Origin of the sequence: Streptomyces adelaidensis (assembly GCF_016598475.1) — a bacterium.
Lineage (GTDB): Bacteria > Actinomycetota > Actinomycetes > Streptomycetales > Streptomycetaceae > Streptomyces > Streptomyces adelaidensis.
In genome coordinates this window covers 57,672-115,342 of record NZ_JAEMUX010000018.1, presented here as the reverse complement: position 1 = coordinate 115,342, position 57,671 = coordinate 57,672, and the positions used below count along the sequence as shown (strand labels likewise).

General features: G+C 71.1%; 43 protein-coding genes, 1 tRNA gene and 3 pseudogenes. 17 read left to right on the top strand and 30 right to left on the bottom strand.

The features are described from left to right. The first annotated feature begins 91 nt into the window (after positions 1–91). From I8N67_RS13495 to I8N67_RS44595, 4 genes and pseudogenes are all read left to right on the top strand, one after another. The gene (locus I8N67_RS13495; protein WP_200303292.1) at positions 92–1,165 is read left to right on the top strand and encodes a M4 family metallopeptidase; all 1,074 of its coding nucleotides are present in this window, start codon (positions 92–94) and stop codon (positions 1,163–1,165) included. Between the two features lie 20 nt (positions 1,166–1,185). Continuing rightward, positions 1,186–1,452: a protealysin inhibitor emfourin gene (locus tag I8N67_RS13490; RefSeq protein ID WP_200303291.1), complete on the top strand. Its 267-nt coding sequence runs from the start codon at positions 1,186–1,188 to the stop codon at positions 1,450–1,452. Between the two features lie 77 nt (positions 1,453–1,529). Then, entirely contained in the window at positions 1,530–2,858 is a 1,329-nt protein-coding gene (locus tag I8N67_RS13485; RefSeq protein WP_200303290.1) for a GH1 family beta-glucosidase, read from the top strand. Positions 2,859–3,034: 176 nt separating this feature from the next. Next, positions 3,035–3,313: pseudogene (locus I8N67_RS44595) on the top strand (protein-arginine deiminase domain-containing protein); the annotation flags it as partial. Between the two features lie 39 nt (positions 3,314–3,352). On the opposite strand, the gene era reads toward I8N67_RS44595, so the two are convergent. Continuing rightward, positions 3,353–4,315: a GTPase Era gene (gene era / locus I8N67_RS13480; RefSeq protein WP_200303289.1), complete on the bottom strand. Its 963-nt coding sequence runs from the start codon at positions 4,313–4,315 to the stop codon at positions 3,353–3,355. A gap of 59 nt (positions 4,316–4,374) precedes the next feature. Here era and I8N67_RS13475 point away from each other — a divergent pair. Next, positions 4,375–4,605: pseudogene (locus I8N67_RS13475) on the top strand (hypothetical protein); the annotation flags it as partial. Then, positions 4,602–4,940 (top strand): P-II family nitrogen regulator, encoded by a 339-nt coding sequence (locus I8N67_RS13470; RefSeq protein WP_200303288.1) that lies wholly within the window; start codon positions 4,602–4,604, stop codon positions 4,938–4,940. The pseudogene I8N67_RS13475 and the gene I8N67_RS13470, both read left to right, overlap by 4 nt. 70 nt (positions 4,941–5,010) lie before the next feature. On the opposite strand, the gene I8N67_RS13465 is transcribed toward I8N67_RS13470, so the two are convergent. The 7 genes from I8N67_RS13465 to I8N67_RS13435 form a co-directional block, all read right to left on the bottom strand. Continuing rightward, on the bottom strand, positions 5,011–5,487 hold the full coding sequence (locus I8N67_RS13465) for a hypothetical protein (RefSeq protein ID WP_200303287.1): 477 nt from the start codon (positions 5,485–5,487) through the stop codon (positions 5,011–5,013). A gap of 606 nt (positions 5,488–6,093) precedes the next feature. Then, positions 6,094–6,447, bottom strand: coding sequence for a cytidine deaminase-like protein (locus I8N67_RS13460; protein WP_200303286.1), 354 nt, complete (start codon positions 6,445–6,447; stop codon positions 6,094–6,096). 96 nt (positions 6,448–6,543) lie between these two features. Continuing rightward, complete coding sequence (locus I8N67_RS13455; protein ID WP_200303285.1) at positions 6,544–6,903, bottom strand: MmcQ/YjbR family DNA-binding protein; 360 nt, start codon at positions 6,901–6,903, stop codon at positions 6,544–6,546. After that, the gene (locus I8N67_RS13450; RefSeq protein WP_200303284.1) at positions 6,900–8,207 is read right to left on the bottom strand and encodes a hemolysin family protein; all 1,308 of its coding nucleotides are present in this window, start codon (positions 8,205–8,207) and stop codon (positions 6,900–6,902) included. Before I8N67_RS13450 ends, I8N67_RS13455 begins: the two co-directional genes overlap by 4 nt. Next, entirely contained in the window at positions 8,204–8,701 is a 498-nt protein-coding gene (gene ybeY / locus I8N67_RS13445) for an rRNA maturation RNase YbeY (RefSeq protein WP_200303283.1), read from the bottom strand. The genes I8N67_RS13450 and ybeY overlap by 4 nt, the downstream gene beginning before the upstream one ends. Before the next feature lie 13 nt (positions 8,702–8,714). Beyond that, on the bottom strand, positions 8,715–9,773 hold the full coding sequence (locus I8N67_RS13440; RefSeq protein WP_200303282.1) for a PhoH family protein: 1,059 nt from the start codon (positions 9,771–9,773) through the stop codon (positions 8,715–8,717). Between the two features lie 152 nt (positions 9,774–9,925). After that, the gene (locus tag I8N67_RS13435; protein WP_200303281.1) at positions 9,926–10,744 is read right to left on the bottom strand and encodes an IclR family transcriptional regulator; all 819 of its coding nucleotides are present in this window, start codon (positions 10,742–10,744) and stop codon (positions 9,926–9,928) included. 95 nt (positions 10,745–10,839) lie between these two features. Between I8N67_RS13435 and I8N67_RS13430 the strand changes: the two genes are divergently transcribed. The 4 genes from I8N67_RS13430 (at position 10,840) to I8N67_RS13410 (ending at position 15,561) form a co-directional block, all read left to right on the top strand. Beyond that, complete coding sequence (locus tag I8N67_RS13430; protein ID WP_234045617.1) at positions 10,840–11,904, top strand: 5-dehydro-4-deoxyglucarate dehydratase; 1,065 nt, start codon at positions 10,840–10,842, stop codon at positions 11,902–11,904. After that, complete coding sequence (locus I8N67_RS13425; protein WP_200303280.1) at positions 11,901–13,202, top strand: glucarate dehydratase family protein; 1,302 nt, start codon at positions 11,901–11,903, stop codon at positions 13,200–13,202. The genes I8N67_RS13430 and I8N67_RS13425 overlap by 4 nt, the downstream gene beginning before the upstream one ends. Before the next feature lie 139 nt (positions 13,203–13,341). Further along, positions 13,342–14,382: an MFS transporter gene (locus tag I8N67_RS42550; RefSeq protein WP_234045638.1), complete on the top strand. Its 1,041-nt coding sequence runs from the start codon at positions 13,342–13,344 to the stop codon at positions 14,380–14,382. A 66-nt stretch (positions 14,383–14,448) separates the two neighbouring features. Further along, positions 14,449–15,561, top strand: a complete 1,113-nt coding sequence (locus I8N67_RS13410) for a carbohydrate kinase family protein (protein ID WP_200303278.1) — start codon at positions 14,449–14,451, stop codon at positions 15,559–15,561. 398 nt (positions 15,562–15,959) lie between these two features. Here the strand turns inward: I8N67_RS13410 and I8N67_RS13405 are convergent, their stop codons facing one another. The 9 genes from I8N67_RS13405 to hrcA all read right to left on the bottom strand — a co-directional run bounded on the left by I8N67_RS13405 (position 15,960) and on the right by hrcA (position 26,729). Beyond that, positions 15,960–16,952 (bottom strand): adenosine deaminase, encoded by a 993-nt coding sequence (locus I8N67_RS13405; protein ID WP_200303277.1) that lies wholly within the window; start codon positions 16,950–16,952, stop codon positions 15,960–15,962. A 20-nt stretch (positions 16,953–16,972) separates the two neighbouring features. Beyond that, a complete protein-coding gene (locus tag I8N67_RS13400) occupies positions 16,973–17,881 on the bottom strand; it encodes a ribonuclease Z (protein ID WP_200303276.1) in 909 nt (302 codons plus the stop codon). Positions 17,882–17,887: 6 nt separating this feature from the next. Beyond that, on the bottom strand, positions 17,888–18,241 hold the full coding sequence (locus tag I8N67_RS13395; protein WP_200303275.1) for an HIT domain-containing protein: 354 nt from the start codon (positions 18,239–18,241) through the stop codon (positions 17,888–17,890). Positions 18,242–18,456: 215 nt separating this feature from the next. Further along, positions 18,457–21,669 carry a S41 family peptidase gene (locus tag I8N67_RS13390; protein WP_200303274.1) on the bottom strand — a complete coding sequence of 1,071 codons (3,213 nt, stop codon included), beginning with the start codon at positions 21,667–21,669 and terminating at the stop codon, positions 18,457–18,459. A gap of 90 nt (positions 21,670–21,759) precedes the next feature. Beyond that, positions 21,760–22,311 carry a hypothetical protein gene (locus I8N67_RS13385; RefSeq protein WP_372443697.1) on the bottom strand — a complete coding sequence of 184 codons (552 nt, stop codon included), beginning with the start codon at positions 22,309–22,311 and terminating at the stop codon, positions 21,760–21,762. 253 nt (positions 22,312–22,564) lie between these two features. After that, the gene (locus tag I8N67_RS13380) at positions 22,565–23,305 is read right to left on the bottom strand and encodes a 16S rRNA (uracil(1498)-N(3))-methyltransferase (RefSeq protein ID WP_200303273.1); all 741 of its coding nucleotides are present in this window, start codon (positions 23,303–23,305) and stop codon (positions 22,565–22,567) included. After that, the gene (locus I8N67_RS13375) at positions 23,302–24,411 is read right to left on the bottom strand and encodes a nitronate monooxygenase (RefSeq protein ID WP_200303272.1); all 1,110 of its coding nucleotides are present in this window, start codon (positions 24,409–24,411) and stop codon (positions 23,302–23,304) included. The genes I8N67_RS13380 and I8N67_RS13375 overlap by 4 nt, the downstream gene beginning before the upstream one ends. Before the next feature lie 164 nt (positions 24,412–24,575). Further along, positions 24,576–25,712 carry a molecular chaperone DnaJ gene (dnaJ, locus tag I8N67_RS13370; protein WP_200303271.1) on the bottom strand — a complete coding sequence of 379 codons (1,137 nt, stop codon included), beginning with the start codon at positions 25,710–25,712 and terminating at the stop codon, positions 24,576–24,578. Continuing rightward, entirely contained in the window at positions 25,713–26,729 is a 1,017-nt protein-coding gene (gene hrcA / locus I8N67_RS13365; protein ID WP_200303270.1) for a heat-inducible transcriptional repressor HrcA, read from the bottom strand. It abuts the gene before it with no gap. A gap of 303 nt (positions 26,730–27,032) precedes the next feature. On the opposite strand from hrcA, the gene I8N67_RS13360 reads away from it, so the two are divergent. Together I8N67_RS13360 and I8N67_RS13355 are read left to right on the top strand one after the other, a co-directional pair. Further along, positions 27,033–27,761: an MBL fold metallo-hydrolase gene (locus I8N67_RS13360; protein ID WP_200303269.1), complete on the top strand. Its 729-nt coding sequence runs from the start codon at positions 27,033–27,035 to the stop codon at positions 27,759–27,761. A 43-nt stretch (positions 27,762–27,804) separates the two neighbouring features. After that, complete coding sequence (locus I8N67_RS13355; RefSeq protein ID WP_200303268.1) at positions 27,805–28,611, top strand: DUF3097 domain-containing protein; 807 nt, start codon at positions 27,805–27,807, stop codon at positions 28,609–28,611. Between the two features lie 56 nt (positions 28,612–28,667). Here I8N67_RS13355 and hemW read toward each other — a convergent pair whose 3' ends face one another. Both hemW and I8N67_RS13345 read right to left on the bottom strand, forming a co-directional pair. After that, positions 28,668–29,900 (bottom strand): radical SAM family heme chaperone HemW, encoded by a 1,233-nt coding sequence (gene hemW / locus I8N67_RS13350; RefSeq protein WP_200303267.1) that lies wholly within the window; start codon positions 29,898–29,900, stop codon positions 28,668–28,670. A 57-nt stretch (positions 29,901–29,957) separates the two neighbouring features. Continuing rightward, positions 29,958–33,095, bottom strand: coding sequence for a SpoIIE family protein phosphatase (locus tag I8N67_RS13345; RefSeq protein WP_200303266.1), 3,138 nt, complete (start codon positions 33,093–33,095; stop codon positions 29,958–29,960). A 103-nt stretch (positions 33,096–33,198) separates the two neighbouring features. Here I8N67_RS13345 and I8N67_RS13340 point away from each other — a divergent pair, with 103 nt between their 5' ends. Both I8N67_RS13340 and I8N67_RS13335 read left to right on the top strand, forming a co-directional pair. Next, a complete protein-coding gene (locus I8N67_RS13340) occupies positions 33,199–37,332 on the top strand; it encodes a HAMP domain-containing protein (protein WP_200303265.1) in 4,134 nt (1,377 codons plus the stop codon). Continuing rightward, the gene (locus I8N67_RS13335; RefSeq protein WP_200303264.1) at positions 37,329–37,901 is read left to right on the top strand and encodes a response regulator; all 573 of its coding nucleotides are present in this window, start codon (positions 37,329–37,331) and stop codon (positions 37,899–37,901) included. Before I8N67_RS13340 ends, I8N67_RS13335 begins: the two co-directional genes overlap by 4 nt. An 81-nt stretch (positions 37,902–37,982) precedes the next feature. Here I8N67_RS13335 and I8N67_RS13330 read toward each other — a convergent pair whose 3' ends face one another. Both I8N67_RS13330 and lepA read right to left on the bottom strand, forming a co-directional pair. Continuing rightward, positions 37,983–39,860, bottom strand: coding sequence for an AMP-dependent synthetase/ligase (locus I8N67_RS13330; protein WP_200303263.1), 1,878 nt, complete (start codon positions 39,858–39,860; stop codon positions 37,983–37,985). Between the two features lie 285 nt (positions 39,861–40,145). Continuing rightward, positions 40,146–42,014: a translation elongation factor 4 gene (gene lepA / locus I8N67_RS13325; protein ID WP_200303262.1), complete on the bottom strand. Its 1,869-nt coding sequence runs from the start codon at positions 42,012–42,014 to the stop codon at positions 40,146–40,148. A gap of 252 nt (positions 42,015–42,266) precedes the next feature. On the opposite strand from lepA, the gene rpsT reads away from it, so the two are divergent. Further along, positions 42,267–42,533 (top strand): 30S ribosomal protein S20, encoded by a 267-nt coding sequence (gene rpsT, locus I8N67_RS13320; RefSeq protein WP_200303261.1) that lies wholly within the window; start codon positions 42,267–42,269, stop codon positions 42,531–42,533. Positions 42,534–42,946: 413 nt separating this feature from the next. Here rpsT and holA read toward each other — a convergent pair whose 3' ends face one another. From holA to leuS, 8 genes and pseudogenes are all read right to left on the bottom strand, one after another. Further along, the gene (gene holA / locus I8N67_RS13315) at positions 42,947–43,933 is read right to left on the bottom strand and encodes a DNA polymerase III subunit delta (RefSeq protein WP_200303260.1); all 987 of its coding nucleotides are present in this window, start codon (positions 43,931–43,933) and stop codon (positions 42,947–42,949) included. Between the two features lie 165 nt (positions 43,934–44,098). Next, positions 44,099–44,344, bottom strand: a complete 246-nt coding sequence (locus tag I8N67_RS13310) for a hypothetical protein (protein ID WP_200303259.1) — start codon at positions 44,342–44,344, stop codon at positions 44,099–44,101. A gap of 30 nt (positions 44,345–44,374) precedes the next feature. Next, positions 44,375–45,203, bottom strand: a pseudogene (locus I8N67_RS13305) (arylamine N-acetyltransferase family protein). Between the two features lie 4 nt (positions 45,204–45,207). Further along, positions 45,208–47,727, bottom strand: a complete 2,520-nt coding sequence (locus I8N67_RS13300) for a ComEC/Rec2 family competence protein (RefSeq protein WP_200303300.1) — start codon at positions 47,725–47,727, stop codon at positions 45,208–45,210. A gap of 71 nt (positions 47,728–47,798) precedes the next feature. Then, positions 47,799–49,052, bottom strand: coding sequence for a ComEA family DNA-binding protein (locus I8N67_RS13295; RefSeq protein WP_200303258.1), 1,254 nt, complete (start codon positions 49,050–49,052; stop codon positions 47,799–47,801). A gap of 121 nt (positions 49,053–49,173) precedes the next feature. Further along, positions 49,174–50,019: a DegV family protein gene (locus tag I8N67_RS13290; RefSeq protein ID WP_200303257.1), complete on the bottom strand. Its 846-nt coding sequence runs from the start codon at positions 50,017–50,019 to the stop codon at positions 49,174–49,176. Between the two features lie 108 nt (positions 50,020–50,127). After that, entirely contained in the window at positions 50,128–50,919 is a 792-nt protein-coding gene (locus tag I8N67_RS13285) for a hypothetical protein (RefSeq protein ID WP_200303256.1), read from the bottom strand. 222 nt (positions 50,920–51,141) lie between these two features. Next, the gene (gene leuS, locus I8N67_RS13280; RefSeq protein WP_200303255.1) at positions 51,142–54,012 is read right to left on the bottom strand and encodes a leucine--tRNA ligase; all 2,871 of its coding nucleotides are present in this window, start codon (positions 54,010–54,012) and stop codon (positions 51,142–51,144) included. Between the two features lie 435 nt (positions 54,013–54,447). Here leuS and I8N67_RS13275 point away from each other — a divergent pair, with 435 nt between their 5' ends. Continuing rightward, a complete protein-coding gene (locus tag I8N67_RS13275) occupies positions 54,448–55,830 on the top strand; it encodes a ferric reductase-like transmembrane domain-containing protein (protein ID WP_234045614.1) in 1,383 nt (460 codons plus the stop codon). Beyond that, a complete protein-coding gene (locus tag I8N67_RS13270) occupies positions 55,827–57,443 on the top strand; it encodes an NADH-quinone oxidoreductase subunit NuoF family protein (protein WP_200303254.1) in 1,617 nt (538 codons plus the stop codon). Before I8N67_RS13275 ends, I8N67_RS13270 begins: the two co-directional genes overlap by 4 nt. Positions 57,444–57,570: 127 nt before the next feature. On the opposite strand, the gene I8N67_RS13265 is transcribed toward I8N67_RS13270, so the two are convergent. After that, positions 57,571–57,643, bottom strand: a tRNA-Ala gene (locus I8N67_RS13265). Between the last annotated feature and the right edge of the window lie 28 nt (positions 57,644–57,671).

Below are 57,671 nucleotides of genomic sequence, written 5' to 3'. Positions count from 1 at the left end.
GCGCTGACGAAACGCAACCCATACGGCCACATTTCACCAATCAAGGTTGCCCCTAGTGACACGCCCCTAACGGAGTGCGATCGTGCCATCCATGACCACCAACGGGGGCCAAGAGCCCGTCTTCTGCACCGTCGTCCCGCCACATGTCCTCGACAGACTCGCGCGGTCCGAGGAAACCGCACTCGCCGACGCCGCGCGCAAGACCCTTCAGCGCGACGCCTTCGAGCGCACCCACCGCCGTCTGACCACGGTCATCGGCGCCCCGACCGTCGCCGCGCCCGCCGGGGCCGAGGCGGAGAAACCCCACCGCACCATCTACGACGCCCGGCACGGCACGGACCTGCCCGGCCGGAAGGTGCGCGACGAGGGCAGCGAGCCCGGCAAGGACGCGACCGTCAACCGCGCGTACGCGGGCCTGGGTGCCACCTTCGAGCTGTTCAGCAAGATCTACGGGCGCGACTCGATCAACGGCGACGGGCTGCCGCTGGACGCGACCGTGCACTACGACCGCGACTACAACAACGCCTTCTGGAACGGCGAGCAGATGGTGTTCGGCGACGGGGACGGTGAGATCTTCCTCGACTTCACCATCCCGATCGACGTCATCGGCCACGAGCTGAGCCACGGCGTCACCCAGTACACGGCGAACCTGACGTACTTCGGGCAGCCGGGCGCCCTGAACGAGTCGATGTCGGACGTCTTCGGCTCACTCATCAAGCAGTACACGCTCGGCCAGACCGCCGCCGAGGCCGACTGGCTGATCGGCGCGGGCCTGCTCGCCCCGCGCGTCACGGGCACCGCCCTGCGTTCGATGAAGGCCCCGGGCACGGCGTACGACGACGACGTCCTCGGCAAGGACCCGCAGCCGGCGACCATGGACGACTTCGTCCGCACCGGCCGCGACAACGGCGGGGTGCACATCAACTCCGGTATCCCCAACCACGCGTTCTACCTGGTCGCGTCCGAGCTGGGCGGCCACGCCTGGGAGCGGGCCGGGCAGATCTGGTACGACGTGCTCACCGGCGGCGAGCTGACCCAGCAGGCGTTGTTCGTGGACTTCGCCACGCTGACCGTCGCCGCCGCGAAGGCACGGTACGGCGACAGCGGCGACGAGCTCCAGGCCGTGCTCAAGGCCTGGGAGCAGGTGGGCGTGCGGACGCTGTAGTTCCGTACTAGACATGACCCATGCGTATTGAAGTGCGGCGCACCGGCGGTTTCGCGGGCATCGAGCGGCACGCGGTGGTGAACACCGCCGGGCGGCCCGATGCCTCGCAATGGCAGGCCCTGGCCGAGCGGGCACTCGCCGGCGGCCGTGGCACCGCGCCGCTCGGGGTGCCCGACGGTTTCGCGTACGAGATCACGGTTGACGACAGGACCGTGTACTGCGCCGATCCCCGGCTGACGGAGGAGCAGCGGGAGCTGATCAGGCGGGTGCTGAAGGAGGGGGCCTGAGCGGCCGCCGCGGCACGTAACGGGCGGTTCACCCTCGGGCGTTGACTTCCGTTACCCGTGGTACGCATGATCCGCCCATGGCGACCAACCCGATACCCCAGTTCCCGGCCGGCTTCCTGTGGGGCGTCTCGACCTCCTCCCATCAGATCGAGGGGGCCGCGGAGCAGCGTGAGCCCTCCGTGTGGGACGACTTCTCGGCCGGGGCGGGCCACATCAAGGACGGCTCGACGGCGGCGGTGGCCTGCGACCACGTCCACCGTTACCCGGAGGACGTGGCCCTCCTGCGCGACCTGGGAGTGGGCGCGTACCGCTTCTCGATCTCCTGGCCCCGGGTGAACTCCCCCGGCGGACTCGACTTCTACGACCGTCTGGTGGACGAACTGGCCGGGGCGGGCGTACAGCCGGTGCCGACGCTCTTCCACTGGGATCTGCCGTCGTCGCTGGAGGAGGCGGGCGGCTGGCTGAACCGGGACACCGCCGAGCGGTTCGCGGAGTACGTCGCCGTCGTGGCCGCCCGGCTGGGCGACCGCGTCACCAAGTGGATCACCATCAACGAGCCGGCCGAGCACACCCTGCTGGGTCACGCCCTCGGCACCCACGCGCCGGGCAAGCAGCTGATGTTCGACGCGCTCCCCGCCGCCCACCACCAGCTGCTGGGCCACGGCCTGGCCGTACGGGCGCTGCGCGCTGCCGGGGTCACGGACATCGGCATCGCCAACTCGCACGGGCCGACGTGGGCCGCGTCCGAGGAACAGGCGGACGTGGAGGCGGCCGGCTTCTACGACCTGCTCCTCAACCGGCTCTTCGCGGAGCCGGTGCTGCTGGGCGAATACCCGGAGGGAATCGGCGAGTTGATGCCGGGCACGGACATCGGGTCCGACCTGAAGATCATCTCCGAGCCCCTGGACTGGTACGGCATCAACTACTACGCGCCGACCCGGGTGGGCGCTCCCGAGGGCGCGGACATCGAGTTCGGCGGCGTCACGATCCCGGCCGAACTCCCCTTCACCGTCAAGCAGATCGAGGGCGTCCCCACAACCGACTTCGGCTGGCCCGTCGTCCCCGAGGGCCTGACCGAGCTGCTGACCGGCTTCCACGAGCGCTACGGCGACCGGCTGCCGCCCGTCGTCATCACCGAGAACGGCTGCTCGTACGACGACATCGACGACCAGCGGCGCATCGCCTACCTCGACGGCCACATCCGGGCGCTGCACAGGGCCACGGAGGCGGGCGTCGACGTACGCGGGTACTTCGTGTGGTCGCTGCTCGACAACTTCGAGTGGGCGCAGGGGTACGCGCGGCGGTTCGGGCTGGTGCATGTGAACTTCGAGGACTCCGCGGCGTTGGAGCGGACGCCGAAGGCGTCGTACCGGTGGTTCCAGGAGGTGCTCCGGGCACAGCGATGACGCTCATTCCACAGGCGGCCCACAGGCAACGGATGTGCGCGCTCACCGGTCTTCAGTGCTGACCAGCCCCGCCGCCGAAGGGACGCACTGTGCCCACGCGTTCATCCAGATCCTCCCGAACCCGCCCCGCACGGCAGAGCAACGCACGGCAGAGCAACGCACGGCAGGCGATAGCCGTGCTCGCTGTGTCCGGAGCCCTGCTCGCGACGCCCTCCCTCGCCGTGCCCGCCGCCTTCGCGGCCGGGGCGCCGCCGACCGATCTGCGGGTGGACGTGAACCGGGACGGGCGCGTCGACGTCACCGGCGCGACCGACACCGCAGGGGAGAACGGCTGGAGCGTCGGCCGGGGAGCGCTGATGCTGCCCAACATCGATGACGACAGCCGCCGTTGTCCGGTCACCGGGCCCAAGGGCAAGCCCCTCACCAACGCTCAGCTGGCCGCCTGCAACCATGCCGGCCGCCGCCCCGGTTCTCCGTGGCGGCGGCGGTTTCGCTCAGAAGCCCAGCTTCCGCAGCTGTCTGGGGTCGCGCTGCCAGTCCTTGGCGACCTTCACGTGGAGGTCGAGGAAGACCGGGGTACCGAGCAGGGCCTCGATCTGCTTGCGGGACTTTATGCCGACCTCCTTCAGGCGCTTGCCCTTGGGGCCGATGATGATGCCCTTCTGGCTGGGGCGCTCGATGTAGACGAAGGCGTGGATGTCGAGGAGCGGCCGGTCCGCGGGCCGGTCCTCGCGGGGGAGCATCTCTTCGACGACGACAGCGATGGAGTGGGGCAGCTCGTCGCGGACGCCCTCCAGGGCGGCCTCGCGGATGAGCTCCGCGATCATGACCTGCTCGGGCTCGTCGGTGAGGTCGCCCTCGGGGTAGAGGGCGGGGCCCTCCGGGAGGAGGGGGGCGATCAGGTCGGCCAGCAGGTCCACCTGCTTGTCGGCGACCGCCGAGACCGGCACGATCTCGGCCCACTCGAAGCCCAGCTCCTTGCCGAGCTGGTCGATCGCGATGAGCTGCTCGGCGAGCGTCTTGCTGTCCACGAGGTCGGTCTTCGTGACGATCGCGATCTTCGGCGTCTTCTTGATGGACGCCAGCTCCTTCGCGATGAAACGGTCACCGGGGCCGAGCTTCTCGTTCGCCGGCAGACAGAAACCGATCACGTCGACCTCGGCCCACGTGGTGCGGACGATGTCGTTGAGGCGCTCGCCCAGCAGCGTGCGCGGCTTGTGGAGGCCCGGGGTGTCGACCAGGATCAGCTGGGCGTCCGGGCGGTGCACGATGCCGCGCACCGTGTGCCGCGTGGTCTGCGGCTGGTCCGCCGTGATCGCCACCTTCTGGCCGACCAGAGCGTTCGTGAGGGTGGACTTGCCCGCGTTGGGGCGGCCCACGAAGCAGGCGAAGCCGGCACGGTGGGGGGCCTCGGCCGGCTGCTCGGATGACTGGATACGAACGCTCATGGCGCCCATTGTCCCTGATCCACACCGCTCATTCGGACAAGTACCTGCCACATCTCCGAATGACCCGCGGCACAGCCGACGACGAGGAGCACGAGCACACCGGTCTCGACCTTACGGTGCACGCCGGGACGGCATACGATCACGGCGTCCTGGGCCATGGTGCCCCGGTCACCGCGTCCGTCCAGTCGCCCACCGCCCTCTCCACTCCCTCTCCCTCCGATCCCTCCGATCCCTCCGATCCCTCCGATCCCTCCGATCCCTCCGATCCCTCCGCACAGAAGGCCAAGGCCCAGGCATGAAGCTCATCACCGCGATCGTCAAGCCGTACCGCCTCGACGCGGTCAAGACCGCGCTGCAGGAGGCGGGCGTGCACGGTCTGACCGTCAGCGAGGCCAGCGGCTACGGCCGGCAGCGCGGCCACACCGAGGTGTACCGGGGCGCCGAGTACCAGGTCGACCTCGTCCCCAAGGTGCGTATCGAGATCATCGTCGAGGACGCCGACTCCGATGCCGTCATCGAGACGATCGTGCAGGCCGCCCGGACCGGGAAGATCGGCGACGGCAAGGTGTGGGCGCTGCCGGTGGAGACGGTGGTGCGGGTGCGGACGGACGAGCGGGGGCCCGACGCGCTCTGACGGCGCAGGCACGACGAGGGGTGGTACCGCCGGGCAGGCGGCACCACCCCTCATCTCATGAGCTCTCGGCTCAGTCGAAGACGAACGGCCCGGGCGACTGTGCCTCGCCGGCCGTGCACGTCACGGTGAAGCCCAGGATCACCATCTGGAGCGAGCCGCCGAACGCCTCCAGGCTGTCGCCGGGGGCGACGGTGCCGGTGAGGGGGCCGACGGTGACGCCGTCGCCGAGCGCCAGCGCCGGGTTCTCGGTACCGGTGAAGGCGGTCGTGCCGCCGCTCGCGTTCACGAGGGTGAGCGTGGACTGGATCGAGTCCTCGGCGAGGGCGATCGGAGCGGTGATCTCCTCGGAGGAGACCGTGATCGTGGCGGAGGTGCCGTCCTGGGTGGCCGTGAGCGTGGCCACGCCGGAACCGCCGATCGTGCAGGTGGCGTTGATCGTCGCGACGTCCGGGGTGACAGCCACGGCGGTCGGGGCGAGCGCGAGGCCGGTGACGGCCAGCGTCCCTGCCACGAGCGCCGCGCCGGCGCCGAGTCGTATGCGTCTCATCGAGCGTATTCCCTTCCCTGGTACGGGCGTACAAGGCCTGGGGAAGCCTTGTACGGCCCGGTACGGGCTTTGCCATGTGGGGGCGGAACAGTGCGCGGCCGCGCGGCGGAATCTGACGGTCCGCCATGAGAACGGGTCCATTGAGACGCGGGCGGCCCAAGATTGCAAGGGGTGTTCCCCGCTTCCGCCAAGGGTCGGCGAAAGTGGCCGAAGACCTACGCCCGGCACGGACCCGGCCCGCCGACGGGGCCCGCCCGTCGAGGCGTTCTGCCCCATCCCGCACGGCTTGTCACCGCCCGGCCCCGGGTGTCCACTCGTCCGCGCATGATTCTCACGCGACCCGGAGAACTGTTACCGGCCGTAACACTATGGCGGGGGCACCCCTTGGCGGCACGATTCCAAGATCACTACCCTCTACGAGTGCTCTCCTACGACGAGTCGCGGCCGCCGGAGCGGGAACTGTTGGACGCGCGGCAGGGGGCTGTGGCGCGCTGAGGCGCGCCGGGGCGCGGAAGTGACTCTCCTCGGGGCATCGACGCGGACACTCGTGATCAAGGGCAGCCGGGTACCCGGCGTCGACGCCGACGCGGCCGAGGCGGGCGGGCGTCAGCCCGCCGTCACGGTCGCGCTCACCGAGCCGTCCGGTCCCGCCAACAGCACCGGCGTCTTCGGACCGCCGAGGTCCCGTACGGCGGCCCGGTCCTCGTCGGAGACGGTCTCCGTCTCGGTCACGACGGCCGCCGCCTCCAGGGACTTGGCGCCGGAGGCCACCGCCATGGCGACCGCTGTGCGCAGCGCGCTCAGCCGCAGGGACTCCAGGGCCACGGTCCCGGCGACGTACGTACGGCCCGTCTCGTCCCGTACGGCCGCCCCCTCGGGCACGCCGTTGCGGGCCCGCGCGGAACGGGCCAGGGTGACGATCTTGCGGTCCTCGGGGTCGAGCGCGCTGCTGTCGGTCATGAGCCGAGCATACGTAGCCGCCTCCACCGCCCGGCGGCTCACCCCGCCCCGGAATCTCCTGACCGGCGTCCGCACGGGGTCTCGTACCGGCCCGGCTCAGGGCCGGTCGAGACGGAGCCGTTCGGCCCGTGGCAGACCGGCCACCACCAGGTCGTACGAGTCCTCGACGAGCTCCCTGACCAGGCGGTCGGGGAGGTCGCCGTCGACCGTCACCGTGTTCCAGTGCCGCTTGTTCATGTGGTAGCCGGGGGCGATGAGGCCCGGGTGCTCGGTGCGCAGCCGGACCGCGTCCTCGGGGTCGCACTTGAGGTTGACCTTCAGGGGCCGCTGGTCCGTCCAGCTAAGGGCGAACATCTTGCCCAGCACCTTGAAGACGGAGATCTCGGGGCGGAAGGGGAAGTCCTCGACGGCCTCGCCGAAGGACAGGCAGAGGTCGCGCAGCTCGTCGGGGCTCACTCCGGCTTCTTCTCCTCCTCCGGCTCCCCGGCGGGGTCGATCGGCTCCACCAGCACCGTGACGATCTTGTTCCGGCGGCCGGCGGCGGCCTCCGCCGTGAGCCTCAGTTCACGCTCGTCGGGCAGGAAGACGACCGAGGAGGCACCCGCGATGGGGACACGGCCCAGGGCCTTGGCGAGGAGGCCGCCCACGGTCTCCACGTCCTCGTCGTCGTAGGCATCCAGGCCGTACAGCTCGCCGAGGTCGGTGATGTCGAGGCGGGCGGTGACCCGGTACCGGTCGTGGCCCAGCTCCTCCACCGGCGGCAGCTCACGGTCGTACTCGTCGGTGATCTCACCGACGATCTCCTCCAGGATGTCCTCGATGGTGACGATGCCGGCGGTGCCGCCGTACTCGTCGATGACGACGGCGACGTGGTTGCGCTCCTGCTGCATCTCGCGCAGGAGGTCACCGGCGTTCTTGGTGTCGGGGACGAAGACGGCGGGACGCATGGCCGTGGACACCAGTTCGCTCTCGGCGTCCCGGCTGATGTGCGTCTTGCGGGCCAGATCCTTCAGGTACACGATCCCGACGATGTCGTCCTCGCTCTCCCCGGTGACCGGGATGCGCGAGAAGCCGGACCGCAGGGCGAGCGTCAGGGCCTGGCGGATCGTCTTGTAGCGCTCGATGACGACCAGGTCGGTGCGCGGGACCATCACCTCGCGTACGAGGGTGTCGCCCAGCTCGAAGATCGAGTGCACCATGCGGCGCTCCTCGGCCTCGATCAGGGACTCCTTCTCGGCGAGGTCCACCAGCGCGCGCAGCTCGGCCTCGGAGGCGAAGGGGCCGCGCCGGAAGCCCTTGCCGGGCGTCAGCGCGTTGCCGATCAGGATGAGCAGGGACGGGATCGGGCCCATGACGCGGGCCAGCGGCAGCAGCACGTACGCCGCCGCCGTGGCCGTGTTCAGGGGGTGCTGGCGGCCGATGGTGCGCGGGGAGACCCCGACGGCCACGTACGACACGAGGACCATGACGCCGATGGCGACGGCCAGGGCCTCCCAGGTCCGGTCGAACTCCTGCAGACAGGCGTAGGTGACGAGCGCGGCGGCGGCCATCTCGCAGACCACACGCACAAGGAGCGCGACGTTCAGATAGCGGGTCGGGTCGGCCGCGATCTGGGCGAGCTTGGCGCTGCCGCGCCGCCCGGACCGTACGGCCTCCTCGGCGCGGAAGCTGGAGACGCGCGCGAGGCCCGCCTCCGCGCAGGCGGCGAGCCAGGCGACGACGACCAGGGCGATCGCGCCGGAGACGAGGGTGGGGCTCATGAGACGGTCGGGGCCGGGGACGGGCCGGTCAGGCCCTTCTCCGCACGCCAGCCGTCCACGATGGCCGCCTGGAGGCCGAACATCTCGGCCTTCTCGTCCGGCTCCTCGTGGTCGTAGCCGAGCAGGTGCAGCACTCCGTGGACGGTGAGGAGGTGGAGCTCCTCGTCCATGGAGTGCTGCGTCTGCGCGTCCTTGCCCTGCTTCTCGGCGACCTCGGGGCAGAGCACGATGTCGCCGAGCAGACCCTGCGGCGGCTCGTCGTCGTCCTTCGACGGCGGCCGCAGCTCGTCCATCGGGAAGGACATGACGTCCGTCGGACCGGGCAGGTCCATCCACTGGATGTGCAGCTGCTCCATGGCGTCGGCGTCCACGACGATCACCGAGAGCTCGGAGAGGGGGTGGATGCGCATCCGCGTCAGCGCGTAGCGGGCGATGTCGAGGATCGCCTGCTCGTCGACCTCGGTTCCGGACTCGTTGTTGACGTCGATCGACATGGTGCTGGCTTGTCTACTTCCGCTTGTTACGGGCGCCCTGGTGGGTGCCGTTCTCCGTACCGTTCTCGCTGTCGTACTTCTCGTACGCGTCGACGATACGGCCGACCAGCTTGTGCCGTACGACGTCCTGGGACGACAGTCGGGAGAAGTGCACGTCGTCGAGGCCCTCCAGGATGTCCTGCACCTGCCGCAGACCCGACTTGGTGCCGCTCGGCAGGTCGACCTGCGTCACGTCACCCGTGATCACGATCTTCGAGTCGAAGCCGAGGCGGGTGAGGAACATCTTCATCTGCTCGGCGCTCGTGTTCTGGGCCTCGTCCAGGATGATGAAGGCGTCATTCAGGGTCCTGCCCCGCATATACGCCAGCGGCGCGACCTCGATGGTTCCCGCCGCCATCAGCCGGGGGATCGAGTCCGGGTCCAGCATGTCGTGCAGCGCGTCGTACAGCGGGCGCAGGTACGGGTCGATCTTCTCGTAGAGGGTGCCGGGGAGGAAGCCGAGGCGCTCGCCCGCCTCGACCGCCGGGCGGGTCAGGATGATGCGGTTGACCTGCTTGGACTGGAGGGCCTGGACGGCCTTGGCCATGGCGAGGTAGGTCTTGCCGGTGCCGGCGGGGCCGATGCCGAAGACGACGGTGTGCTTGTCGATGGCGTCGACATACCGCTTCTGGTTGAGCGTCTTGGGGCGGATCGTGCGGCCGCGCGAGGACAGGATGTTCTGGGTCAGGACCTCGGCCGGGGTCTCCTGGCCGTCGCTCTGTCCGTTGTCACTCGCTCTCAGCATGGCGATCGAGCGTTCCACCGCATCCTCCGTCATCGGCTGTCCGGTGCGGAGCACCAGCATCATCTCGTCGAACAGGCGCTGGACGAGAGCGACTTCGGGGGCGTCGCCGACCGCGCTGATCTCATTGCCCCGGACATGGATGTCGACCGCCGGGAAGGCCTTCTCGATCACGCGCAGGAGGGAATCTCCCGAACCCAGGACGGTCACCATGGGGTGGGCCGCCGGAACGGTGAACTGTGCTCTCGCCTTCCCCTGCGCGGGGGTGTGAGCTGTGGGTGTCTGAGTCATGGGCCGGCTCTGTAGGCCTGCACGTCCTCCTCGATGAGGCATGACCGCCGCAAGGCGGCCTTGTGGTTCAAGAGTACGACGATGCGCTGACAGTGCCGTAGGGCTTTTCGCGGGCTGCGGGAGAGCTCGGGCCTCGCTGTGGCCTCTCCGGCTCAGCGCCAGACCGGCGAGCCGGCTCCGCCCGGGGCCGTCGCCTCGATCTTCGCCCTGATCTCCCTCATCACCGCCACGATCCGGCGCTCGTGCTCCGGGTTCAGGCGGGCCACCGGTGCGGAGCAGCTGATGGCGTCCTGCGCCGGGACGTCGGATCGGAGGGCGAAGCCGAAGCCGACGATGCCGGTGACGCCCTCCTCGCGGTCGACGGCGTAGCCGCGGGCGCGGATGGCGGCGAGGTCGGCGGCGAGGGACTCGCGGGTGGTGTGGGTGTTGGGGGTGAGTGCCTCGTAGGGGCCCTCGGGCAGGTCGGTGTCGCGGCGTTCGGCGAGGAGGGCCTTGCCGAGGGCGCCGGCGTGGGCGGGGAGGCGGCGGCCGACGCGGCTGATCGTGCGCAGGTACTCGTGGGACTCGCGGGTGGCCAGGTAGGCCACGTCCATGCCGTCCAGACGGGCCAGGTGGATGGTCTCGCCGAGGGCCTCGGAGGCCTCGTCGAGGTAGGGGCGTACGGCGCGTACGCGCGGGTCGGAGTCCAGGTAGCTGGTGCCGGTGAGCAGGGCGCGGATGCCGATGCCGTACAGGGAGCCGGTGGTGTCCGTGCGGACCCAGCCGCGGCCGATCAGGGTCTGGAGGAGGGCGTACATCGAGCTGCGCGGGACCTGGAGCTCGTCCGCCAGTTCCTGGAGGCGCGCGGGGCGGTCGCCGCGCGCGGCCAGCAGTTCCAGCAGGTCGACCGTGCGCGCCGCGGACTTCACCTCACGGACACCCCCGGCGCCGCCCACGCCACCCGCTCCATCCGCGGCCGCTGTCTCCGACATGTGCCGATCGTAATAGGGGCGCGCACGACCATTGACGGCTGGTGTTCGCTTACCTAATCTCCATCTCCATACGTAGATGACGTCTACATAGGGAGATGAGCACGGTGAGTCCCGGTACGGCCCTCGGCACGGAACTCGATACGGACCCCGGTACGGACACGGTCCGGCGGCTGCGGCGCGGCATGGCGGAGGGCGTCCTGTCGTTCCCTCTGACCAGCTTCCGCGCCGACGGCTCCCTCGACCTCGACGGCTGCCGCGCCCACCTCGACGCACAGGTCGCCACCGGCCCCGGTGCCGTCTTCCCCGCCTGTGGCACCGGCGAGTTCTTCTCGCTGGACGAGGACGAGTACCGGCAGGTCGTGACCGCCGCCGTGGAGGTCACGGCGGGCCGGGTGCCCGTCGTCGCCGGCGTCGGCTACGGGTGGGCGCAGGCCGCACGGTTCGCGCGGATCGCCGAGGAGGCCGGCGCCGACGCGCTGCTCGTGCTGCCGCACTACCTGGTCGCCGCCCCGCAGGACGGCCTGGTCAGGCAGTTGGAGGAGATCGCCGTACGGACCCGGCTGCCCCTCATCGCCTACCAGCGCGGCCAGGTCGCCTTCACCGCCGAGTCGCTGCGGCGGATCGCCCGTATCCCGGGCGTCGTCGGCCTCAAGGACGGCCACAGCGACCTCGACCGGCTCCAGCGCCTCACCCTCGCCGCGCCCGAGGGCTTCCTCTTCTTCAACGGCGCCGCCACCGCCGAGATCCAGGCCCGCGCCTACGCCACCGTGGGCGTCCCCGCCTACTCCTCCGCCGTGCACGCCTTCGCGCCCGAGATCGCCGGCACCTTCTTCGGCGCGTTGCGGCGCGGCGACGACCAGGTGACCGAGAGGCTGCTCCGCGAGTTCTACGTACCGCTCGTCGAACTGCGCGACCGGCGGGCCGGGTACGCCGTCTCGCTGGTCAAGGCGGCGGCACGGCTGCGCGGCCGCCCGGTCGGCCCGGTACGCGCCCCGCTCACCGACCCCTCGCCCGCCGACCTGGCCGACCTGGAGAAACTCCTGTCCACCGGCCTCGACCTCGCCGCCGACCTCACCGCCGCCGTGAAGCCCGCGGTGAGGCCCGCCGCCGCACAGCCCGCCGTGCAGCCCGCCGTCCCGACCGTAGGAGCCGCCCTGTGACCGCGACCCGCGACCTGACCATCACCGAGGTCCGGCTGACCCCGATCCTGGTCGCCGACCCGCCGCTGCTGAACACGCAGGGGGTGCACCAGCCGTACACCCCGCGGCTGATCGTGGAGGTCGTGACCGCCGACGGGACCACGGGCGTCGGTGAGACGTACGGCGACACCAAGTATCTGGAGCTGGCCCGGCCGTTCGCGGCGAAGCTGGTGGGCCGCTCGGTGAGCGACCTGAACGGGCTGTTCGTCCTGGCCGACGAGGTGGCGGTCGACGGGTCCCGGGTGTCGGGCCAGGTCGATGTGGGTGGTCTGCGCGGTGTGCAGACCGCCGACAAGCTGCGGCTGTCCGTCGTCTCGGCCTTCGAGGTCGCCTGCCTGGACGCGCTCGGCAAGGCCTTGGGGCTGCCCGTGCACGCGCTGCTCGGCGGCAAGGTGCGGGACGCGGTGGAGTACAGCGCGTACCTCTTCTACAAGTGGGCGGACCACCCCGAGGGCGTCGTCTGCGAGAAGGACGACTGGGGGGCGGCCGTGGACCCGGCCGGGGTCGTCGAGCAGGCCCGGAAGTTCACCGAGCGGTACGGCTTCACGTCGTTCAAGCTCAAGGGCGGCGTCTTCCCGCCCGAGGAGGAGATCGCCGCGATCCACGCGCTGGCCGAGGCGTTCCCGGGCCATCCGCTGCGCCTCGACCCCAACGGCGCCTGGTCCGTGGAGACTTCGCTCAACGTCGCGGCCGAGCTGGCCGACGTCCTCGAATACCTGGAGGACCCGGCGCTCGGCACGCCCGCCATGGCCGAGGTCGCCGCGCGGACGGACGTCCCCCTCGCCACCAACATGTGCGTGACGACCTTCGCCGAGATCAAGGAGGCCTTCACCAAGGGCGCCGTCCAGGTCGTCCTCTCCGACCACCACTACTGGGGCGGCCTGCGCAACACCCGCGAACTGGCCGCCATCTGCCGCACGTTCGGCGTCGCCGTCTCGATGCACTCCAACACCCACCTCGGTATCAGCCTCGCCGCGATGACCCACGTCGCGTCCACGGTCCCCGACCTCCACCACGCCTGCGACTCCCACTACCCATGGCAGTCGGAGGACGTCCTGACGGAACGCCTCACCTTCGAGAACGGATCGGTACGGGTGTCCGACGCACCCGGCCTGGGCGTCGAACTCGACCGCGACAAGCTGGAGTTCCTCCACCGACGCTGGCTGGCGGACGACGGCGCGCTGAAGGACCGCGACGACGCGGCGGCGATGCGCGTCGCCGACCCGGACTGGGTCACACCGACCGTGCCCCGCTGGTAGCGAAAGAACAGGGGCGCAGCCCCGTTCTTTCAGCGGCGCGGGGAACTGCGCGACAAGCCCCCACCGGCCCCCGCACCCACCCACCCACCGCTCGTCTCCCTCCCCCTCCCTCCCCCTTCCCCCCTCCCTTCCTCTCCCCCTGCCCACGATCGGAGCCGCTCGTGCCAGCAGCAACCCCCCACCCCCACCAGCCCCCCGAAACCCACTCCCCCGCCGTCCAATCCGCCATCCACAAGATCTTCCGCCGAGTGGTCCCCCTCTTCTTCATCATGTTCGTGGCGAACTACATGGACCGGGTCAACCTCGGCTTCGCCCAGGACCAGCTCCGCGCGGACGTAGGCCTGTCGGCGGCCGCCTTCGGACTCGGCGCCGGCATCTTCTTCATCGCGTACGCCATCTTCGAAGTCCCCTCGAACTGCTCGCCGACCCGCAGATGCTGCTCTTCCTGTGGATCTACTTCGCCATCAACGTCGCCCTGTACGCGGTGACGTTCTGGCTGCCGTCGATCGTGGACGACATCGGCGGGCTGGGCGAGTTCCAGGTGGGGCTTCTCACGGCGGTGCCCTGGCTGTGCGCGCTGGTGGCGGTGTTCGTGAGCGGCCGGTTCTCCGACCGGATCGGCAAGCGCCGGCCCGTGCTGATGACCCTGCTGTTCATCGGCGGCTGCGGCACACTCCTCGCGGTGTTCGTGTCGCCATGGGTGGGGCTGGGCGCGCTGTGCATCGCGGCGATGGGCTTCAAGCCCGCCTCCCCGATCTTCTGGACGATCCCCCAGAGCTACCTGGACGCCCGGGCCGCCCCCGGCATCGCCCTGATCAACTCCATCGGCAACCTGGGCGGCTTCGTCGCCCCCACCGCCTTCGGCCTGATAGAGGACACCACCGGCTCCACAAAAGGCGGCCTGGTAGGCCTCACAGTCATCGGCTTCCTGGCCGCCCTGAGCGTCCTTCTGCTAAGAGGCGGAGGCCGCAACGACAGGGCGCGCACAGCGCCCCTCAAGGGGCGCGGGGAACTGCGCGAACAACCCCCGCGCGCCGCACCCGCCAAATCCCTCCTGGGACCGAGCGGGAAGGCGAAAAGCGGGGCAGAAGGGGCGGCAGCCCCTGGGGAGGGGACGGGTAGGGGCGGCGGGGGCGAATCCCCGCCCCCCACGGCGCACCGAGGCCCGACAACAGCATGACCCGCCCCACCCAGCGGAGCGCTTGGTGCAGACTGGCTGGATCCGCACCACGCCAGGGAGCACACCGTGACCGCGTTCAAGGGAGAACGTCCACACCGCCGACCGCAGGTCGACCCGCTGAGATCCGTGCGCGGGCCGGGTGACCCGCCCCGGGACGTCTATCTGACCGGCACCGTCTTCCTCGACATCATCTTCACCGGGCTCGACTCCGCCCCGGTGCGCGGGACCGAGTCCTGGGCACGCGGAATGGGGTCGAGCCCCGGCGGTGTGGCGAACATGGCCACGGCGCTGGCCCGCCTGGGCCTGAAGACCTCGCTCGCCGCCGCCTTCGGGGACGACCACTACGGGGAGTACTGCTGGGACGCCCTGGAGCAGGGCGAGGGCATCGACCTGTCCACGTCCCGTACGGTCCCCGGTTGGCACTCCCCGGTCACCGTCTCCATGGCGTACGAGGGCGAGCGCACGATGGTCTCGCACGGGCACGCGGCGCCCCCGGAGGAGCCCGCGCCGGAGTGCCCGCCCGAGGCGCGCGCCGCCGTCGCCTCCCTCACGCCCGGCGTACGCGCCCCCTGGATCGCGCAGGCCGCGGGCCGGGGCACCCGGATCTTCGCGGACGTCGGCTGGGACGAGACCGGCGCCTGGGACCTGGCGGGGCTCCCCGACCTCGCGCACTGCGAGGCGTTCCTGCCCAACGCGCAGGAGGCGATGCGGTACACCGGCACCGGGTGCCCCCGGGCCGCCGCCCGTGCCCTCACCGACCACGTCCCGGTGGCCGTGGTGACCTTGGGCGCGGACGGCGCGTACGCGGTGGACGGCCGGACCGGCGAGACGGCCGAGGTGCCGGCCATCGCCGTGGAGGCCATGGACCCCACGGGCGCGGGCGATGTGTTCGTGGCCGGTTTCGTCACCGGCACCCTGGCGGACTGGCCGCTGGCGGACCGGCTGGCCTTCGCCGGTCTGACCGCCGCGCTGTCCGTCCAGGAGTTCGGCGGCTCGCTGTCCGCGCCCGGCTGGTGCGAGATCGGCGCGTGGTGGCGCCAGGTGCGGTCCCTGGACCGACAGGACCCCGCGGCCCTGCGCCGGTACGCCTTCCTGGCGGACTTCCTCCCCGAGGAGCAGGCCGGCCCCTGGCCCCTGCGCCGCGCGGTCCCCACGATCGGCTTCCGCCGCTCGGCCTGACCCCCGGCACCCGTCACCCCTGCCCTCACCACAGGACGTGCAGCCGCTCCGGGCACCCTCTTGATGTCGCCCGTCCGCCGGACCAGCTGTTCCGCGGCACCGGGGACGAGGCCGCCGAACTGTTCACCCTCGCCTCCCGGCTCGCCGCGGAACTGGGCGAGGAGCCGCTGCGGGGGATCGCCGTCGGAGGCCGTCGGAGGCACCTTTGACGGCAACTACACCGCGGCGGTGGCCTGTCCGACGCTGGACGGCCCGGGTGCGGTGGGAGGCGGCGCACACGCGGACACCGAGTACGTGGGGGTCGCGCGGATGGTCCCGCGCGCCCGACTCATTGCCATCTCCCGAGCGGCGCGTTCCCGACACGTTCCCGGCGCGTTCTCTCCGCCCCCGCCGGGCCGTCATCCGAACTCGTACGCGTCCACCTCGGCGATGCAACGGGCCCGCCGCTCCTCGTCGTGCTCCAGGAAGGACGCGGTGAACGAGTTGCGGGCGAGTTCGCGCAGCCGGTCCTCGCTCAGGCCGAGCGTGCGCCGTACGGCGTCGAAGTTGTCACCGGCGTAGCCGCCGAAGTAGGCGGGGTCGTCGGAGTTGACCGTGCACAGCAGGCCCGCGTCGAGCATGGTGGGCAGGGGGTGGTCGGCGAGGGTGTCGACGGCGCGCAGCCGTACGTTGGACAGCGGGCACAGCGTCAGCGGGATCCGCTCCCGCACCAGCCGCTCGACGAGGGCCGGGTCCTCCATGCACCGGAGCCCGTGGTCGACGCGTTCCACGCCGAGGATGTCGAGGGCCTCGGTGATGTACTCCGGCGGCCCCTCCTCCCCCGCGTGCGCCACGCGCCGCAGCCCCAGCGCGGCGGCCGCCTCGTACACCTCACGGAACTTGGCCGGCGGGTGCCCGACCTCGGCGGAGTCGAGCCCGATCCCGACGATCCGGTCGAGATACGGCTCGGCCGCCGCCAGGGTGTCGAGGGCCGACGCGGCGGACTCGTCCCGCAGAAAACACATGATCAGCTGCGTCGAGACCCCGTGCGTCGCCTCACTCCTCCCCAACGCCCGCCACAGCCCCTCGACGACCGTTCCCATCCCCACGCCCCGCGCGATGTGGGCCTGCGGATCGAAGAAGATCTCCGCGTGCCGCACCCCCTGGGCGGCGGCGCGGGTGAGATAGGCGTCGGCGAGGTCCGCGAAGTCCTGCTCGGTGCGGAGCACGGCCATCAGCTCGTAGTACAGGTTCAGAAAGCTCTGGAGGTCGTCGAACTCGTACGCCTCGCGGAGCGCGTCCGTGTCCGCGTACGGCAGCGCGACCCCGTTCCGGCCGGCCAGCTCGAAGGCCAGCTCCGGCTCCAGGGTGCCTTCGATGTGGAGGTGCAGTTCGGCTTTGGGGAGGGACATCAAAGCATCGTACGGCCGCTTTACCGCCGTTTCGGAACCGGTACCCGGAGCAGATCGTGCGCCACGGTCAGCTCCCCCTCGAACCCCGCGGCCCGCGCCTGCCGCTCGAACTCCTCCGGCTCGGAGTACCGCTGACTGAAGTGGGTGAGCACGAGATGCCGTACGCCGCTGTCACGGGCCACCGAGGCGGCCTGACCGGCGGTCAGATGACCGTGGTCGACGGCGAGTTGGACATCCTCATCAAGAAACGTGGACTCGATGACGAGCATGTCGGCGGCGTCCGCGAGGGCGTACACCCCGTCGCACAGCCGGGTGTCCATGACGAACGCGAACCGCTGCCCGCGCCGCACCTCGCTCACGTCGTCGAGCGAGACCCCGCCTATCGCGCCCTCCCGCTGGATCCGCCCGATGTCCGGCCCCTTGATCCCGTGCTCGGCGAGCCGTTCCGGCAGCATCCGGCGCCCGTCGGGCTCGACGAGCCGATACCCGTAGGACTCCACGGGGTGCGACAGCTCGCGCGCGTCGAGGGTGTACGACGGCGTGGCGGCCAGCACCCCGCCCACCCCCTCGACCGGCGCTTCGGTCAACTGGACCGTCTCCCGGTACGCGGTGGCGTACCGCAGCCGGTCGAAGAACCGCTGTCCGGAGCGCGGGTAGTGGGCGGTGACGTCGTGCGGGACCCGGTCGAGGTTGATGCGCTGGATGACACCCGCGAGACCCAGCGAATGGTCCCCGTGGAAGTGGGTGACGCATATCCGGTTCAGGTCGTGCGCGGCGACCCCGGCACGCAGCATCTGCCGCTGCGTGCCCTCGCCGGGATCGAACATGATCCCCTCGCCGTCCCAGCGCAGCAGATAGCCATTGTGGTTGCGGTGCCGGGTCGGAACCTGGCTGGCGGTACCGAGGACCACCAATTCACGTACGGACATGGCTCGTTATCCGGGAGGCCAGTGCAGGCCGCGCCCGCCGACGACGTGCGCGTGCGCGTGGAACACGGTCTGGCCGGCCCCGGTGCCCGTGTTGAACACGATCCGGTAGCTCTCCAGCTTGTCCTCGTCCGCGATCGCCTGCGTCTCCCGCAGCACGTCCGCGGCGAGGGCCGGCGCGGCGGTGGCGAGGGTCGCGGCGTCCTCGTAGTGCGCCTTCGGAATCACCAGTACATGCGTCGGCGCCTGCGGGTTGATGTCCCTGAACGCGACGGTCGTCTCCGTCTCCCTCACGATCGTCGCCGGTACATGCCCCGCCACGATCTTGCAGAACAGACAGTCGCCCTGCGGCTCCCCTGCCATACGTTGCCTCCTCGCCGCCGGTTGATCGAGTACGGCAGCATCGTATCCAGTCCCGCGATCGAGACCGGGGGTTCGGGTCCGTTGGCGCGTGCGGCTGGGTCGTGGTTGCCCGCGCAGTTCCCCGCGCCCCTGAAAAGCAGGGGCCGCGCCCCGTGCATTTCGCTTTCAGGGGCGCGGGGAACTGCGCGACAAGCCCCCACGCACCCGCAGCCGAACTACGAACCCGGCAACAAGGGCGCCACCTTCGCCGGAGCCTCCTCAAGCGAACTCAACGCGATCCGAATCGCCTCGTCGAGCTGGGGGTCACGCCCGGCCGCATAGTCCTGCGGCGCCTGCACCACTTCCACATCCGGATCGACCCCATGATTCTCGACCCCCCACCCATACCCCTCCAACCAGAAGGCGTACTTCGGCTGAGTCACCAACGTCCCATCCACCAGCCGATACCGACTGTCGATCCCGACAACCCCACCCCACGTCCGCGTCCCCACCACCGGCCCGATCCCCAACGCCTTGATCGCCGCGTTCACGATGTCCCCGTCAGACCCGGAGAACTCATTGGCCACAGCGACAACAGGCCCCCGAGGCGCGTCGTCCGGATAGCTGGTCGCCCGCATCCCCCGCGGCAGATCCCACCCGACGATCCGCCGAGCCAGCTTCTCCACCACGAGCTGCGACGTATGACCGCCCCGGTTCTCCCGGACGTCCACGACCAGCCCTTCCCGAGCGACCTCGATCCGCAGATCCCGATGGAGCTGCGCCCACCCGGAGCCGACCATGTCCGGCACATGGAGATAGCCGAGCCGCCCACCGGACTTCTCGTGGACATAGGCCCGCCGGTCCGCCACCCACGCGTGATACCGCAACGGCTCCTCGTCGGAGATGGGCACCACGACGGCGTGCCGGGGATCCCCACCCCCCGACGGCAGGACGGTCAGCTCGACCGCCTTGCCCGCCGTACCGACGAGCAGCGGCCCGGGCCCGGCGACCGGATCGACCGGCTGCCCGCCCACGGCGACGATCGCGTCCCCGGCCCGCACGGCCACCCCGGGCGCGGCGAGCGGCGCGTGCGCGTCGGGATCGGAGGTCTCCGACGGCAGCACCGTGTCGATCCGCCAGCTGCCGTCCTCGTGCCGGGAGATGTCCGCCCCGAGCAGCCCCTGCCGCCGGTCGCCGGAGCCGCCGCGCCCGCGCGGGGTCACGTACGCGTGGGACGTGCCCAGCTCGCCCTGCACCTCCCACAGCAGGTCGACCAGGTCGTCGTGGGTGGCGAGCCGGTCGAGGACGGGCCGGTACCTGTCCAGTACGCCGTCCCAGTCGACCCCGCCCAGATCCGGGCGCCAGAAGTTGTCCCGCATGAGGCGGCCGGCCTCGTCGTACATCTGGCGCCACTCGGCGGCCGGGTCCACGGTCTGCCGTACGCGCGAGAGGTCGACGGTGATGTTGGTGTCGCTCTCGTCGTCGTTCGAGGCGCGCCGGTCGCTGGGGACGACCTTGAGCTTGCCGTCGGTCCACAGCAGGACCCGCTTGCCGTCGCCGCTGACGGAGAAGTGGTCGGCGTCGGAGGCGAGGTGGTCCAGGCGCCGCTGGGCGAGGTCGTACCGCTCCAGGGAGGTCTTCGGGTCGGGGTCCTCGGGGGTGGCCCGGGAGTGGCCGAGGACGCCGGTGACCGGGTGGCGCAGCCACAGGACTCCGTCCTTGGCGGCGCGGAGCGTCGTGTAGCGGGCGGCCTCGACCGGGAAGGGGACGATCCGGTCGGCGAGCCCTTCGAGGTCGATCCGGGTCGCGGGGGCGCCCTCGCTGTCCGGGGTCTCGTCCTTGTCGGGCGCCTCGAACGGCCGGCCGTGGCGCTGCGGCCCGAAGGGGGACGGGGTGGTCGCGGCGAGCGTGATGAGGTGCGGGCGGGCGCCGCTGACGAAGTGGAGGTCGAAGACGTGTTCGTCGTAGACCGGGTCGAAGGCGCGCGCGGAGAGGAAGGCGAGGTGCTTGCCGTCGAGGGTGAACGCCGGTGAGAAGTCCTGGAAGCGCAGCGGGGTCGCCTCGGTGACGGACAGGTCGGCGGTGTTGGCGAGCTTGAGCTGGCGCAGGGGGCGCGCGCCGGGGTGCGACCAGGCGAGCCAGGCCGAGTCGGGCGAGAAGACCAGCCCGGACACCTCGCCCTCCTCGCTCCGGTCGACCTCCCGGACCTCTCCCGTCTCCCGCTCGACGAGCAGGACCCGCCCGTCGTCCGCGGCGACCGCGACCCGGCTGCCGTCCGGTGCCACGGCGAGCCCGAGGACCCGGCCGAGCTGCCCGGCGGCGAGCCGGCGCGGGGTCGCCCCGGGGCCGACGCCGGTCGAGGGGGCGAACTCCAGGGCGTCGTCGCCCTCCGCGTCCGTCACCCACACCACCCATTCCTCGCCCTCCACCCGGAAGGTGCGCGGCAGCCGGGCGCGGACCCCGTGCTCGGCGGCGAGCGCGCGGGCGGGGCCGGAGCGGTGGGTGATCCAGTGGACGGAGCCGCGTACGGAGACGGCGCTGCCCCGGGCGGTGTGGTCGGGCGAGGCGGAGCCGAACCAGCGGGAGGCGTTCACCGGGAACGGCTGGAGGTCGACGCGCTGCCCGCCCAGCCGGATGTCGAGCCTGCGCGGCTCGGCCCCGTCCAGGTCGTCCAGCACCCACAGCTCACCGACCGAGGAGTACACGACGCGGGTGCCGTCGGTGGCCGCGTGCCGGGCGTAGAAGCCGTCGACCGGCGTGTGCCGCCGCAGGTCCGACCCGTCGGCGAGGGAGGAGTACAGCGCCCCGACCCCCTCGTGGTCGGACAGGAACGCGACACGGTCCCCCACCCACAGCGGGTATTCGAGGTTCCCGTCCAGGTCGGCGTGCAGCCGGACGAACTCGGCGCCGCCTTCCCCGCCTTCCGCCGCGCGGTCGATCCACAGCTTGCCCGCCGTACCGCCCCGGTACCGCTTCCACCAGGCGGCCTCGCGGCCCATGGGCGCGGACAGCAGCACGGTGGCGGGTCCGTGGGCGACATCGCCGACCGGCCCGTACGGCAGGGTGGTGGCCGGCCCACCGTCGAGCGGGACCGCCCTCGCCCAGCTGCGCCGGAGGCTGGCCTGTCCCTGCGTGCTGACGGCGAGGACCTGCCCGCCGGGGGTCCAGCCGCGCACCTGGGTGCGCCAACTGCCCCAGTACGTGAGGCGTTTGGCGGACCCGCCGTCGAGGGGCGCGACATGCACCTCGGGCGCGCCGTCCCTGGTGGAGGTCCACGCGACGGTGGTGCCGTCCGGGGAGATCCGGGGATGGTTCACGGTCACGTTGTCCGCACTGACCCGCCAGGCGCGGCCGCCGTCGAGAGGCGCGACCCACACGTCGTCCTCGGCGGTGAAGGCGACCAGGTCGCCGTGCAGGTGCGGATACCGGAGATACGCGAGCTGAGTCACCCGGTCACTGTAAGCAGCGTTCGGCCTGATTGGGAGGGGTTTGGATCATGTCCCTCGCACCGGGCGCCGCTTGTGCCCTTGCCTGTCCCCTCACTTGCCCTCGGGCAGGCACGCCGGATCCTTCTGGCACCAGATGGTCTGCGTGACGGTCACCGTCACGGTCGGACCGGGCTGCCCGGGGCCGGCCGAGCCCGCGCCGGCGGTCGGGTCCGGGGCGTTGCAGTTGCCCAGCACATCGACGTGGAACCACTCCTTCCCGCCGACCTTCGCGGTCAGGTCCCCGCGTACGCACTTGCCGTCGACCTCCTTCGTCACCTTCCCGGTGACGGTGATCTTCCGGCCTTCCTTGTCCTCGCCGGTGCAGTCGACGTTCGCGACGGTGTTGGTGGAGGCGGACGAGGACGGCGACCCGGACTTCTTGTCGCCGTCGTTGTCGTACGACGCCGTGCAGTTGAGCCACTGGACGTCGAGGCCCTCCTGCTCCAGCTCCTTGGTCGCCATCTGATCCGTCGTGAACGCGACCGCTCCGGTATTGAGCCCGTCGCCCATCTCACAGGCCGTCAGACCCGCGACGAGCACGGCTCCCAGCAGGAGCCGACGCCCGCCGGTCCGATACGCCCTCAGATGCGTCATTGCCCCCATGCCTGGCAGCCTGCCACCGCCGGCGGCATCGGGAAAGACCACATGCGGCCAGACACCCCCGGGCCCGAAATGCAAGGGGCGCAGCCCCGCATTTCAGGGGCGCGGGGAACTGCGCGACAAGCCCCCACGTTGCCGCAGCCGAAAAACGGAGGGGTCGAAGGGGCGCAGCCCCTGGATGGGGGTCCCCCCGCTCGAGCGAAGCCGAGAGTGGGGGAGGGACGGGTAGGGGCGGCGGGGGCGCTCCCCACCCCCGTCAGGACCAGCGCCCCGTTCGCCCCAGCAGCAGCGCCCCCGCCGCTGTCCCGGCGGTAGACGTCCGCAGCACACTGGGCCCGAGTCGATACGCCCCCGCGCCCGCCTCGCCGAAGAGCGCCAACTCCTCCGGCGACACGCCCCCTTCGGGCCCCACCACGAGCACGATCTCCCCGGCCGCCGGCAGTTCGGCCGTGGCCAGCGAGTCGTCACCGCTCTCGTGCAGTACGGCGGCGAAGTCCGCCTCGGCGAGCAGCGCCGCGACCTGCTTACCGGTGGCCGCGTCCGCGATCTCGGGGAACCGCACCCGGCGGGACTGCTTGCCCGCCTCCCGCGCGGTGGCCCGCCACTTGGCGAGGGCCTTGAGCCCCCGGTCGCCCTTCCACTGGGTGATGCAGCGTGACGCCGCCCAGGGCACGATCGCGTCGACGCCGACCTCGGTCATGGTCTCGACGGCCACTTCGCCCCGGTCACCCTTGGGCAGTGCCTGCACGACGGTGATACGGGGCCGCGCCGGGGGTTCCTCGTGGAGGCTCCCCACGTCCGTGACGACCAGCCGGTCCTTGCCCTCGGCGGCCTTCACCACACCCTCGATCCACCGGCCCCGCCCGTCGGTGAGGATCACGTCCTCCCCGGGCTTGAGCCGCTTCACGGAGACGGCGTGCCGGCCTTCGGGGCCGTCGAGCACGATCTCCGATCCCCAGCCGGTGAATCCGTCCACCACGAACACCGGCGCGGTCATCGGCCCGCACTCCCCGCCGGGCCCCCAAAGGCGCCGCCGACCTGGGCGGAGGCCGCTTCGGCCTGCGCGGCGGCGGTCTCGACGGCCAGCGTCTCGACCAGCTCCCCGGCGGGCAGCGCGCGGGCCATCCGGTGTCCCTGCCCGGCCCACAGCGCCATGCCCTGCGCGTCCCCGGCCTTGGCGGCGGCCTTGCGCAGCGGGGAAGTGAGGTGGTGGACCTGGGGGTAGGCGACGGGCGCGTAGGGGCCGTGCTCGCGCAGGAAACGGTTCACCAGGCCGCGCGCCGGGCGCCCGGAGAAGGCGCGGGTCAGCTCGGTACGGACGAAGAGGGGATTGGTCAGCGCCTGCTTGTGCACCGCGGCGGCGCCGGACTCGGGGGTGGCGAGGAACGCCGTGCCGAGCTGGGCCGCGCTCACGCCCGCGGTGAGGAGGGCGGCGATCTGGCTGCCGCGCATGATGCCGCCGGCCGCGACGATCGGCAGCGCCACGGCCTCGCGGACCTGCGCGACCAGGGAGAGCAGGCCGATGCCGGCGCAGTCCCGCTCGGGGTCGTCCCGGTGGGTGCCCTGGTGGCCGCCCGCCTCGACGCCCTGCACGATCACGGCGTGAGCGCCCGACCGCTCCACGGCCTGCGCCTCCTCCACCGAGGTCGCGGTGACCAGGGTGAGCGTGTTCTTGCGGGCCAGCGACTCGATGACCTCGGGCGTCGGGCAGCCGAAGTGGAAGGAGACCACCGGCACCGGATTGTCGAGCAGCACGGCCAGCTTGGCCTCGTAGCCGTCGTCGCGGCCGCTGTCGGGATCGCCCAGCTCGGCCTCGTACCAGGTGGCCTCACCGGCCAGCTGCTCCGCGTACACCTCGACGGCGCCGGGGTCGGCGTACTCCGGCTGCGGCATGAAGAGGTTCACGCCGAAGGGGCGTGAGGTGAGCGCCCGCAGCGCCTTGATCTCCTGGTACATGCCGTCGGCCGTCTTGTACCCGGCGGCGAGGAATCCCAGCCCGCCCGCCTCGGACACGGCGGCGGCCAGCCGCGGCACGGAGACACCGCCCGCCATCGGGGCCTGCACGATCGGAAGCGGAAAAAGATCGGTCAGCGCGGAGGACATGACGGCATGTTGTCACGTCCTTCGAACTACGCCGAATTCGGGAGCGCCGGTTGTTGTCCGCAGGCGGGTGGGGGCTGGTCGCGCGGTTCCCCGCGCCCCTGAGAAACCGGGGCGCGGGGAACCGCGCGACCAGCCACACACAACCCGCACCCGACAACAGACCGCTAACGCCCGTTGAACGCGTCCTTCAGCCGCGAGAACAGCCCCTGCTGTCCGGGCTGGAACTGCCCGGTCGGCCGCTCCTCACCCCGCAGCACGGCGAGCTGCCGCAGCAGCGCCTCCTGCTCGGGATCGAGCTTGCTCGGCGTCTGGACCTCGACGTGGACGATCAGATCCCCGCGCCCGCCACCCCGCAGGTGTGTGACACCCCGCCCATGCAGCGGAATCGACTGCCCGGACTGGGTCCCCGGCCGGATGTCGACCTCCTCAAGACCGTCCAGCGTCTCCAGCGGCACCTTCGTACCCAGAGACGCCGCGGTCATCGGAAGCGTCACCGTGCAGTGCAGATCGTCACCGCGCCGCTGGAACATCGCGTGCGGCAGCTCGTGGATCTCGACGTACAGGTCACCGGCGGGACCGCCGCCGGGCCCGACCTCGCCCTCACCGGCCAGCTGGATACGCGTGCCGTTGTCGACACCGGCCGGGATCTTCACGGTCAGGGTCCGCCGCGACCGCACCCGCCCGTCGCCCGCGCACTCGGGGCAGGGGTTCGGGACGATCGTGCCGAAGCCCTGGCACTGCGGGCAGGGCCGCGAGGTCATGACCTGGCCGAGGAAGGACCGGGTGACCTGCGAGACCTCACCGCGCCCGCGACACATGTCACAGGTCTGGGCGGTGGTGCCCGGAGCCGCGCCCTCGCCGCTGCACGTCGTGCAGACGATGGCGGTGTCGACCTGGATGTCCTTCGTCGTGCCGAAGGCCGCCTCGTCGAGGTCGATCTCCAGCCGGATCATCGCGTCCTGGCCACGGCGCGTACGCGACCGGGGGCCGCGCTGCGACGCCGTGCCGAAGAAGGCGTCCATGATGTCCGAGAAGTTCCCGAAGCCGCCGGCGCCGAAGCCACCGGCTCCACCGCCACCCGCCTGGGACAGCGGGTCGCCGCCGAGGTCGTAGACCTGCTTCTTCTGCGGATCCGAGAGCACCTCGTAAGCGGCGTTGATCTCCTTGAACCGCTCCTGGGTCTTCGGATCGGGGTTGACGTCCGGATGCAGCTCGCGAGCGAGCCTCCGGAACGCCTTCTTGATCTCGTCCTGGGAAGCGTCGCGGCGCACGCCGAGTACGGCGTAGTAGTCCGTGGCCACTTACGACTCCGCCAGGATCTGTCCGACGTACCGTGCCACCGCTCTTACCGCTCCCATCGTTCCCGGATAATCCATGCGCGTAGGTCCGACCACGCCCAGTTTCGCTACTGCCTCGCCGCCCGAACCGTAGCCGACTGAGACGACGGACGTGGAGTTGAGTCCCTCATACGCGTTCTCATGACCGATGCGTACGGTCATGCCCGAATCCCCGGCCTCGCCAAGCAACTTGAGGAGGACGACCTGCTCCTCCAAGGCTTCCAGAACGGGCCGGATAGTGAGGGGGAAGTCATGTCCGAAGCGGGTGAGATTGGCGGTACCGCCGATCATCAGCCGCTCCTCGCTCTCCTCGACGAGCGCCTCCAGCAGGGTGGAGAGCACCGTCGTGACCGTGCCCCGGTCCTCGATGTCGAACGCCTCGGGCAGGTCCTCGACCAGCCGCGGCACATCGGTGAACCGGCGGCCCGCGACCCGGCTGTTGAGCCGTGCTCGCAGATCCGCGAGTGACGTTTCTCCGAAGGGCGCCGGGCAGTCGACCATGCGCTGCTCGACCCGTCCCGTGTCCGTGATCAGCACGAGCATCAGCCGCGCGGGCGCCAGGGACAGCAGCTCCACGTGCCGCACCGTCGACCGGGTGAGCGACGGATACTGCACGACGGCGACCTGCCGCGTCAGCTGCGCCAGCAGCCGTACGGTGCGTGCCACGACATCGTCGAGATCGACGGCGCCGTCCAGGAAGTTCTGGATGGCGCGCCGCTCGGGCGGGGTCATGGGCTTGACGCCGGCCAGCTTGTCGACGAAGAGCCGGTACCCCTTGTCGGTGGGGATGCGGCCCGCGCTGGTGTGGGGCTGGGCGATGAAGCCCTCGTCCTCCAGCGCCGCCATGTCATTGCGGACGGTCGCCGGGGAGACGCCGAGGTTGTGGCGCTCGGTGAGCGCCTTGGAACCGACCGGCTCCTCGGTGCCCACATAGTCCTGGACGATGGCGCGCAACACCTGGAGCCTGCGTTCACTGAGCATCGCGCACACCTCCAGTCCGCTCTCCGGTGACTCCCCCTTGGCACTCACCCCGGGCGAGTGCCAACACTCCCCGCCCAGTGTACGGCGGTGGGGTACGCCCCCGGCAAGGCCGGTCCAGCCTTGTCATGCCGACGTGTACCGACCTGTCCGGCGATGTCGTACCGCTTCCGGGCCGCCTCCGCCCCGCCTCCGTGCGGCCTGCGCACTGCTTGCGCGTTGCTTCCGTGCCGCTTCCGTCCTGTTTCCCTACCGACGGGTACGTGGCAGCGGCCGGCCCTCGGCCGCTACAGCTAGCGTCGGGTCATGACGGTGACTTGGGAAGAGTTCGGGTGGCAGGGATTGGCGCCCCGGGTCGGGCGGTGCCGCCTTCCCGGCTGGGACTGCACGGTCGGGCTGGTGGTCGGGGACGGATCGGCCCTCTTGATCGACGCGGGTTCGAGCCTGCGGGAGGGCGCGCGGTTGCGTACCGAGGCGCACGGGCTGCTCGCCGGCGCCCGTGTGACACATCTCGCGCTCACCCACCCCCACTTCGACCATGTCTTCGGGGCGGCGGCGTTCGCCGGTGTGGAGGTCTTCGGCGCGGTCGGCCTGGACGCGGTCCTGGCCACCGAGAGCGACGCCCTCCGCACGGACGCCGTACGCAACGGCCTCGACCCCGGGACCGCCGCCGAGTCCGCCGACCTCCTCGTCCGCCCCCGCCACCACGTCTGCGGCGAGTGGACCCTCGACCTGGGCGGCGGCCTCCAGGTGCTGCTGGCGAACGTGGGGCCCGGCCACACCGCCCAAGACCTGACGGTCCTGGTGCCGGGCACGCCCGAGGTGGTCTTCTGCGGCGATCTGGTCGAGGAGTCCGGCGAACCCCAGGCCGGTCCCGACGCCGTCCCCGCCCACTGGCCGGCCGCCCTGGACCGCCTCCTGGACCTGGGCGGCGAGGACGCGCTGTACGTCCCCGGGCACGGGGCGGTGGTGGACGCGGCGTTCGTGCGGGCCCAGCGCGACGCGCTGGCGCTCCGTTTCGGCGTGTCGCGCTGAGCGCGGGGGAGATTCGGGCCGGGCTTCTCCTATCGTCATCCGAATGCGCCAGTACTCCCCGGACCTGACCCCGCCCTGGAAGAAGCCCAAGCCGGCCCCCGAGGTCCCGGCCGACCCCGGCCTGGTGGTCGAGGAGCCCGGCACCGGCTTCTGCGGCGCGGTGATCCGCTGCGAGGCGGGCACGGTGACCCTGGAGGACCGCTTCGGCAAGCACCGCGTGTTCCCGCTGGAGCCGCGCGGGTTCCTGCTGGAGGGCCGGGTGGTGACGCTCGTCCGGCCGTCGGCGGCGCCGTCGCGGCCCGCCCGCACCGCCTCCGGTTCGGTCGCCGTACCCGGCGCCCGCGCCCGGGTGGCCCGCGCCGGCCGTATCTACGTCGAGGGCCGCCACGACGCCGAACTCGTCGAGCGGGTCTGGGGCGACGACCTGCGTATCGAGGGCGTGGTCGTCGAGTACCTGGAGGGCGTGGACGACCTCCCGGCGATCGTGGCCGACTTCGGCCCCGGCCCGGACGCCCGCCTCGGCGTCCTGGTCGACCACCTGGTCCCCGGCAGCAAGGAATCCCGGATCGCCGCGTCGGTGACCAGCGATCACGCCCTGGTCGTGGGCCACCCGTACATCGACATCTGGGAGGCCGTGAAGCCGTCGTCCCTGGGCATCGAGGCGTGGCCGCGGGTGCCGCGCGGGCAGGACTGGAAGACGGGGGTGTGCCGGGCGCTGGGGTGGCCGGAGAACACCGGGGCGGCCTGGCAGGGGATTCTGGGGCGGGTGCGGTCGTACCGGGACCTGGAGCCGGAGCTGCTGGGATGCGTCGAGCGTCTCATCGACCATGTGACCGAGCCCGCGCCCTGAGCCCCCGTCCAGCCCCCGTCCCCTCCGACCCGACAGCGGTCGGGTCGGGGCGGCCGTCAGTCCACCAGGTCCCGCACCACCGCGTCGGCCAGCAGCCGCCCCCGCAGGGTCAGCACCGCACGCCCCTCCCCGTACGGCCCCGCCTCCAGGAGCCCGTCGGACAGTGCCCGCCCGGCCGCGGCCAGGCCTTCCTCGCGCAGCAGGGACAGCGGGCAGCCCTCGCGCAGTCGCAGCTCCAGCAGGATGCGTTCGACCCGGCGGTCCTCGTCCGAGAGGAGTTCGCGGCCGGCGCCGGGAGAGCGGCCGGTGGCCAGGGCGCTCGCGTAGGCGCCCGGGTGCTTGACGTTCCACCAGCGCACGCCCCCGACGTGGCTGTGGGCGCCGGGGCCCGCGCCCCACCAGTCGGCGCCGCGCCAGTACAGCTCGTTGTGCAGGCACCGGCCCGCCTCGGACGTGGCCCAGTTCGAGACCTCGTACCAGTCGAAGCCGGCGGCCGAGAACGTCTCCTCGGCGATGAGGTACCGGTCGGCGTGCACGTCGTCGTCCGTCATCGGGACCTCGCCCCGGCGGATGCGCCGCGCGAGCTGGGTGCCCTCCTCGACGATCAGGGCGTAGGCGGAGACATGGTCGGGTCCGGCGCCGAGGGCCGCGTCCAGGGAGGCCCGCCAGTCGTCGTCGGACTCGCCGGGTGTGCCGTAGATCAGGTCGAGGTTGACGTGGTCGAAGCCGGCCGCGCGGGCCTCCGCGACACACGCCTCGGGGCGACCCGGCGTGTGCGTACGGTCGAGCACCTTCAGGACGTGCTGCCGGGCGCTCTGCATACCGAAGGAGACCCGGTTGAAGCCGCCGGCCCGCAGGGTCGCCAGGTACACGGGGTCCACCGACTCGGGGTTCGCCTCCGTCGTCACCTCCGCGTCGTCCGCGAGCCCGAACTCGTCGCGGATCGCCCCCAGCATCCGTACGAGGTCGTCGGCGGCCAGCAGCGTGGGCGTGCCGCCGCCGACGAAGACCGTGCGGACCGGGCGCGGGTCGTCGCCGAGGACCTTGCGGGCGAGGCGGACCTCGTCGATCAGGGTCTCGGCGTAGTTGTCGCGGGAGGCGAGGACACCGCCGGTGCCGCGCAGCTCGGTCGCGGTGTAGGTGTTGAAGTCGCAGTAGCCGCAGCGGGTCGCGCAGTACGGGACGTGCAGGTAGAACCCGAGGGGACGCTCGGCGGCCCCGGCGAGCGCGGACGCGGGGAGCGTGCCGTCGTCGGGTACCGGTTCACCGTCGGGGAGTGCGGAAGGCATGCCTTCCATTGTCCAGCACCTGCGCACTCCCCTGTTCCGGCTCCCTATTCCGGCTCCCTACTCGGCTTGCAGCACCAGCAGCGCGAGGTCGTCGTCCGGGGGCCGGTTGCCGAAGTCGTGCACCAGGCGGCGGATCCGTTCGGCGATCAGCTGGGCGTCGAGCCCGGCGCAGCCGACGAGCGCGGTGGCGAGGCCGTCCCCGTCGTCGAACATGTGCGGACCGCTGCGCCGCTCGGTCACCCCGTCGGTCACACAGAGCAGCGTCTCGCCGTGGCGCAGCTCGAACGTCTCCGAGACGTACTCGGTGTCCTCGATCACCCCGAGCAGCGTCTGCGGCTCGGCCACCGGCCGTACGGTGCCGTCGGGGCCGAGGAGCAGCGGCAGCGGGTGGCCTGCGGAGGCGAGGGTGCAGCGGACGCCGCCGTCGACGGGGACGAGTTCGCCGTAGAGGAGCGAGAGGAAGCGGATCTGTGAGCAGTCGGGGTCGACGAGGCCGGGGGCGCCGGCCGTGACCAGGGCACGGGCGGCCGCGTCGGCCGCCTCGGTCGCGTCGTCGAGGAGGAGCTGGTTGAGGCGGTCGAGCACATCGGCGACGCCGTATCCCTCGCGGGCGAGCAGCCGCAGCCAGGGCCGGGCGAGGCCGATGACCACGGCCGCCTCGGGGCCTTTGCCCTGCACGTCTCCGATCGCGAAGCACCAGCGGCCGCGGCCCGCCGGGAACAGGTCGTAGAAGTCGCCACTGGGTCCACCCTTGTCGCACGGCTCGTACACGAGCGCGCTCGACACCCCGGGAATCTCGGCGACCGCCCCCGGCAGCAGTCCCCGCTGCAGGATCCGGCTGATGGTGGCCTGACGCGTGTACTGCCGCGCCGCCCCGATCGCCAGCGCGACCCGCCGACTCAGATCCTCCACCAGCCCGGTCACCTCATCCGGAAACCGAAGCAGTCCGGCCCGGCCGATGACGAGCGTGCCGAGGGGGCGTCCGCCGGCGATGAGACGATAGGCGAGGGCAGCCCCACCTTCACTTTCGCGAATGTCGAGGGGGGCGCCTTCGGGGTTCTCCAGGTGGGCGCCTTCGGGGTTCTCCAAGGGGGCGCCTTGGAGGTTCGCCGCCGGGCCGCCTTCGGGGTCTTCCGCCGAGCCGCCTTCGGGGTCTTCCAGTGGGCCGCCTTGGGGGGCCTCGGCCGGGCCGCTTTCGCAGTCCTCCGCAGGGCCGCCGTCGCGGTCCTCGACCGACCGGTCTGCGGAGTCCTCTGCGGGCCCGCCGTCGTGGTCCTCTACAGGACCGCCTCTGCCGTCGTCCACCGGGCCGCCGTCGCGGTCCTCGACCGACCGATCTGCGCGGGCCTCCGCGTGCCCGCCGTCGTGGGTCCCCGCCGGGCCGCCGTCTCGGCTCGCCACCGACCCACCCTCGCGGCCCTCGGCCGACCCGTCTTCACGGTCCTCCGCAGGCCCGCCGTCGTGATTCTCCGCCAGCCCTTCCACCGACCCGGCGTCGCGGTCCTCCGCCGCCCCGCCCTCGCGACTCTCCGCCGCCCCGCCCTCGCGACTCTCCGCCGGCCCGCCGTCGCGGTCCTTGGCAGGCCTACCGTCGCGGCTCGACACCGACCCTCCGCCGCGGTCCTCCGCCGACCCGTCTTCACGGTCCTCCGCAGGCCTGCCAGCGCGACTCGACACCGCCCCGCCTTCGCAGCCCTCCACCGACCCACCATCGCGCACCTCGGCCGACCCGCCGTCGCGCACCTCCGCAGGCCTGCCGTCCTGGCCCGCCTCCGGCCTGCCCTCGCTGCTTGCCCCGGCCTCGCCGTCGGCCTTCGCCTCGGACGTTCCGGTCCGCGAGTCCTGTCCGGGCTCCATCCCCGATGCCGATCCCGGCACCACCCCAGATTCCGGTCCCGATCCCGGCCCCGATCCCGATCCCGGCACCGTCCCCGATCCCGCCACCGTCCCGGAATCCGTCCCCGAGCCCGGCTCCATCCCGGGTCCCCACCCCGGCTCCCTCCCACACGGCGCCCCAGATTCCCCTCCCGGCCAGGGCCACGGCACCGGCATCGGCCGGGAGCGCACGGACTCGGGCAGCCTCGGGGGGTTCTTTTCCAGGGCGAGGCGGAGGTCCTCGATCCGGTTCTCGCTGCTGTGCCAGACTCGGGCGAGCCGTGGCGCCGGGCCGAGGGGACCGTCGCCGCGCCAGCCCAGCGCCTCGTCCTCCAGCCATACCGCGCACCAGTCGGCCAGCCTCGGCACGAGGAGTTGTCCGGTGAGGGCGGCGACCAGGTCCTCGTCCAGTTGCCCGGCGAGCAGATCGGACGCCTCGGCGAGGAAGGAGAGGGCACCCCGGTTCAGCCACTCCCGGTCGTTTCCCCCACCGCGCCTCGGCACGGGGGCGACCAGGTCGACCAGGCCCGAGCCGTGTTCGAATCCGCCCTCATCACCCTCGTACCCCCTCCCGCCGATGCCGGCACCGGCACCAGCACCGGCGCCGGCACCAGCACCGGCGCCGGCACCCGCACCCGCACCCGCACCCGCGTACGCCCCCACATCCCCCTCATCGGCCCCGTACGCCTCGATCGCGTCCTCCACCGTCATCGCCCCGTCGACAGACAGCCGGGCCCAGACGGTCTTCACGCCGGTGCGGTAGGTGACGCCCCAGGCTTCGGAGAGGGCGGCGACGAGGCTCAGGCCGCGTCCGTACTCCGCCTCCTCATAGGGCCGTTCGACGAGGTAGGGGCGTTCGGCGCCCTCGCCGCGTACCGCCCGGGAGGGGTGGTGGTCGGAGACCTCTACGACCAGCCAACCGGCGTCGGCGGGGGCGTCGCGGCCGAACCGGCACAGCAACTCGACATCGGTGCCGGCATGGACGACCGCGTTGGTGACCAGCTCGCTGACCACGACGAGCACGTCCTCGACGAGCCGGTCGGTGAGGCCGAGGCCAAGGCCGGCGACGCCGGGCGGGTCGAGCTCGGCCCACTCCGCGAGCGCGGCACCGACGAAGCGCCGGGCGGCTCCCGGCGCGAGCGGACCGCCGGACAGCGACACGTGCGCGACCGTGCGCCGGTCGGCGCCCGCACCCCCACCCGCAGGCCCGGAACCAAGCCCCGCATACAAGGACTCGGGCCCGACATACACGCCCCCCGCGTGCGCCGGCGCACCGGAAATACAGGACACGGTCTCCCGTTGAGTCGGAATGGCCCCCACTGAGCGGCTCCCTGAGAAGTTCGGACGAATAGGCCTCAGGCGGCACGGACAGAGTGACAGACTGGCCAGGCTCATAAGCGCCGAGTTACCGAAGTGGGCCACCATGAGTGACGACAGTGCTACGCAGGTGCTCGAAGACGGTCAGAAAGGCAGCCGAACGGACGATCTGATCCGGGCATCCGATCTGCGCGCGCTGACCGCGGCGATGACCGCCGCCCGCGACGGCAGCTTCACCAAGGTCCCGGAGACCGGCCCCACGCCGGTGGCGGAACTGTGCGCCCTCTTCAACCAGATCATCGACCGCAGCACCCACTTCGGCGACGAAGTGCAGCGCGTACGCCGGGAGTTGGTCCGGCACGGCCGCCTCGACGAGCGGCTCTCGGCCAGCCCCGGCCAGGGCGCCTGGGCGACCCGCGTCGACGACGTGAACCAGACCCTCGACGCCCTGGTCGCCCCCGCCGTGAACGCCACGCGCGTGCTGGACGCGGTGGCCGGCGGCGACCTCACCCAACGCGTCGACCTGCACGACGGCAATCGTCAACTCCGGGGCGATCTACGACGGTTGGGCCGCGCCGTGAACAAGATGGTCGACCAGTTGTCGCTGTTCACCGGCGAGGTGACCCGGGTGGCCCGCGAGGTCGGCACGGAAGGGCGGCTCGGCGGCCGAGCCAAGGTCCGTGGCTTGTCCGGGAGTTGGCGGGACGTGACCGAGACGGTCAACACGATGGCCGCCCGACTGACCGCGCAGGTACGCGACATCGCCCTGGTGACCACCTCCGTGGCGCGCGGCGACCTGACCCGCACGGTGACCGTCGAGGCGACCGGCGAGCTGCTGGAGCTGAAGCTCACCGTGAACACGATGGTCGACCAGCTCTCCGCCTTCGCCGACGAGGTCACGCGTGTGGCCCGTGAGGTCGGCACCGAAGGCCGGCTGGGCGGTCGCGCCCAGGTCCGGGGCGTATCGGGCGTGTGGAAGGACCTCACCGACAACGTCAACTTCATGGCGTCGAACCTGACCTCCCAGGTCCGCAACATCGCCCAGGTCACCACCGCCGTCGCGAACGGCGATCTGAGCCAGAAGATCACCGTCGACGCACAGGGCGAGATCCTGGAGCTGAAGTCCACCATCAACACGATGGTCGACCAGCTCTCCGCCTTCGCCGACGAAGTCACCCGAGTAGCCCGCGAGGTCGGCACCGAGGGAAACCTCGGCGGCCGGGCCCAGGTCCGGGGCGTCTCCGGTGTCTGGAAGGACCTCACCGACAACGTCAACTTCATGGCGGACAACCTGACTTCGCAGGTCAGGAACATCGCCCAGGTCTCCACCGCGGTCGCCCAGGGCGATCTCGGCAAGAAGATCACGGTCGAGGCGAAGGGCGAGATCCTGGAGCTGAAATCGACTATCAACACAATGGTCGACCAGCTCTCCGCCTTCGCGGACGAGGTGACCAGGGTCGCGCGCGAGGTCGGCACGGAGGGCAACCTCGGCGGCCAGGCCCAGGTCCGCGGCGTCTCCGGCGTCTGGAAGGACCTCACGGACAACGTCAACTTCATGGCCGTGAACCTGACTTCACAGGTCCGGAACATCGCCCAGGTGACGACGGCCGTCGCGAACGGCGACCTCTCCAAGAAGATCACCGTCGACGCGCGCGGCGAGATCCTCGAACTGAAGGACACCGTCAACACGATGGTGGAGCAGCTGCGCGCCTTCGCCGACGAGGTGACCCGCGTGGCCCGCGAGGTCGGCACCGACGGCCGCCTCGGCGGACGCGCCCAGGTGCTCGGCGTCCTGGGTGTGTGGCGGGACCTGACCGACAACGTCAACTACATGGCGGACAACCTGACTTCGCAGGTCAGGAACATCGCCCAGGTGACGACGGCCGTCGCGAACGGCGACCTCTCCAAGAAGATCGACGTGGACGCGCGCGGCGAGATCCTGGAGCTGAAGACCGCCATCAACACGATGGTCGACACCCTCTCCTCCTTCTCCTCCGAGGTCACCCGGGTCGCCCGCGAGGTCGGCTCAGAGGGCCAGCTCGGCGGCCAGGCAAGGGTCGAGGGCGTGTACGGCACCTGGAAGCGCCTGACGACGAACGTCAACGAACTCGCCCTGAACCTGACCACCCAGGTCCGCGCCATCGCCGAGGTCGCCTCGGCCGTGACCCAGGGCGACATGACCCGCTCGATCACGGTGGAGGCGCGCGGCGAGGTCGCCGAGCTGAAGGACAACATCAACCTGATGGTGGCCAACCTCCGCGAGACCACCCGCGCGAAGGACTGGCTGGAGTCCAACCTCGCCCGCCTCGCCGCCCTGATGCAGGGCCACCGCGACCTGATGGAGGTCGCCGACCTGATCCTGCGCGAGCTGACCCCGCTGGTGAACGCCCAGTACGGCGCCTTCTACCTGGCCGACCCCGGCGAGGACGGCGCGGCCCCGCTCCCGGTGGCGCCCACCAAGGGCCTCGCCTTCATCGCGGGCTACGGCGCGGCCCAGGGCGCGACGGTCGAAACGGGCGCCCTTCCCGTGCACGGCCTCGTCGCCCAGGCGGCCCGCGAGAAGAAGCGGATCCTGGTCAAGGAGGCCCCGCCGGACTACATCAAGATCAGCAGCGGGCTGGGGGAGGCCTCCCCGTCCAGCGTCGTCATCATCCCGATCCTCTTCGAGGACAAGCTCCTCGGCGTGATCGAGCTTGCCTCCTTCTCCCGCTTCTCCGACGTCCATCTGGCGTTCTTCGACCAGTTCGTGAACACCATCGGCGTCGCCATCAACACGATCATCGCCAACTCCCGCACGGAGTCCCTCCTCGGCGAGTCCCAGCGCCTCGCCACGCAGCTCCAGGAACGCTCCGACGAGCTCCAGAAGCAGCAGGCGGAGTTGCAGCGCTCGAACGCCGAACTGGAGGAGAAGGCAGCCCTGTTGGCCACCTCCTCGCAGTACAAGTCGGAGTTCCTGGCGAACATGTCGCACGAGCTGCGCACCCCGCTCAACTCCCTGCTCATCCTGGCGCGGCTGCTCTCCGACAACCCGGACGGCCATCTCACCGACCAGGAGGTCCAGTTCGCGACCACCATCCACCGCTCCGGATCGGATCTGCTGCAGCTGATCAACGACATCCTCGACCTGTCGAAGATCGAGGCCGGCCGGATGGACGTACGCCCGAAGCGCCTCCCCCTCATCAAGCTGCTCGACTACGTCCACGCCACGTTCCGCCCGCTGACCCTCGACCGGGGCCTCGCCTTCGACGTCACGGTCGGCGAGAACGTGCCGCGCGAGACGTACTCGGACGAGCAGCGCCTGCAGCAGATCCTGCGCAACCTGCTCTCCAACGCGATCAAGTTCACCGCGTCCGGCCGGGTCGAGCTGACCGTCAGCCGGGTCAAGGACCCCGACCACCGCTTCACCCGCGAGGACCACGACGAGGTGATCGCCTTCGCGGTCTCCGACACCGGCATCGGCATCGCCGCCGAGAAACTCCCGGTCATCTTCGAGGCGTTCCAGCAAGCCGACGGCACCACGAACCGCAAGTACGGCGGTACGGGCCTGGGGTTGTCCATCAGCCGTGAGATCGCCGGCCTGCTGGGCGGCAGGATCATCGCCGAGAGCGTCCCCGGCAAGGGCTCGACCTTCACCCTGTACGTCCCCGTCTTCAGCCCCGGCCACGGGGTGACCGGCTCCGCCGCCGAGGACCTCGGCACGCTCGTACCGGAGCAACTGGCCACCGAGCCGTACCCGGCCGCGTACGACAGCGACGACGCCTGGCCGGCGCCCACCAAGCTGGAGGCGTGGAAGGTGGGGCGCGCGGGCCGGCTCCTGCCCGGCCGCCGGGTGCTGATCGTGGACGACGACATCCGCAACGTCTTCGCCCTCACCCATGTCCTGGGCCGCGTCGGCATGACCGTCCTGTACGCGGAGAACGGCCGCGAGGGCATCGAGACCCTGGAGCGCAACCCGGACGTCGAACTCGTCCTGATGGACATCATGATGCCGGAGATGGACGGCTACGAGACGATCTCCGCCATCCGCCGCACCCCGCGCTGGGCCGGTCTGCCCATCGTCGCCCTCACCGCCAAGGCGATGCCCGGCGACCGCGAGAAGTCCATCGCCCGCGGCGCCAACGACTACGTACCCAAGCCCGTGGACGTCGACCGGCTGCTCACGGTCGTCTGCGCGGTCCTGGACCCGGAGGGCGCGGAGCCGTCGCCCGAGAAACGTACCGAAGAGAACGAGGCGCCATGACCCCGCAGGACCGGACCGACCACAGCGCGGGAATCCTCCTCGTCGACGACATGGAGGACAACCTGATCGCCCTGGAGGCCGTCCTGGCATCCCTCAACGAGCCGCTGGTACGCGCCCGTTCGGGCGAGGAGGCCATGAAGGCCCTCCTCCGGCACCGCTTCGCCGTCGTGCTCCTCGACATCCGCATGCCCGGCATGGACGGCTTCGAGACCGCCGCCCACATCAAGCGCCTCGACCAGACCAAGGACGTCCCGATCATCTTCCTCACCGGCACCGACTCGGACACGGGTTACGCCTTCCGCGGCTACGCCACCGGCGCCGCGGACTACCTGACCAAGCCCTTCGACCCCTGGGTGTTACGGGCCAAGGTCAGCGTCTTCCTCGACCTGCACCGCAAGACCCAGCAGCTGGCGAACCTGCTGGCGCGGCAACAGGAACACACCGAGCAGGTCAGCTCAAGACTGGCCACCCTGGAAAAACAACTGACCCGCCCCACCCCGGACCTCCCGGAGATCCGAATACAGCTGGAGAACCTCCGAGCCCTGATAACGAGCGACCAGGCCGACTAGGCCATGGGCGCGGGGACTGCGCGACAAGCCACGACGAATCCGCGGCCGCCCACCAGCCCCCGCACCCCCGTTCCGCCCGCGCTACTTCTCCCGAGCCCCCGCGTACATGTCCTCGATGAGGTGCACGTACTCCTTCTCCACCACGGGCCGCTTCAGCTTCAGGCTCGGCGTCAGCTCACCGTGCTCGACATCCAGGTCCCGCGGCAGCAACCGGAACTTCTTGATCGTCTGCCACCGCTGCAGCCCCTCGTTGAGCTGCTTGATGTAACCCTCCACGAGCGCCACCGTCGCCGGCGCCGCGATGACCTCCTCGTACGACTTGCCCGCGAGCCCGTTGTCCGCGGCCCAGCCCTGGATGGAGGCCTCGTCGAGGGCGATGAGGGCGGCGCAGAAGTTGCGGTCGGCGCCGAGCACCATGACGTTGGAGGTGAAGGGGCACAGCGACTTGAACTGGCCCTCGATCTCGGTCGGCGCGATGTACTTGCCGCCGGATGTCTTGAACAGGTCCTTCTTGCGGTCGGTGATCCGCAGATACCCGTCGGGCGACAGCTCGCCGATGTCACCGGTGTGGAACCAGCCGTCGGCCTCCAGCACCTCGGCGGTCTTCTCGGGCAGCCCGTGGTAGCCCTCCATGACGCCGGGCCCGCGCAGCAGGATCTCGCCGTCGTCCGCGATGCGCACCTCGGTGCCGGGGAGCGGCTTGCCGACCGTACCCGTGCGGTACGCCTCCCCGGGGTTGAGGAAGGAGGCGGCGGAGGACTCGGTCAGACCGTAACCCTCCAGGATGGGGATGCCCGCGCCGGCGAAGAAGAAGCCGATCTCGGGCGCCAGCGCGACCGAGCCGGAGATGCACGCCCGCAGGCGGCCGCCGAAGGCCTCGCGCAGCTTCTTGTAGACCAGCGCGTCGGCGACCTTGTGCTTGGCCTCCAGCGCGAACGGAACCGACGCGGTGCCGGTGCGCCGGAAGTTGTCCTGGCTGGCCTTGGCGTACTCGCGGGAGACCCCGGCCGCCCACTGGAAGATCTTGTACTTCGCCGGGCTGCCCGCGCGGGCCTTGGCGACGACGCCGTTGTAGACCTTCTCGAAGATACGGGGCACGGCCGCCATGTACGTCGGCTGCACGACCGGCAGATTCTCGATGATCTTGTCGACGCGGCCGTCGACGGCGGTGATGTGCCCGACCTCGATGTGCCCCGCGAGGAGCACCTTGCCCATGACGTGCGCGAGCGGCAGCCACAGGTACTGCACGTCCTCCGCATTGAGCAGGCCGGTCGCCGCGATGGCCTTCGCCATGTACGCCCAGTTGTCGTGCGGGAGGCGGACGCCCTTGGGGCGGCCGGTGGTGCCCGAGGTGTAGATGAGGGTGGCGAGCTGGTCCTTGGTGATCGCGCCGACCTTCTCCTTGATCAGGTCGGGCTTCTTCTCCAGGTACGCGGCGCCGCGCTCCTCCAGCTCGGCCAGGGAGAGGATCCAGTCCTCCGAGAGGTCGGCGCCCTCGGGGTCGATGACGATCACATACGTCAGCTCGGGCAGGTCGGCCTTCTTCTCGCGCGCCTTGGCGAGCTGCTCGGCGTTCTCCGCGATGAGGACCTTGCTGCCGGAGTCGGACAGGATGTACGCGGATTCGTCGGCGTTCGTCGACGGGTAGACCGTGGTGTTGGCGGCGCCCGCGCACATGATGCCGAGGTCGCACAGGATCCACTCGATCCTGGTGGCGGAGGACAGCGCGACGCGCTCCTCGGGCCGTACCCCCAGTTCGACCAGCCCGGCCGCGACGGCGTTGACCCGCTCGGCGGCCTGCGCCCAGGTCAGCGGCTTCCAGTCCGAGGGCCCCTGGCCGGAGGCCGACGGCACGGGGTAGCGGAATGCCTCGGCATCGGGCGTGGCCGCCACGCGCTCCAGGAAGAGGGCCGCCATGGACGGCGGACGGTTCTCGATCAGGGTCTGTGTGTCGCTCACGACATCCTCCGGGGCCCGCGACAGTGCGGCTGGCTCATCGACTGTGCTCAAGGACTGGTGCTCAAGGACTGTGTGCTCAGAACTGTGCGGCTGGCTCAAAGCGGCTGTTGTTTAACTCACGAGTAACTAGCGAGTGGTGATCAGAGTAAAGCCCGGCCCGCCCGTTCGTAAGGGGCGGCGGGCCGTCACTTTCCACCGAGAACGACCGCACGAACGCATGCGGGCCCGTCGCGCCGAAACGCGACGGGCCCGCACTCCGCCCCAGTTCCCGGGGGTGACCGGTGGCTACTTCTTGCCCTTGCCACCGCCGGCGCTCTCGTCACTGGACAGCACGGCGATGAAGGCCTCCTGCGGAACCTCCACAGAGCCCACCATCTTCATGCGCTTCTTGCCTTCCTTCTGCTTCTCCAACAGCTTTCGCTTCCGGGAGATGTCACCGCCGTAGCACTTGGCGAGGACGTCCTTGCGGATCGCGCGGATGGTCTCGCGGGCGATCACCCGGGAGCCGATGGCGGCCTGGATCGGAATCTCGAAGGCCTGGCGCGGGATCAGCTCGCGCAGCTTGGCGACGAGCCGCACGCCGTACACGTAGGCCGCGTCCTTGTGGGTGACCGCGGAGAAGGCGTCGACACGGTCGCCGTGCAGCAGGATGTCGACCTTGACCAGCTGGGCGTCCTGCTCGCCGGTGGGCTCGTAGTCCAGGGAGGCGTAGCCGCGGGTCTTGGACTTCAGGTTGTCGAAGAAGTCGAAGACGATCTCGGCCAGGGGGAGCGTGTAGCGGATCTCGACGCGGTCCTCGGAGAGGTAGTCCATGCCGAGGAGGGTGCCGCGACGGGTCTGGCAGAGCTCCATGATCGAGCCGATGAACTCGCTGGGAGCGAGGATCGTGGCCCGGACGACCGGCTCGAAGACCTTGTCGATCTTGCCCTCGGGGAACTCGCTCGGGTTGGTGACCGTGTGCTCCTTCCCGTCCTCCATGATCACGCGGTAGACCACGTTGGGCGCGGTGGCGATGAGTTCGAGGTTGAACTCGCGCTCCAGGCGCTCACGGATGACGTCGAGGTGCAGCAGCCCCAGGAAGCCGACGCGGAAACCGAAGCCGAGGGCCGCGGACGTCTCCGGCTCGTAGACCAGGGCGGCGTCGTTGAGCTGGAGCTTGTCCAGCGCCTCGCGGAGGTCGGGGTAGTCCGAGCCGTCCAGCGGATAGAGGCCGGAGAAGACCATCGGCTTGGGGTCCTTGTACCCGCCGAGAGCCTCGGTGGCGCCCTTCTCCTTGCTGGTGATCGTGTCACCGACCTTGGACTGACGGACGTCCTTCACGCCGGTGATGATGTAGCCCACCTCGCCGACGCCGATGCCGTCGGCCGGCGTCATCTCGGGGGACGAGACGCCGATCTCGAGGAGCTCGTGGGTGGCGCCGGTCGACATCATCTTGATGCGCTCGCGCTTGTTGAGCTGGCCGTCGATGACACGGACGTAGGTGACCACGCCCCGGTAGGAGTCGTAGACCGAGTCGAAGATCATCGCGCGGGCGGGGGCGTCCTTGACGCCGACCGGGGCCGGGACGTCACGGACGACCCGGTCCAACAGCGCGTCCACACCGAGGCCGGTCTTGGCCGAGACCTTGAGCACGTCCTCCGGCTGGCAGCCGATGAGGTTGGCGAGCTCCTCGGAGAACTTCTCCGGCTGGGCGGCCGGCAGGTCGATCTTGTTCAGTACGGGGATGATCTTGAGGTCGTTCTCCATCGCCAGGTAGAGGTTGGCGAGGGTCTGCGCCTCGATGCCCTGGGCGGCGTCGACGAGAAGAACGGTCCCCTCACACGCCGCGAGCGACCGCGAGACCTCGTACGTGAAGTCGACGTGCCCGGGGGTGTCGATCATGTTGAGGATGTGCGTGTTGCCCGGCTCGGTGGTCGGCGCCCAGGGCAGACGCACCGCCTGGGACTTGATCGTGATACCGCGCTCGCGCTCGATGTCCATGCGGTCGAGGTACTGGGCGCGCATCTGCCGCTGGTCGACCACCCCGGTCAGCTGGAGCATCCGGTCGGCGAGCGTGGACTTGCCGTGGTCGATGTGCGCGATGATGCAGAAATTGCGGATCAGAGCCGGGTCGGTACGGCTCGGCTCGGGCACATGGCTAGGGATCGCGGGCACGCAGGGTCCTGATTCTTGAGGTGTCCGCAGCCGTCTGCGGGGTCTCGGGTCGGATCTAGCGGGTCTGTACGTAGGCACCATGGTCCCATGGGCGGAGGGCTGCGACCGGTTTGGGCCGACCCGAGGGCGGCTGGTACCGTGGATGGCTGTGCCTCATGCCCTCTCAGCAAGAGGTACATCCCAAAAAAATCAAGGTGCCTGAGGCATGTCCTCGTACATTCCTCGTACACCTGTAGCTGAAGAGGCTCATTCGTGGCGAACATCAAGTCCCAGATCAAGCGGAACAAGACCAACGAGAAGGCGCGCCTTCGCAACAAGGCCGTCAAGTCGTCGCTCAAGACCGCCATCCGCAAGGCCCGTGAGGCCACTGCCGCGGGTGACGTCGAGAAGGCCACCGAGTACCAGCGCGCTGCCGCGCGTCAGCTCGACAAGGCCGTCTCGAAGGGTGTCATCCACAAGAACCAGGCCGCCAACAAGAAGTCGGCGCTTGCTTCCAAGGTCGTCGCCCTCAAGGGCTGAGTTCCGCCTCTGATCTGACCGCCGGCTGGACCCAGAGCGGGCCCTCTCTCATCCGCTCCCACCCGGCCCCCCGGACCCGTACGCGACTGCGTTCGCCACGCGGGTACAGGTCCACCATCTCGACCCGACCCCTGTCCGCCGCCCCTTCCCCGGGGTGGGGGCGGGGCTTTCGGCATTTCCGGGGATACTTTTCCGAGATCACTTTCAAAGCAGGGCGGCCGCAGCGCTCTTTTTAGGGGCGCGGGGAACTGCGCGATCAACCACGAAGCACCCGCACCCGCCAACGCACAGAACCCCCGAGCTATAAGGCGCTGAAGGGGGTCGAAGGGGCGCAGCGCCTGGATGGGGGTCCCCCCGCTCGAGCGAAGCCGAGCGGGGGGGAGGGACGGGTAGGGGCGGCGGGGGCGAAAAAGTCACCCCCGACGAGACCGCGCAGCCCGAGCAATCACCACAACCGCCTTCTCCAACGCGTACTCAGGATCGTCCCCCCCACCCTTGACCCCCGCATCAGCCTCAGCCACAGCCCGCAACGCAACGGCGACCCCATCCGGAGTCCACCCCCGCATCTGCTGCCGCACCCGATCGATCTTCCACGGCGGCATCCCCAACTCCCGCGCAAGATCCGCCGGCCGCCCGCCCCGCGCCGACGACAGCTTCCCGATCGCCCGGACCCCCTGAGCCAACGCACTGGTGATCAACACCGGCGCCACCCCCGTCGCCAGCGACCACCGCAACGCCTCCAACGCCTCCGCCGCCCGCCCCTCGACGGCCCGATCGGCCACCTCGAAGCTCGACGCCTCGGCCCGCCCGGTGTAGTACCGCCCGACCACCGCGTCGTCGATCGTCCCCTCGACATCCGCGGTTAGCTGCGACGCCGCGGCCGCGAGCTCCCGCAGATCACTCCCGATCGCGTCGACGAGCGTCTGGCACGCCTCCGCCGTGGCGGACCGCCCGAGCGCCCGGAACTCCCCCCGCACGAACGCCATCCGATCCCCCGGCTTGGTCATCTTGGGGCACGCCACCTCCCGCGCCCCCACCTTGCGCGCCGCGTCCAGCAGCCCCTTCCCCTTGGCACCGCCCGCGTGCAGCAGCACCAGGGTGATCTCCTCGGCGGGCGCCCCGAGATACGCCTTCACGTCCTTGACCGTGTCGGCCGAAAGATCGTGCGCATTGCGTACGACCACGACCTTCCGCTCGGCGAAGAGCGACGGACTGGTCAACTCGGCGAGCGTGCCGGGCTGCAACTGCTCCGAGGACAGATCACGTACGTCCGTGTCGGCATCGGCGGCCCTGGCGGCGGCCACCACCTCCCGCACGGCACGGTCCAGCAGCAGGTCCTCCTGGCCCACGGCAAGCGTCACAGGGGCGAGAGGATCATCATTCGCAGTCTTCTTGGCCATCAGGCACAGCATCCCACGCCCCACCGACAACCCACCCTGCCCCGCACCCGCACCCACGCCCGCGTCGGCCAGGGGCGCGGGGAACCTCGCGAGCACCCCCCACCGCCCCGCACCCGACGAACCCCCCGACAGCCACCCGGTGGTTTCCCGGCACCCAGTGGAACGCTACGGCTCCTCCCGCCACCCCTCCCACTCCCCCGCGAACTCGTCCAACGCCACCGGATCCAGCCGACCCCGCTCGTCCCGCAGCACCACCAGCCACTGCGCGTCCTCCGCGTCGTCCTCCCCGGCCAGCGCGTCCCGCACCAACCGCGGCTCCTCGTCCAGCCCGAACCGCTCCCCGAGCGCCTCCGCCGCCTCCTGCGCCGCGTCACGGTCGGGCAGCACCAGCACATGTCTCACATCGCTCACGCCCCCATTTTCCGCCGGCCCCGGCCCACCTCACACCGCGGTGCCCCCTCCTCCCCCGCCCCTCACCTCCGGCACCCGCTCCAGCTCCATCCCGAACCGCTCCCGATACGCCATCAGCACCTCCCGATCCGTCACCGGCTCGGTCACCTCCCGCTCGCCCTCCGCCGACGTGACCGTGAGGGTGCGACCGCTGAGGGTGATCCGTCCGCCGTCCTCGGCGACCCGGGAGCAGACGAGGGACCGGGTGAAGTGCGAGGCCGGTGAGGTGCTGTGCCACCAGGCCCCGGCCACGAAGTCACCGAGCACCCTGGGCCGCGTCTCCAGCCGGTACTGGGGCGTCCCGTCCCGGTAGATGTCCAGGTCCCCGAACTCCCGCCCACCGCTCTCCCGATCCGCCTCGGCCACCCGGAACGTGCCGCCCGGATCCTCCTGCTCCCCGCGCCCCCCGAAGTCCAGCGGATAGTGGCTGTTCGACCCGAACCCCACGTCGGCCAGCCAGTCACCCCCGTCCACCGTCCGTACCCGCAGCGCGAGATGGTCGTACGGGATGCCGAGCCGCCCCTCATCGCCGTACACCCGTGCCGCGAGCAGCGTCACGTCGAACCCCAGGGCCGCGAGCAACGCCCCGAACAGTCCGTTCAGTTCGAAGCAGAAGCCGCCCCTGCGCTCCCCCACGACCTTGTCGAGGAGCCGCTTCTCCTCCAGCACGATCTCCTCTCCGAGGTGGATCGACAGGTTCTCGAACGGCACCGCCCACAGATGGCGCAGATGCAGCTCACGCAGTACGTCGACGGTGGGCCAGGCCGGGTGCTCGGCCCCGGATGCGGCGAAGGTAGGCGTCCAGTTCCGCGGTATCCATGACTTCAGTCTCTCGCCACCAGCAGCTCCTTCGCCGTACCCGCGACGGCGATCGCGCCGTCCTCGTCCGTACGCAGCACCGTGGCGCCCCCGGCCCGCAGCGCCGCGACCGTGCTCGGGGCCGGATGTCCGTACGAGTTGTCCGCGCCCACCGAGATGAGTGCCAGCCGGGGTGCCATCGCGCGTATCAGGTCCGGGTCCTGGTAGGCCGACCCGTGATGGGCGACCTTCACCACGTCCACGGCTCCCAGCGCCGCGGCCTCGGGGGATCTCGCCAGTTCCCGCTGACCGGGCGGTTCCAGGTCGCCGAGGAGCAGCAGGGTCAGCCCGGCCGCACGGACCAGCATGGTCACGCTGGCGTCGTTCGGCCCGTCCGGCACGGGCGCGGCACCCGGCGGCCACAGCACCCGCCACGCGAGGCTCCCCGTGCGCCGCTCCTCCCCGGCCACCGCCCGTGTCACCGGAATCCGCCGGGCCGCCGCGTGTCTGTGCACGAACTCGGCCTGGTCGGCGGGCTCCTCGAACCCGGTCGTCTCGATCGCCCCGACCGAACGTCCCCGCAGCACTCCCGGCAGCCCCGCCACATGGTCGGCGTGGAAGTGGGTGAGGACGACGAGGGGGACTCTGGTGATGCCGAGCGCCGTCAGACAGCGGTCGGCCAGCACCGGATCGGGACCGGCGTCCACGACCACCCCGGCGCCGTCACCCGCCGCGAGGACGGTCGCGTCCCCTTGGCCCACATCACACATCACGAACCGCCAGCCGGGCGGCGGCCAGCCCGTGATCACCCTGGTCAGGGGCGGTGGCTGCACCACGGCCAGCAGGAACACCACCAGGCACGCCCCGACCAGCCAGGGATGGCTCATAAGCCGCCGCCCGACCGCCACGCCGACCACGGTGACGAGGGCGAGCAGCAGCGCACCCGTCCAACTGCCCGGCCAGTCCACACCGGCACCGGGCAGGGACGCCCCGGTGCGGGCGATGTCCGCGATCCACCCGGCGGGCCAACTCGCGCACCAGGCGAGGCACTCGGCCACGGGCATCGCCACCGGGGCCGTCGCCAGCGTGGCGAACCCCAGCACCGTGGCCGGGGCCACCGCGAACTCCGCCAGCAGATTGCACGGCACCGCCACCAGGCTCACCTTGGCCGACAGCACGGCGACGACCGGCGCGCACACCGCCTGCGCGGCTCCCGCCGCCGCCAGCGCCTCGGCCGGGCGGGGCGGCACCCGGCGCCGCTGGAGCGCCGCACTCCAGCGCGGGGCGAGGGTGAGCAGGGCCCCGGTGGCGAGAACCGACAGCAGGAAGCCGTAACTACGCGCCAGCCACGGGTCGTACAGCACCAGCAGCAGAACCGCCGTCGCCAGCGCGGGGATGAGGGACCTGCGGCGTCCCGTCGCGATGGCCAGCAGCGCGATCGAGCCGCAGGCCGCGGCCCGCACCACGCTCGGTTCCGGCCGGCACACGATCACGAAGCCGAGCGTCAGCGCGCCACCGGCCAGCGCGGTCGTCCGCAGCGGAATCCCGAGCCGGGGCGCGAGCCCCCGCCGCTCGGCCCGCTGGGCCAGCCCCGGCGGTCCGATGAACAGGGCCAGCAGAATCGTGAAGTTCGCCCCGCTCACTGCGAGCAGATGCGTGAGGTCGGTCGCCTTGAAAGCCTCGTCCAACTCGACCGTGACCCGCGAGGTGTCCCCGACGACGAACCCCGGCAACAGCGCCCGCGCGTCCGCGTCCAGCCCGTCGGTCGCCTCCCGCAGCCCCTCCCGCAACCGCCCCGCGAACCGCTGCACCGCACTCGCCTCCGCCACCACCTCCGGGGCCCCGCCCCGCACCCGCAACACGGCCGCCACCCGGTCTCCCCCGGCCATGGCCGGCACGACCTGTGCCGCCACCCGCACCCGTGTGGACGGCAACAGGGAAAGCCATGGCGAACGACCACCACCGGAGCCCCCGCCTCCGCCGTCACCCGCGCCCGCCTGTCCCCGTCCGTTCACGTCGACGATGACCAGCACCGGAGTCCGGGTGTCCACGACCGTCCCGTCCGGGCTTCTCACCCGTCGCACCTCGGCCTGAAGGAGCACGGCGGTCGGGGCCGCGTGGCTGCCCTTGATCCGGGGGCGGGTGAGCCGTGGATCGGAGGTCAGCTCGACCTCGGCGCTCACCCGGGCGTACTGCCCGGCCAGGGCGGGCACGGGACCCCGCCGCAGATCCGCCCCGTGCAGCCCGGCGGACGCGGCAGCCGCACCCGCGCACAGCAGCACGGCGGCGACCGAGACCATGGTCCAGGCTCCGACTCCGGCACCGGGTCGTACCCGTACCCGTACCCGCCCTCGCCCCATGACCAGCAGGGCCACTCCCACAACCAGACAGACCACGACCACACCCGTGACCCACCCGGGAGAGGCGTGCACCATCAGAGCCGCCGTCGCCCACGCGGCCAACGCCGGCGGTACTAGACGCAGATCCGTCGGCCCTTCCTGTCGGGGATGCGCGTGGCCGAGCCGAGCGCCGGAGGCCGCGTGCACGGCGGCACGTCGCGACAGACCCTGTGCTCCGGCCGCCCCGACCGCAGCCGGCACCCCCTCCTCCGGCGCCTTCATGGCCGTACGAGATTCCGCAGATCGGCGAAACGGCGGTCGCCGATTCCGTTCACCTCGCGCAGTTCGTCGACCGAGCGGAAGCCGCCCTGCTGGGCGCGGTAGTCGATGATGTGCTGGGCGAGGACAGGCCCGACGCCGGGCAGGGTGTCCAACTGATCCGCGGTGGCCGTATTGAGGGAGACAGGGGCCGCGGGCGCTCCGCCGGCCCCGGCCACGCCACCGCCGCCCGCACCCGCACCCGCACCCGCACCGGGTACGGCACCGGACACCGGTGCCGGGCCGCCGACCAGGACCTGTTCACCGTCGACGAGGAGGCGGGCACGGTTGAGCCCGTCGGTGTTCGCCCCTGGCCGCACACCGCCCGCCGCCCGCAACGCGTCGGCGACCCGGGAACCGGCCGGCAGCTGCTGGATGCCTGGTCTGCGCACCTTCCCTCCGACGTCCACCACAATTGAGGGCCCGGCAGTGGCAGGCATCGCCCCGCCCGAGGAACCCGGCGCCCCCGCCTGCCCACCACCGGATTCGCCGAACGAAGCCGCCGGACCGCCCGGAGCCCCCGGGGCCCCCGCCCGCACCACCTCGGGCGCGCTCACCGGCTGGGTCCGGCCCGCCCAGAAGTGCTGTGCCGCGAACACCGCCGCGACGACCAGCACCACGCTCAGCGCGACCACGCTCTTCCGCTCGATGCCGCACCGCACCTGCAACCACAACGGCAACCGCTCCCGCACGGCCGGCCCCACCCGCTCCCGCCACGCGCCGCCCGCGCCGCGATCGACCGCACCGCCGTCACCCACACCGCCGTCACCCACACCGCCGTCGCCCATGCGGCCGTCATCCACACCGCCGTCGACAGCACGACGCTCACCGGCACCACCCCCGCGCGGAGCACCACGATCATCAGCGCTCGCAACCTCAGCCTCAGCCTCAGCCGCATCCGCATCCGCATCCGCATCCGCCCAGGCCACCCCGCCCCCGAGCCCCGTCCTACCCCTGGGCGCCCCGGGCGGCCCATGCCCAGACTCCCGGGGCTCCGCCAGATCCTGCGGCTCCTGCGGCTCCCGCCGCTCCCGAACCCTCTCGGGGAAGAGCGCCTCGGCCCGCAGCCGGAGCGTCTCCGCCGACGCCTGGTGGCGGCGCCCGGCCCTCCCCCTCGGCTGCCGAGAGCGGTGCCGGGCGCGGCCGTCGGAGGATGGGGCCCGGCCCGGGCCGCTGGTGACTGTCGCTGTACGCGAACGTGATCGAAGTGCCATGCGACGAGGATCAGGCAAGTCCGCGCACTCGCGATGATCTTGCTCAGATCCCGTGGATTACTGCCCAGTTGTGGATAACTCCGTCACCCACACGAGCGACAGCCCCAGCAACATTCGCCCCTCACCGAGGCGAAACAACCGCCCCCAGCAACCCGGGCCCCGTATGCGCCCCGATCACCGCCCCGACCTCGCTCACATGCAGATCGGCCAGCCCCGGCACCCGTTCCCGCAACCGTTCCGCGAGCGCCGAGGCCCGCTCGGGCGCGGCGAGGTGATGGACGGCGATGTCGACCGGCGCGCCGCCCGCCCGCTCGGCGACGATCTCCTCAAGGCGGGCGATCGCTCTGGAGGCCGTACGGACCTTCTCCAGCATCTCGATGCGGCCGCCGTCCAACTGCAGCAGCGGCTTGACCGCCAGCGCGGAACCGAACAGTGCCTGCGCCGCACCGATCCGCCCGCCCCGGCGCAGATAGTCCAGGGTGTCGACGTAGAAGAACGCGGACGTACCCGCGGCCCGCTTCTCGGCGGCGGTGACGGCCTCGTCCACCGTGCCGCCCGCCTCCGCGGACTCGGCGGCGGCCAGGGCGCAGAACCCGAGGGCCATCGCGACCATCCCGGTGTCCACCACGCGTACCGGCACGGGTGCCTCTCGGGCGGCGAGCACGGCCGCGTCGTACGTGCCCGAGAACTCGGCGGACAGATGGAGGGAGACGATGCCCGTGGCGCCCGACTCCGCGACCTTGCGATAGGTCTCCGCGAACAGATCAGGGCTGGGGCGGGACGTGGTGACGGACCGTCTCTTCTGCAGGGCCTGGGCCAGCGAACGCGCCGAGATCTCGGTGCCCTCTTCGAGCGCCTGGTCGCCGAGGACCACGGTCAACGGCACCGCGATGATGCCGTGACGCTCCATCGCCGGCGGCGGCAGGTAGGCCGTTGAATCGGTGACGATCGCGACATGGCGGGACATGAGCTGGAGGTTACCCGCCCAGTCCCACCGACGGCAGCCCGGCCCCTCCCACCTGCGACCGGACAGCCCGGGCGGACGGAGCCTACGGCGCCGAACGAGCCGACCGGCTCAAGTCGTGTTCTCCGGCCGGGGCTTCTTCTGCCACGGATACGTCGGCCGCGCGCTCGGCGGCGTGATCGCGGGTTTGGGCGGCTCCTCACCACTGCGGGACTCACCACTGCGGGACTCACCACTGCCGGCCCCGGGAGTCTCCCGCCAGGTCTGCCCGGTGGAAGCCGTGGCCTCCGGCTTCGGCGCCTCGGGCCACACCGGCGTGGGCTCGGCCTTGGGCGCCTGGGGCCAGACCGACGCGGGTTCCGTCGTCCAGTGCCGCAGCGCGCCCGCCTCGACGTCGATCTGCGCGCTGAGCGTGTCCAGGTCGTCCTCGGCGAACTTGCGGGCCCGGTCGTGCGCCGCCCACCTCAGTGAGTCGGCGGACTTGACGATCCGCTCCGTGCGCTCGCGCAGGGAGGGCAGCCGCCGGGCCAGCTTGGCGCGGTCCGGCTCGGGCTCCAGGCGCTTGAGCTCGTCGTCCAGCTCCCGGCCGTGCTTGCTGAGCTGCGCGAAGAGGGCCAGGGACTCCTTCAGGGACTCGTCCTCGCCCACACCCGCCTGCAGCGCCTCCTGGGTGGCCCGCATCGAGGTGCGCAACTTCAGCCGCAGATCCGCCAGTTGGCCCACCGGGCCCGGCTGGGCGAGGCTTCTGGCCCGCAGGGTGGTGTCCTCGACGGTCCGCTTGGCCTGGGTGATCGTACGGTCCACGCCGCGCTTGGCCGCGCCGACCGCCTTCACCGTGGCGTACGCGCCCAGCACCACGAGCAGTACGAAGAGCAGGGCGACGACTGCGATCACGGTTTCCACGGGCGCGTTCCTCCTCCGACCAGCACGGCACACGGTGCCGCGCTCTTCAACGGTAAACGCAACGGGCAGGTCCCGAGTTCCACCGGAACCCTGAACCTGCCCGTAGGGGACACCCCCGAACCACAGCCGAACCGCAGCCGAACCACCGTCGAAGCGCGGCCGACCACAGCCGAACCGCGCAGGTCAGCGACGGGCCGCGCCGGGCCGGCCGGCCCGCGAGACCTACGTGACGATATTGACCAGCTTCGGCGCCCGCACGATCACCTTCCGGATCGCCGCCCCGGCCAGCGCGGCGACCACCTTCTCGTCCGCCAGAGCCACCTTCTCCAGCTCCGCCTCGGAGATGGCCGGCGACACCTCCAGACGGGCCTTGACCTTGCCCTTGATCTGGACGACGCAGGTGACGGCCTCGTCGACGACGTACGCGGGGTCGGCGACGGGGAAGTCCTGGTGCACGACCGAATCACCGTGCCCCAGCTTGCGCCACAGTTCCTCGGCGATGTGCGGGGCCAGGGGCGCGACCAGCAGGACCAGGGCCTCGGCGACGGGGCGGGACACCGGGCCGCCCACCTTGGTCAGGTGGTTGTTCAGCTCGGTGACCTTGGCGATCGCGGTGTTGAACCGCATACCCTCCAGGTCCTGCCGTACGCCCTCGATGGCCTTGTGCAGGGCCCGCAGGGTGTCCTCGGCGGGCTCGGCGTCGACGACCGTGACCTCGCCGCTCGCCTCGTCGACGACGTTGCGCCACAGTCGCTGCAGCAGCCGGAACTGGCCGACGACCGCGCGCGTGTCCCACGGCCGGGAGACGTCCAGCGGGCCCATCGCCATCTCGTACAGACGCAGCGTGTCGGCGCCGTACTCCTCGCAGATCGACTCCGGAGTGACCGCGTTCTTCAGGGACTTGCCCATCTTGCCCAGCAGACGGCTGACCTTCTCGCCCTGGTAGTAGTACGCGCCGTCGCGCTCCTCCACCTCGGTGGCCGGCACCGCGAAGCCACGGCTGTCGCGGTAGACGAAGGCCTGGATCATGCCCTGGTTGAACAGCCTGTGGAACGGCTCGGCCGACGAGACATGGCCCAGGTCGAACAGGACCTTGGACCAGAAGCGCGCGTACAGCAGGTGCAGCACGGCGTGCTCGGCGCCACCGACGTACAGGTCGACACCGCCGTGCGGCTGCCCCTCGCGCGGGCCCATCCAGTACTGCTCGATCTGTGGGTCGACCAGCTTCTCGGAGTTGTGCGGGTCCAGGTAGCGCAGCTCGTACCAGCAGGAACCGGCCCAGTTGGGCATGGTGTTGGTCTCACGGCGGTACGGGCGGGGGCCGCGGCCGTCGCCCAGGTCCAGCGTGACGTTCACCCAGTCCGCGTTCCGCGACAGCGGCGTCTCGGGCTGGGTGTCGGCGTCGTCCGGCTCGAAGGTGCGCGGCGAGTAGTCCTCGACCTCGGGCAGTTCCAGCGGCAGCATCGACTCGGGCAGCGCGTGCGCGGCGCCGTCCTCGTCGTAGACGATCGGGAAGGGCTCGCCCCAGTAGCGCTGGCGGCTGAACAGCCAGTCACGCAGCCGGAAGTTGACCGTGCCCTCGCCGATGCCCGTGCGCTCCAGCCACTCGGTGATGCGCGCCTTGGCCTCGACGACGCCCAGGCCGTCCAGGGAGACACCCTCACCGGCGGAGTTGACGACCTTCGCGTCGTACGACCCGAAGGCGTCCTCCCAGATGGAGGTGTCCGTGCCGCGGCCGTCCGTCGGCTCGACGACGCAGCGGATCGGCAGCTCGAAGGCGCGCGCGAACTCGAAGTCGCGCTGGTCACCGGCCGGGACGGCCATGATCGCGCCGGTGCCGTAGCCCATCAGGACGTAGTCGGCGATGAAGACGGGGATCCGCTCGCCGTTGACCGGGTTGGTCGCGTACGAGCCGATGAAGACGCCGGTCTTGTCCTTGGCCTCGGCCTGCCGCTCGACGTCGGACTTCGAGGTGGCCTGGGCGCGGTAGGCGGTGACGGCGTCGGCCGGGGTCGCGTGGCCGCCGGTCCACACGTCGTGGGTGCCCTCGGGCCAGGCATCCGGGGTGAACTTGTCGACCAGCGGGTGCTCGGGGGCCAGCACCATGTAGGTCGCGCCGAACAGGGTGTCGGGGCGGGTGGTGAAGACCGTGATGCGCTCCCCGTCGATGGGGAAGTCGACGCGGGCGCCCTCGGAGCGGCCGATCCAGTTGCGCTGCTGCAGCTTGATGGCCTCGGGCCAGTCCAGCTCGTTCAGGTCGTCCAGCAGCCGGTCGGCGTACGCGGTGATGCGCATGTTCCACTGGCGCAGCTTGGCCTTGAAGACGGGGAAGTTGCCGCGCTCGGAGCGGCCGTCGGCGGTGACCTCCTCGTTGGCCAGCACGGTGCCCAGGCCGGGGCACCAGTTGACCGGCGCGTCGGAGGCGTACGCCAGGCGGTGGTCGCCCAGCACGTCGGCGCGTTCGGCGGCGCTCAGCGCGCTCCACGAGCCCCCGCCGGGCACCGCGCGCTCACCGGACTCGAACTGGGCGATCAGCTCGGCGATCGGACGGGCCTTGTTCGCCTCGCCGTCGTACCAGGAGTTGAAGATCTGCAGGAAGATCCACTGGGTCCACTTGTAGTAGTCCGGGTCGATCGTGGCGAAGGACCGGCGCTTGTCGTGGCCCAGGCCCAGCCGGCGCAGCTGGGACCTCATGTTGTTGATGGCCGCTTCGGTGGTGACCCGGGGGTGCTCGCCGGTGGCCACGGCGTGCTGCTCGGCGGGCAGGCCGAAGGCGTCGAAGCCCAGCGTGTGCAGGACGTTGTGGCCGGTCATGCGCTGGTAGCGGGCGAAGACGTCGGTGGCGATGTAGCCCAGGGGGTGGCCGACGTGCAGGCCCGTGCCGGACGGGTACGGGAACATGTCCATGATGAACTTCTTGGGCTTGGCGGCCAGTTCGGCGTCGCCCGCCAGGTCGCCGCTCGGGTTGGGGGCGGCGTAGGTGCCCTCGGCGTCCCAGAAGTCCTGCCAGCGTGCCTCGATCTCGCCCGCGACGACAGCCGTGTAGCGGTGCGGCGCGGCCACCTCGGCGGCAGCGGGGTTCGTCTCGCTCATGATCCTCAAAGCTCCATCGATCGTCTCTGCCAGCGGCTGTGTCGTCCAGGAAACGAAAAATCCCCTCGCACAGGAGGGGACGCCGCGCCGATTCCGACCACGCCGTTCATCGGCGGTCGGGACTGATCAGCGCGGCTCGCTAAGCAGAAGGCGTACGGCACGCATGGGCTCAGAGTACCGCAGCCCCCACAGCCGCCGCGACGAGGTTACGGGCCACCGATAGACAGAAACCGGCGGCATGTCAGCCACAGGTTCCGGCCAAAAAAGTTGAATAATATTCAAATCTTACTTCGCGTAACAACCTCTAAGGGACATCGTCGACGTGAGATTGCCCCTTGATAACGACGCAATAACTGAAACCTCGTACCGCTCGGTTTGGCACCACTTACAGTTCGACGACGGGACCGCTTTCCCGAACTGTTCGGAGTTGCCCCCATGAACCCTCGTCGCAGTAACAGCTCGCTGCCCCAGACAGGCCGCTCGGCCTATGGGATAGCCACGGCTGCCGCTCTGCTGCTGATACCTGTAAGTGTGCTGGTCGGAGGTGACGTCTACCGTGAGTTCCTCGACTTCGGCGCGGGCGTCCTGTCGCTCGTCTCACTGACCGTCTCGGTGCTCTGGGGTCTCGTCGCCCAGGACCGCACCCTCCTCAACACACGTCAGCGGATCATCGGCCAGGCCGTCCACCGGACGACAGCGATCGCCTCCGTGGCGTTCCTCGTCCTGCATGTCACGGTCAAGTTGGCGCTGGCGCATGTCTCCGCGATCGCCCTGTTCCCCTTCGCCCTCGGGGTGACGGGCTCGGGTGCGCTCATCGGCTTCGGCGCGACCGCCGGATCCATGATGGTCTTCGTCGCCATCACCGGTGCCCTGCGCAGCAACTTCGCCTCTCCCGCACCGGTCGCGGCCCGCTGGCGGGCGATGCACATGATGGCCTACCCGGCCTGGTGTTTCGCATTGGTGCACGGACTCTACGCGGGTCGCGAAGCCAAGCCGATCTTCGTGATCCTCTACGCGATGGGCCTGGTCACCGTGGCCGGAGCCCTGCTGCTGCGCTCCGCCCCCCGCTCGGTCAAGCGCCAGGTGGTCGAGCGGGTCACCGGGATCCTGGGCACCGACGGCCAGCGGCCCCCCGAGGTCGACGAACTCGTGAAGTCCCGCAGCGCCCTGCAGTCCCGTGAGGAGCCCGGCGGCCGGCGCGAAGGCGGACAGCGCGACGGCGGACGGCGCGACGGGATGCGCGACACCGGCCAGTTCCCGCTGCCCGGCTTCGGCGGGCAGAGCCCGAACCCCGCGCTGGGCGACCCGCTGGTGCCCCCGCAGCGGGGAGCGGCCGCAGCGGCCGACAGCGGCCCCGGCTTCGCGGCCGCGTACCGCGCCGTGTCGATGACCCCGCGCGCGGCGGAGCCCACCGCGCCGTACCTGACCCAGCAGCAGCCACCGCTGGACATGCAGCCCACGCAGGCCATGCCCCGCATGGACGACGGCGCCGGCACGGGCACGCGCTGGCCGGCCCCGTCCCCGCCGCCGGTCGGCGAGGCGCCCCCGTCCGCGTACGACCCGATGCAGGACACGTTCGCCGGCCAGGCCTACGCGGGACAGGCGTACCCGGGCCAGGCCTACCAGGCCGAGACGTACACCACAGGGCCGGCCGAAACTTCCTACGGAACGGCTGAGACGAACGCCCCCTACGGCACGTACAACCCGAATGACACGTACAACAGCGGTCCCGCCACTGAAACGCTGTCCGGCTACGACTACGAACCCCCGCCGAGCTCAGGCGAACCCTGGAACGCGCCTTCCGGAGGCTTTAAGTGAACGAGGCCCTTCCCGACGTCCCCGAAGTCCGTGTGGTGGGGCTCCCCCAGCTCACCTCGGGCTTCGACCTCGTCGAGAGACTCGACCTCCCCATGCACCTGAAGGTGCACGGTCCGCTCGAACCGATGGGCGGCGAGCAGCTGGCCCAGTTGTCCGAGCGAATCAACCTGAAGGGCAGGGGTGGCGCGGGCTTCCCGTTCCACAAGAAACTGCGGTCGGTCGCCGAGTCGGCGATCAAGCGCGGCATCCGGCCCGTCGTGGTCGTCAACGGCAGTGAGGACGAACCCGCCTGCCGCAAGGACACGGTGCTGATCAACCGTGCTCCGCACCTCATCCTGGACGGCGCCCTGCTGGTCGCCGAGGCCCTGGGCGCCCGCCAGCTGGTCATCGGGGTGACACGTGAATCCACCGAGCGGTCGATGGAGGCCGCCCTCGCCGAGCGCGGGCTGAGCAACCGGCGCGGCGCCGCCATCCGCGCGAGCGTGCAGCGCAACCCGGTCCGGATGGTCACCGGCGCCGCCGGCTCGCTGATCCGTTCGATCGACGGCGGCCCGCCGATCCCGCCGGGCCGCAAGACCAGCGCGTCCAAGAGCGGCGTCGGCGGTGCACCGACGCTGCTCTCCAACGCCGAGACCTTCGCCCAGCTCGCCATCGGCGCCCGCATCGGCTCGGAGCGCTACGGCAACACCGGCCTGTACGACGAGCCGGGCACCGTCATGCTCACGGTCTCCGGCGCGGTCGCCCGCCCCATGGTGATCGAGGCCCCCACCGGCGTGCCGCTGCGCTACATCCTGCAGCTGGCCGGCGCGCCGCCGGTCCCGCAGGGCGTGCTGACCGGCGGCTACCACGGCAAGTGGATCGACGCCGCGACGGTCAACGAGGCGGTCGTCTCCCGCAATTCGCTGGACGCGGTGGGCGGTGCGCTCGGCGCGGGCGCCATCCTGCCGATCAGCCAGGACACCTGCCCGCTCGGCGAGTCGCTCCAGGTCGCCAAGTGGCTCGCCGAGGAGAGCGCGGGACAGTGCGGTCCCTGCTACCTCGGTCTGCCGGCCGCCGCGCGCGGCCTGGAGGACATCCTCAACGGCGGCGGTCCGGCAGCCCTGGAGGCCCTCAAGCAGGTCGCGAAGAACGTGAAGCGACGCGGCGCGTGTTCGCACCCGGACGGCTCCGCGATGTTCCTGGAGTCGACCGTCAAGGCCTTCACGGACGACCTCGCCGCGCATGTCCTCGGCAACGGCTGCGGACGCCCGGTCGAGGGAGTGCTTCCCCTCTTCGAGGGCGGCCGGATGCCCACCGGTATCCCGGGCGGCGCGGGCGAGGAGGAGAGCGGCGCCAGCCGTCAGAAGATCTTCGTCGACTGGACGCTCTGCCGGGGCCACGGCCTGTGCGCCGACATCCTCCCGGAGGTCTTCCAGCTGGGCGCCGACGGCTTCCCCACCGTCGCCCAGGCGAAGGTCCCCCAGTACGCCGAGGCCAAGGCCCTCCGCGCGGTGCGGCGCTGCCCCGCGCTCGCCCTGCGCGTCGAGGAAGACACCCGCGCCTCCGCCCCGTCCCGCAACCTCCCGGTCCTCTCCCAGGGCCGTGGCCGACGGGCTCTGGGCAGCGGTCGCTGAGCACACCGGTACGCCGAAGGGCGGGTCGCCCCAGAGGGGGTGGCCCGCCCTTCTCGCTGAAACGGCCTTCCGCCGCCAACACCAAGAAGACCCCGTCCACTTGGACGGGGTCTTCTCTACGAACCTGTGGAGCTAAGGAGAATTGAACTCCTGACCTCCTGCATGCCATGCAGGCGCTCTACCAACTGAGCTATAGCCCCTTGCCCTGCTCCGCCGGGTTTCCCCGGC

Excerpts from the sequence above, each read along its gene's own strand:
- I8N67_RS13495 (WP_200303292.1), top strand. The coding sequence starts at position 92 with ATGACCACCAACGGGGGCCAAGAGCCCGTCTTCTGCACCGTCGTCCCG.
- I8N67_RS13490 (WP_200303291.1), top strand. The coding sequence starts at position 1,186 with ATGCGTATTGAAGTGCGGCGCACCGGCGGTTTCGCGGGCATCGAGCGG.
- I8N67_RS13485 (WP_200303290.1), top strand. The coding sequence starts at position 1,530 with ATGGCGACCAACCCGATACCCCAGTTCCCGGCCGGCTTCCTGTGGGGC.
- era (WP_200303289.1), bottom strand. The coding sequence starts at position 4,315 with ATGGGCGCCATGAGCGTTCGTATCCAGTCATCCGAGCAGCCGGCCGAG.
- I8N67_RS13470 (WP_200303288.1), top strand. The coding sequence starts at position 4,602 with ATGAAGCTCATCACCGCGATCGTCAAGCCGTACCGCCTCGACGCGGTC.
- I8N67_RS13465 (WP_200303287.1), bottom strand. The coding sequence starts at position 5,487 with ATGAGACGCATACGACTCGGCGCCGGCGCGGCGCTCGTGGCAGGGACG.
- I8N67_RS13460 (WP_200303286.1), bottom strand. The coding sequence starts at position 6,447 with ATGACCGACAGCAGCGCGCTCGACCCCGAGGACCGCAAGATCGTCACC.
- I8N67_RS13450 (WP_200303284.1), bottom strand. The coding sequence starts at position 8,207 with ATGAGCCCCACCCTCGTCTCCGGCGCGATCGCCCTGGTCGTCGTCGCC.
- ybeY (WP_200303283.1), bottom strand. The coding sequence starts at position 8,701 with ATGTCGATCGACGTCAACAACGAGTCCGGAACCGAGGTCGACGAGCAG.
- I8N67_RS13440 (WP_200303282.1), bottom strand. The coding sequence starts at position 9,773 with ATGACTCAGACACCCACAGCTCACACCCCCGCGCAGGGGAAGGCGAGA.
- I8N67_RS13435 (WP_200303281.1), bottom strand. The coding sequence starts at position 10,744 with ATGTCGGAGACAGCGGCCGCGGATGGAGCGGGTGGCGTGGGCGGCGCC.
- I8N67_RS13430 (WP_234045617.1), top strand. The coding sequence starts at position 10,840 with ATGAGCACGGTGAGTCCCGGTACGGCCCTCGGCACGGAACTCGATACG.
- I8N67_RS13405 (WP_200303277.1), bottom strand. The coding sequence starts at position 16,952 with ATGTCCCTCCCCAAAGCCGAACTGCACCTCCACATCGAAGGCACCCTG.
- I8N67_RS13400 (WP_200303276.1), bottom strand. The coding sequence starts at position 17,881 with ATGTCCGTACGTGAATTGGTGGTCCTCGGTACCGCCAGCCAGGTTCCG.
- I8N67_RS13395 (WP_200303275.1), bottom strand. The coding sequence starts at position 18,241 with ATGGCAGGGGAGCCGCAGGGCGACTGTCTGTTCTGCAAGATCGTGGCG.
- I8N67_RS13385 (WP_372443697.1), bottom strand. The coding sequence starts at position 22,311 with ATGGGGGCAATGACGCATCTGAGGGCGTATCGGACCGGCGGGCGTCGG.
- I8N67_RS13380 (WP_200303273.1), bottom strand. The coding sequence starts at position 23,305 with ATGACCGCGCCGGTGTTCGTGGTGGACGGATTCACCGGCTGGGGATCG.
- I8N67_RS13375 (WP_200303272.1), bottom strand. The coding sequence starts at position 24,411 with ATGTCCTCCGCGCTGACCGATCTTTTTCCGCTTCCGATCGTGCAGGCC.
- hrcA (WP_200303270.1), bottom strand. The coding sequence starts at position 26,729 with ATGCTCAGTGAACGCAGGCTCCAGGTGTTGCGCGCCATCGTCCAGGAC.
- I8N67_RS13360 (WP_200303269.1), top strand. The coding sequence starts at position 27,033 with ATGACGGTGACTTGGGAAGAGTTCGGGTGGCAGGGATTGGCGCCCCGG.
- I8N67_RS13355 (WP_200303268.1), top strand. The coding sequence starts at position 27,805 with ATGCGCCAGTACTCCCCGGACCTGACCCCGCCCTGGAAGAAGCCCAAG.
- hemW (WP_200303267.1), bottom strand. The coding sequence starts at position 29,900 with ATGCCTTCCGCACTCCCCGACGGTGAACCGGTACCCGACGACGGCACG.
- I8N67_RS13340 (WP_200303265.1), top strand. The coding sequence starts at position 33,199 with ATGAGTGACGACAGTGCTACGCAGGTGCTCGAAGACGGTCAGAAAGGC.
- I8N67_RS13335 (WP_200303264.1), top strand. The coding sequence starts at position 37,329 with ATGACCCCGCAGGACCGGACCGACCACAGCGCGGGAATCCTCCTCGTC.
- holA (WP_200303260.1), bottom strand. The coding sequence starts at position 43,933 with ATGGCCAAGAAGACTGCGAATGATGATCCTCTCGCCCCTGTGACGCTT.
- I8N67_RS13295 (WP_200303258.1), bottom strand. The coding sequence starts at position 49,052 with ATGGCACTTCGATCACGTTCGCGTACAGCGACAGTCACCAGCGGCCCG.
- I8N67_RS13290 (WP_200303257.1), bottom strand. The coding sequence starts at position 50,019 with ATGTCCCGCCATGTCGCGATCGTCACCGATTCAACGGCCTACCTGCCG.
- leuS (WP_200303255.1), bottom strand. The coding sequence starts at position 54,012 with ATGAGCGAGACGAACCCCGCTGCCGCCGAGGTGGCCGCGCCGCACCGC.
- I8N67_RS13275 (WP_234045614.1), top strand. The coding sequence starts at position 54,448 with ATGAACCCTCGTCGCAGTAACAGCTCGCTGCCCCAGACAGGCCGCTCG.